Annotated in this window: 54 protein-coding genes and 1 pseudogene (1 of these 55 running past the window's edge); 19 read left to right on the forward strand and 36 right to left on the reverse strand. The window is 67.4% G+C overall.

The window, feature by feature from the left end:
- The 3 genes from KVS69_RS00840 to KVS69_RS00850 form a co-directional block, all read left to right on the forward strand.
- A partial coding sequence (locus tag KVS69_RS00840) for a deaminase domain-containing protein (RefSeq protein ID WP_217535864.1) occupies positions 1-475 on the forward strand: 475 nt, incomplete at its 5' end.
- A 73-nt stretch (positions 476-548) separates the two neighbouring features.
- Positions 549-1,217 carry a hypothetical protein gene (locus tag KVS69_RS00845; RefSeq protein WP_217535865.1) on the forward strand — a complete coding sequence of 223 codons (669 nt, stop codon included), beginning with the start codon at positions 549-551 and terminating at the stop codon, positions 1,215-1,217.
- A gap of 95 nt (positions 1,218-1,312) precedes the next feature.
- Complete coding sequence (locus KVS69_RS00850) at positions 1,313-2,179, forward strand: endonuclease/exonuclease/phosphatase family protein (RefSeq protein WP_217535867.1); 867 nt, start codon at positions 1,313-1,315, stop codon at positions 2,177-2,179.
- 73 nt (positions 2,180-2,252) lie between these two features.
- Here KVS69_RS00850 and KVS69_RS00855 read toward each other — a convergent pair whose 3' ends face one another.
- The 7 genes from KVS69_RS00855 to KVS69_RS00885 all read right to left on the reverse strand — a co-directional run bounded on the left by KVS69_RS00855 (position 2,253) and on the right by KVS69_RS00885 (position 10,443).
- Positions 2,253-2,438: a hypothetical protein gene (locus KVS69_RS00855; RefSeq protein ID WP_306298147.1), complete on the reverse strand. Its 186-nt coding sequence runs from the start codon at positions 2,436-2,438 to the stop codon at positions 2,253-2,255.
- 229 nt (positions 2,439-2,667) lie between these two features.
- Positions 2,668-4,098 (reverse strand): efflux transporter outer membrane subunit, encoded by a 1,431-nt coding sequence (locus tag KVS69_RS00860; RefSeq protein ID WP_068851111.1) that lies wholly within the window; start codon positions 4,096-4,098, stop codon positions 2,668-2,670.
- On the reverse strand, positions 4,092-4,829 hold the full coding sequence (locus tag KVS69_RS00865; protein ID WP_068851108.1) for an SDR family oxidoreductase: 738 nt from the start codon (positions 4,827-4,829) through the stop codon (positions 4,092-4,094). Before KVS69_RS00865 ends, KVS69_RS00860 begins: the two co-directional genes overlap by 7 nt.
- 25 nt (positions 4,830-4,854) lie before the next feature.
- Positions 4,855-8,025: a multidrug efflux RND transporter permease subunit gene (locus KVS69_RS00870; RefSeq protein WP_068851105.1), complete on the reverse strand. Its 3,171-nt coding sequence runs from the start codon at positions 8,023-8,025 to the stop codon at positions 4,855-4,857.
- 128 nt (positions 8,026-8,153) lie between these two features.
- A complete protein-coding gene (locus KVS69_RS00875) occupies positions 8,154-9,356 on the reverse strand; it encodes an efflux RND transporter periplasmic adaptor subunit (RefSeq protein ID WP_068851102.1) in 1,203 nt (400 codons plus the stop codon).
- A 92-nt stretch (positions 9,357-9,448) separates the two neighbouring features.
- On the reverse strand, positions 9,449-10,219 hold the full coding sequence (locus KVS69_RS00880) for an SDR family NAD(P)-dependent oxidoreductase (protein WP_184124008.1): 771 nt from the start codon (positions 10,217-10,219) through the stop codon (positions 9,449-9,451).
- Complete coding sequence (locus KVS69_RS00885; protein WP_068851096.1) at positions 10,216-10,443, reverse strand: hypothetical protein; 228 nt, start codon at positions 10,441-10,443, stop codon at positions 10,216-10,218. Before KVS69_RS00885 ends, KVS69_RS00880 begins: the two co-directional genes overlap by 4 nt.
- 141 nt (positions 10,444-10,584) lie before the next feature.
- On the opposite strand from KVS69_RS00885, the gene KVS69_RS00890 reads away from it, so the two are divergent.
- Positions 10,585-11,604, forward strand: coding sequence for a LysR family transcriptional regulator (locus KVS69_RS00890; RefSeq protein ID WP_068854629.1), 1,020 nt, complete (start codon positions 10,585-10,587; stop codon positions 11,602-11,604).
- A gap of 199 nt (positions 11,605-11,803) precedes the next feature.
- Here the strand turns inward: KVS69_RS00890 and KVS69_RS00895 are convergent, their stop codons facing one another.
- Together KVS69_RS00895 and KVS69_RS00900 are read right to left on the reverse strand one after the other, a co-directional pair.
- On the reverse strand, positions 11,804-12,499 hold the full coding sequence (locus KVS69_RS00895) for an OmpA family protein (RefSeq protein ID WP_184124011.1): 696 nt from the start codon (positions 12,497-12,499) through the stop codon (positions 11,804-11,806).
- A gap of 118 nt (positions 12,500-12,617) precedes the next feature.
- Positions 12,618-14,027 carry a deoxyribodipyrimidine photo-lyase gene (locus tag KVS69_RS00900; RefSeq protein WP_217535869.1) on the reverse strand — a complete coding sequence of 470 codons (1,410 nt, stop codon included), beginning with the start codon at positions 14,025-14,027 and terminating at the stop codon, positions 12,618-12,620.
- Between the two features lie 203 nt (positions 14,028-14,230).
- Between KVS69_RS00900 and KVS69_RS00905 the strand changes: the two genes are divergently transcribed.
- Entirely contained in the window at positions 14,231-15,319 is a 1,089-nt protein-coding gene (locus KVS69_RS00905; RefSeq protein ID WP_217535871.1) for a catalase family protein, read from the forward strand.
- A 22-nt stretch (positions 15,320-15,341) separates the two neighbouring features.
- On the opposite strand, the gene KVS69_RS00910 is transcribed toward KVS69_RS00905, so the two are convergent.
- The 3 genes from KVS69_RS00910 to KVS69_RS00920 form a co-directional block, all read right to left on the reverse strand.
- Positions 15,342-16,337, reverse strand: a complete 996-nt coding sequence (locus KVS69_RS00910) for an NAD-dependent epimerase/dehydratase family protein (protein ID WP_217535874.1) — start codon at positions 16,335-16,337, stop codon at positions 15,342-15,344.
- Positions 16,338-16,420: 83 nt separating this feature from the next.
- Positions 16,421-16,978 (reverse strand): TetR family transcriptional regulator, encoded by a 558-nt coding sequence (locus tag KVS69_RS00915; RefSeq protein ID WP_093534195.1) that lies wholly within the window; start codon positions 16,976-16,978, stop codon positions 16,421-16,423.
- Between the two features lie 55 nt (positions 16,979-17,033).
- Positions 17,034-17,924, reverse strand: a complete 891-nt coding sequence (locus tag KVS69_RS00920) for an AraC family transcriptional regulator (protein WP_217535876.1) — start codon at positions 17,922-17,924, stop codon at positions 17,034-17,036.
- Between the two features lie 113 nt (positions 17,925-18,037).
- Here KVS69_RS00920 and KVS69_RS00925 point away from each other — a divergent pair, with 113 nt between their 5' ends.
- Positions 18,038-18,817: an SDR family oxidoreductase gene (locus KVS69_RS00925; RefSeq protein WP_217535887.1), complete on the forward strand. Its 780-nt coding sequence runs from the start codon at positions 18,038-18,040 to the stop codon at positions 18,815-18,817.
- Between the two features lie 19 nt (positions 18,818-18,836).
- Here the strand turns inward: KVS69_RS00925 and KVS69_RS00930 are convergent, their stop codons facing one another.
- The 4 genes and pseudogenes from KVS69_RS00930 to KVS69_RS00945 form a co-directional block, all read right to left on the reverse strand.
- Positions 18,837-19,472, reverse strand: coding sequence for an inorganic diphosphatase (locus tag KVS69_RS00930; protein WP_217535890.1), 636 nt, complete (start codon positions 19,470-19,472; stop codon positions 18,837-18,839).
- An 8-nt stretch (positions 19,473-19,480) separates the two neighbouring features.
- A pseudogene (locus KVS69_RS00935) lies at positions 19,481-20,773 on the reverse strand (metallophosphoesterase family protein); the annotation flags it as partial.
- Between the two features lie 83 nt (positions 20,774-20,856).
- Positions 20,857-21,978, reverse strand: a complete 1,122-nt coding sequence (locus KVS69_RS00940) for a phytase (RefSeq protein ID WP_217535893.1) — start codon at positions 21,976-21,978, stop codon at positions 20,857-20,859.
- Positions 21,978-24,527, reverse strand: coding sequence for a TonB-dependent receptor (locus KVS69_RS00945; RefSeq protein WP_217535895.1), 2,550 nt, complete (start codon positions 24,525-24,527; stop codon positions 21,978-21,980). The genes KVS69_RS00940 and KVS69_RS00945 overlap by 1 nt, the downstream gene beginning before the upstream one ends.
- A gap of 157 nt (positions 24,528-24,684) precedes the next feature.
- Between KVS69_RS00945 and upp the strand changes: the two genes are divergently transcribed.
- Positions 24,685-25,320 carry a uracil phosphoribosyltransferase gene (upp, locus tag KVS69_RS00950; RefSeq protein WP_068851060.1) on the forward strand — a complete coding sequence of 212 codons (636 nt, stop codon included), beginning with the start codon at positions 24,685-24,687 and terminating at the stop codon, positions 25,318-25,320.
- An 11-nt stretch (positions 25,321-25,331) separates the two neighbouring features.
- On the opposite strand, the gene KVS69_RS00955 is transcribed toward upp, so the two are convergent.
- From KVS69_RS00955 to rsmD, 6 genes are all read right to left on the reverse strand, one after another.
- Positions 25,332-26,219 (reverse strand): MBL fold metallo-hydrolase, encoded by an 888-nt coding sequence (locus KVS69_RS00955; RefSeq protein WP_068851057.1) that lies wholly within the window; start codon positions 26,217-26,219, stop codon positions 25,332-25,334.
- Between the two features lie 79 nt (positions 26,220-26,298).
- On the reverse strand, positions 26,299-28,044 hold the full coding sequence (gene ggt, locus KVS69_RS00960) for a gamma-glutamyltransferase (RefSeq protein WP_217535897.1): 1,746 nt from the start codon (positions 28,042-28,044) through the stop codon (positions 26,299-26,301).
- A complete protein-coding gene (locus KVS69_RS00965; protein WP_217535899.1) occupies positions 28,041-28,322 on the reverse strand; it encodes a YfhL family 4Fe-4S dicluster ferredoxin in 282 nt (93 codons plus the stop codon). The genes ggt and KVS69_RS00965 overlap by 4 nt, the downstream gene beginning before the upstream one ends.
- 127 nt (positions 28,323-28,449) lie before the next feature.
- The gene (locus KVS69_RS00970; RefSeq protein WP_068851048.1) at positions 28,450-28,941 is read right to left on the reverse strand and encodes a hypothetical protein; all 492 of its coding nucleotides are present in this window, start codon (positions 28,939-28,941) and stop codon (positions 28,450-28,452) included.
- A 45-nt stretch (positions 28,942-28,986) separates the two neighbouring features.
- Positions 28,987-29,496, reverse strand: a complete 510-nt coding sequence (gene coaD / locus KVS69_RS00975) for a pantetheine-phosphate adenylyltransferase (protein ID WP_093534179.1) — start codon at positions 29,494-29,496, stop codon at positions 28,987-28,989.
- A 7-nt stretch (positions 29,497-29,503) separates the two neighbouring features.
- Complete coding sequence (gene rsmD / locus KVS69_RS00980; protein ID WP_217535904.1) at positions 29,504-30,109, reverse strand: 16S rRNA (guanine(966)-N(2))-methyltransferase RsmD; 606 nt, start codon at positions 30,107-30,109, stop codon at positions 29,504-29,506.
- A 117-nt stretch (positions 30,110-30,226) separates the two neighbouring features.
- On the opposite strand from rsmD, the gene htpG reads away from it, so the two are divergent.
- From htpG to KVS69_RS01000, 4 genes are all read left to right on the forward strand, one after another.
- Positions 30,227-32,125 (forward strand): molecular chaperone HtpG, encoded by a 1,899-nt coding sequence (gene htpG, locus KVS69_RS00985; protein WP_217535906.1) that lies wholly within the window; start codon positions 30,227-30,229, stop codon positions 32,123-32,125.
- A 314-nt stretch (positions 32,126-32,439) separates the two neighbouring features.
- Entirely contained in the window at positions 32,440-33,744 is a 1,305-nt protein-coding gene (gene ftsY, locus KVS69_RS00990) for a signal recognition particle-docking protein FtsY (RefSeq protein WP_217535908.1), read from the forward strand.
- A complete protein-coding gene (gene mutY / locus KVS69_RS00995; RefSeq protein WP_217535909.1) occupies positions 33,744-34,841 on the forward strand; it encodes an A/G-specific adenine glycosylase in 1,098 nt (365 codons plus the stop codon). The genes ftsY and mutY overlap by 1 nt, the downstream gene beginning before the upstream one ends.
- Positions 34,842-34,844: 3 nt before the next feature.
- Complete coding sequence (locus tag KVS69_RS01000) at positions 34,845-35,114, forward strand: oxidative damage protection protein (RefSeq protein ID WP_068851029.1); 270 nt, start codon at positions 34,845-34,847, stop codon at positions 35,112-35,114.
- 14 nt (positions 35,115-35,128) lie between these two features.
- On the opposite strand, the gene KVS69_RS01005 is transcribed toward KVS69_RS01000, so the two are convergent.
- The 10 genes from KVS69_RS01005 to KVS69_RS01050 form a co-directional block, all read right to left on the reverse strand.
- A complete protein-coding gene (locus tag KVS69_RS01005; RefSeq protein WP_093534169.1) occupies positions 35,129-35,587 on the reverse strand; it encodes a DUF6491 family protein in 459 nt (152 codons plus the stop codon).
- Between the two features lie 86 nt (positions 35,588-35,673).
- Positions 35,674-36,387, reverse strand: coding sequence for a lipoprotein-releasing ABC transporter ATP-binding protein LolD (gene lolD / locus KVS69_RS01010; protein WP_068851023.1), 714 nt, complete (start codon positions 36,385-36,387; stop codon positions 35,674-35,676).
- Positions 36,380-37,621 carry a lipoprotein-releasing ABC transporter permease subunit gene (locus KVS69_RS01015; protein ID WP_184124046.1) on the reverse strand — a complete coding sequence of 414 codons (1,242 nt, stop codon included), beginning with the start codon at positions 37,619-37,621 and terminating at the stop codon, positions 36,380-36,382. The genes lolD and KVS69_RS01015 overlap by 8 nt, the downstream gene beginning before the upstream one ends.
- Positions 37,622-37,655: 34 nt before the next feature.
- Positions 37,656-37,991: a hypothetical protein gene (locus KVS69_RS01020; protein ID WP_093534167.1), complete on the reverse strand. Its 336-nt coding sequence runs from the start codon at positions 37,989-37,991 to the stop codon at positions 37,656-37,658.
- A 52-nt stretch (positions 37,992-38,043) separates the two neighbouring features.
- Positions 38,044-38,292, reverse strand: coding sequence for a succinate dehydrogenase assembly factor 2 (locus KVS69_RS01025; protein ID WP_184124050.1), 249 nt, complete (start codon positions 38,290-38,292; stop codon positions 38,044-38,046).
- 149 nt (positions 38,293-38,441) lie between these two features.
- A complete protein-coding gene (locus tag KVS69_RS01030) occupies positions 38,442-39,227 on the reverse strand; it encodes a succinate dehydrogenase iron-sulfur subunit (protein ID WP_093534163.1) in 786 nt (261 codons plus the stop codon).
- 84 nt (positions 39,228-39,311) lie between these two features.
- Positions 39,312-41,102, reverse strand: a complete 1,791-nt coding sequence (gene sdhA / locus KVS69_RS01035; protein WP_068851008.1) for a succinate dehydrogenase flavoprotein subunit — start codon at positions 41,100-41,102, stop codon at positions 39,312-39,314.
- Between the two features lie 30 nt (positions 41,103-41,132).
- Positions 41,133-41,519 (reverse strand): succinate dehydrogenase, hydrophobic membrane anchor protein, encoded by a 387-nt coding sequence (gene sdhD / locus KVS69_RS01040; protein ID WP_068851005.1) that lies wholly within the window; start codon positions 41,517-41,519, stop codon positions 41,133-41,135.
- Entirely contained in the window at positions 41,516-41,908 is a 393-nt protein-coding gene (gene sdhC / locus KVS69_RS01045; RefSeq protein ID WP_068851002.1) for a succinate dehydrogenase, cytochrome b556 subunit, read from the reverse strand. The genes sdhD and sdhC overlap by 4 nt, the downstream gene beginning before the upstream one ends.
- Before the next feature lie 57 nt (positions 41,909-41,965).
- Entirely contained in the window at positions 41,966-42,139 is a 174-nt protein-coding gene (locus KVS69_RS01050; protein ID WP_083214109.1) for a DUF1674 domain-containing protein, read from the reverse strand.
- Between the two features lie 39 nt (positions 42,140-42,178).
- Between KVS69_RS01050 and KVS69_RS01055 the strand changes: the two genes are divergently transcribed.
- On the forward strand, positions 42,179-43,042 hold the full coding sequence (locus tag KVS69_RS01055; protein ID WP_217535913.1) for a folate-binding protein: 864 nt from the start codon (positions 42,179-42,181) through the stop codon (positions 43,040-43,042).
- An 80-nt stretch (positions 43,043-43,122) separates the two neighbouring features.
- On the opposite strand, the gene ugpC is transcribed toward KVS69_RS01055, so the two are convergent.
- The gene (gene ugpC, locus KVS69_RS01060; protein WP_217535916.1) at positions 43,123-44,217 is read right to left on the reverse strand and encodes a sn-glycerol-3-phosphate ABC transporter ATP-binding protein UgpC; all 1,095 of its coding nucleotides are present in this window, start codon (positions 44,215-44,217) and stop codon (positions 43,123-43,125) included.
- A 332-nt stretch (positions 44,218-44,549) separates the two neighbouring features.
- Between ugpC and zwf the strand changes: the two genes are divergently transcribed.
- The 5 genes from zwf (at position 44,550) to KVS69_RS01085 (ending at position 50,633) form a co-directional block, all read left to right on the forward strand.
- Positions 44,550-45,989, forward strand: coding sequence for a glucose-6-phosphate dehydrogenase (zwf, locus tag KVS69_RS01065; RefSeq protein WP_217535919.1), 1,440 nt, complete (start codon positions 44,550-44,552; stop codon positions 45,987-45,989).
- Positions 45,986-46,993 (forward strand): glucokinase, encoded by a 1,008-nt coding sequence (gene glk, locus KVS69_RS01070; RefSeq protein WP_217535928.1) that lies wholly within the window; start codon positions 45,986-45,988, stop codon positions 46,991-46,993. The genes zwf and glk overlap by 4 nt, the downstream gene beginning before the upstream one ends.
- Entirely contained in the window at positions 46,990-47,715 is a 726-nt protein-coding gene (gene pgl, locus KVS69_RS01075; RefSeq protein WP_068850990.1) for a 6-phosphogluconolactonase, read from the forward strand. Before glk ends, pgl begins: the two co-directional genes overlap by 4 nt.
- 46 nt (positions 47,716-47,761) lie before the next feature.
- Positions 47,762-49,678, forward strand: a complete 1,917-nt coding sequence (gene edd, locus KVS69_RS01080; protein WP_217535931.1) for a phosphogluconate dehydratase — start codon at positions 47,762-47,764, stop codon at positions 49,676-49,678.
- Positions 49,679-49,973: 295 nt separating this feature from the next.
- Positions 49,974-50,633 (forward strand): bifunctional 4-hydroxy-2-oxoglutarate aldolase/2-dehydro-3-deoxy-phosphogluconate aldolase, encoded by a 660-nt coding sequence (locus tag KVS69_RS01085; RefSeq protein ID WP_217535933.1) that lies wholly within the window; start codon positions 49,974-49,976, stop codon positions 50,631-50,633.
- A 50-nt stretch (positions 50,634-50,683) separates the two neighbouring features.
- On the opposite strand, the gene KVS69_RS01090 is transcribed toward KVS69_RS01085, so the two are convergent.
- From KVS69_RS01090 to ispG, 3 genes are all read right to left on the reverse strand, one after another.
- Positions 50,684-51,331 carry a response regulator gene (locus KVS69_RS01090; protein WP_093534153.1) on the reverse strand — a complete coding sequence of 216 codons (648 nt, stop codon included), beginning with the start codon at positions 51,329-51,331 and terminating at the stop codon, positions 50,684-50,686.
- Between the two features lie 223 nt (positions 51,332-51,554).
- Positions 51,555-52,262 carry a phosphatase PAP2 family protein gene (locus KVS69_RS01095; RefSeq protein WP_093534152.1) on the reverse strand — a complete coding sequence of 236 codons (708 nt, stop codon included), beginning with the start codon at positions 52,260-52,262 and terminating at the stop codon, positions 51,555-51,557.
- Positions 52,243-53,508, reverse strand: coding sequence for a flavodoxin-dependent (E)-4-hydroxy-3-methylbut-2-enyl-diphosphate synthase (gene ispG, locus KVS69_RS01100; RefSeq protein ID WP_093534150.1), 1,266 nt, complete (start codon positions 53,506-53,508; stop codon positions 52,243-52,245). Before ispG ends, KVS69_RS01095 begins: the two co-directional genes overlap by 20 nt.
- Before the next feature lie 84 nt (positions 53,509-53,592).
- Here ispG and KVS69_RS01105 point away from each other — a divergent pair, with 84 nt between their 5' ends.
- Together KVS69_RS01105 and KVS69_RS01110 are read left to right on the forward strand one after the other, a co-directional pair.
- Complete coding sequence (locus KVS69_RS01105; RefSeq protein WP_217535935.1) at positions 53,593-54,819, forward strand: ATP-binding protein; 1,227 nt, start codon at positions 53,593-53,595, stop codon at positions 54,817-54,819.
- On the forward strand, positions 54,816-55,157 hold the 5' portion of the coding sequence (locus KVS69_RS01110; protein WP_210132283.1) for a response regulator transcription factor. The gene runs 237 nt beyond the window's last position; 342 of the gene's 579 nt are visible here — the first part of the coding sequence; it begins with the start codon at positions 54,816-54,818; its stop codon lies off the right edge, out of view. Before KVS69_RS01105 ends, KVS69_RS01110 begins: the two co-directional genes overlap by 4 nt.

Raw genomic sequence — 55,157 nt, forward strand, 5'->3', positions numbered from 1 at the left:
GTACGCGCCCTCCGGTGGAAAGCGGGGGCGCAACGTCCAGTTGCGGCAAGACGCATCGCTCGGTGACGGCACCCGCTTCGTCGATGCCCGCAAGGCGATGCAGGGCGTAGCACCCTTGAAGACGATCACCAGCCTGCCGGTGGTGCGCAACCTCGACAATCTCGAAGGGCGCCCGTTCGGCCGCGAGGTGGATTCGGAGCGGCTGATCGCCAGCGCCATGCAGGGCCACCCGCGCGCGATCTCGTTCAGGCTGTGGACGCTGCAGGACACCTGCCGCTCATGCGGCGGGGTGGTGATGCAACAGCTCCGCAACCGGTTCCCGGACGCCGAACCCTTCTCGGTGCGTTACATGGTGGACTACGGAGCCCCCGCGCGCGTGCCCGAGCCACTGCCGCCCGCTGCGGAGCGGCTGGAGCCCGACGCGGGGCTGGTCACCTATTTCGACCAGTGGCGGCAGGACGCTGGCATGAGATAGCGCCTTGGGCCATGCTGGTACCGGCGGCGCCGCGTCCTGCGGCGTCGCGCCCTGCCCCGCGCCCGAGGCCTGCATGGATTTCCTCAAGCTGCTGCGTTCGCTCGAAGAGTTCCTGTACGAGCTCTGCACCTGGTTCCTGTTCTTCCCGCGCACGCTGTACCGGGTGGTGATGCATCCGCGGCGGATGGCGCAGTACGTGAACACCGAACTGACCCAGAAGCTGGAGCGCCAGTTCGACGATGCGATCAGCCCGCCGATGTTCCTGATGCTGGCGGTGCTGGTCGCGCACGGGGTGGAGCTGCTGATGCACCAGACCGTGGCCGGCACCAGCGAGCTGTCGCGCACGGTGATGGGCAACGAGGAAAGCCTGCTGCTGTACCGCTCCATCACCTTCGCGATCTGGCCGCTGATCGCCACCGTGCACCTGCTGCGCCGCAAGCGTGTGCCGATGACCCGCGAATCGCTGCGCCGCCCCTTCTTCATGCAGTGCTACCTGACCGCGCCGTTCGCGGTGGCGCTGTCCACCAGCATGGTGTTCGTGCGCCTGCCTGGCGAGCTCTCCACCACGCTCGGGATCGCCACCGGCCTGATCTCGGCCGGCTGGTACCTGGTGGTCCAGGCCGGCTGGCTGAAGGTCGCCCTGCAGCGCTCCTGGCTGAACTCGGTACTGTCGGCGCTGTGGGTGTTCGCGCTGGGGACGGCGATCAACATGACGGTCGGGATCGTGCTGCTGGGCAGCTGAGCCGCTGCCCGCCGCTGCCGCCAACGTCCGCATAGTCGGGCCCGGTCATTCCATGGCACCCTCTGCAAACGATTTCACGGAATGGAGGGATTCCCATGCTGTCTGCTTTTCGTCGTCCAGCCCTGCTGGCCCTGATCGCGCTGGCGTTGCCGCTCGGCTCCGCCCTGGCCAAGGCGCCCGAGCCGCTGCGGGTGATGTCATTCAATGTCCGCACCCCGGTGGACACCGAGCCGAACAAGCGCTGGGAGGACCGTCGCGATGCGATGGTGGCGCTGCTGCGCGAGCAGCACCCGGTGGTGTTCGGTACCCAGGAGCTCAAGACCAACCAGGCTGACTACCTGGTGCAGCACCTGCCCGGCTACCGGTGGTTCGGCGAGCCGCGTGGGCCCGGCGACAATGAGGAGCACATGGGCGTGTTCTACGACAGCGCCGCATTGAAGGTGGTCGAATCGGGCAACTTCTGGCTGTCCGATACACCGGAGGTGGCCGGCAGCATCACCTGGGGCAACCTGATGCCGCGCATGGTGACCTGGGCGCTGTTCGAACGTGCCGCCGACAGCAAGCGCTTCTACCTGTACAACACCCACCTGCCCTACCGCGATGAAGACGAGCCGCGCCGCGTACTGGGCGCCAAGCTGATTACCCAGCGCCTGGCCGCGCTGCCGAAGGACATTCCGGTGGTGGTCACCGGCGATTTCAACAGCGAACCGGGCAGCACCACGTATGCGGCGTTCACCACTGGGCTGGCCGATGCCCGCAAGCTGGCACGCAAGGTCGAAGGCCCGCGCCTGACCTTCCAGAACTTCAGCGATACGCCCACCGCCGAGATCGACTGGATCCTGGTCCGCGGCTTTGGTGTGAACCGATTCGTCACGCTGGACCAGAAACCGGGCGGCGTGGTGCCGTCGGACCACTACCCGGTCCTGGCAGAACTGGTGTTCCCGGCCGCGTCCACGCCTTGACCGGTAACGCGTGACGCTCAACGGAGCACAGGCGGTTCCCGGAAACCCAACGGCAGTCGATCGGGATGCGAAGCTACCCCCGGCGCAGGCCCTCGAGTGCTTTGCACAGGGCCTGGTGCTGTTCGCGGGCCTGGCAGATCCGGGCGCTGATGGCCAGGAATACGCCGACGCCCACTACGCCGATGCCGAGCAGGCTGTCGGGCAAGCGCGCGAAGCCAAGGCTCACGGTGAGGGCGGCGACAACCAGCAACACAATCACGCCTGGGGACAGTCCAGAGGACGCCGATGCCTGTTCTTCCTTTCCCGCACGTGGCGGCTTCCAGCAATTCCGTTGCATTACACATATCCCCGGGCAGGGACTGTTTTTAGCACCGGGTCGGTTCTACCCGGCAGAGGCAAAGCCGTCAGCGCGGGGTTCTCCGGTACGCCTTTGCGGCGAACCATTACAAAGTGTGCAGGGGGCGACTCTTGCCGCCCCCTGCCGTCCATCACCGCATCGTGCCGGCCACCGCCGGCGGGGTTGCATCCTGCTGCTGGCCCCAACCGCCCAGCGCCTTGTACACGCCGACCACGCTGACGTTCACCGTCGACTCGGCCGCCGCCAACGCGTCATCCGCCGCCAGCTGGGTGCGCTGTGCATCCAGCAGGGTCAGGAAATCTTCCGACCCTTCACGGTAGCGGATCTGCGCCAGCTGTTCGGCACGCCGCGCGGCCTGCGCCTGCTCGGCGACGATGGCCAGGCGGGCCTGCTGCTTGGCATAACGGGTCAACGCGTTCTCGGTATCTTCCAGCGCCAGCAGCACCGCCTTCTCATACTCGGCCGCCGCGCCGTCAGCCTGGGCCTTGCTGGCCCGCAGGCGCGCCTTCACGGTACCGAAATCGAACGCGGCCCAGCTGATCGACGGGGTCACCGACCATGCCTTGTTGTTGCCGTTGACCAGCCCGCTGGCATCGCCGGACAGGAAGCCGACAAACCCGCTCAGGCTGATCCGCGGGAACAGATCGGCGGTGGCCACGCCAACCCGCGCCGTGGCGGCGGCCAGGCGACGCTCGGCCACGCGCACGTCGGCACGCTGGCGCAGCAGGTCGGTGGTATCGCCGAGCGGCAACGCCTTGGCATACGGCGCGGCATCACGCGGTTCCAGCAACGTGTCCAACGCGTCCGGGCGCTGCCCCAGCAGCACCGCCAGGCGATGCCGCGACTGCACTTCGGCCACTTCCAGCAGCGGAATGTCGGCCTCGATCGCCTTCAACCGCGCCCGGCTGCTCTGCACGTCCAGTTCGCTGCCCGCCCCCAGGTCCCACCGGGTTTCGGTGAGCTTCTGGGTATCGCGCAGGTTCACCAGCGTGCGCTTGGCGACTTCGATGCGCTTCTGGGTGCCGCGCAGTTCGAAGTAGTTGCGCGCCACTTCGGCAGCCACCGTGACCTGCGCGTCGGCCAGGTTGTCCTGCTCGGCGCCCAGGTCCGCACGCGCCGCTTCAGCGGCACGGCGCTGGCGACCGAACAGATCCAGCTCCCAGCCGGCGTCAAAGCCAAGCTGGTAGGTCTCGCTGAAGACACGCTCGCCACCGGCGGTCAGGTCCGGCTGCTTGCGGCGGTCGTAGCTGCCGCCGCTGGTCACGTGTGGCAGCTGGTCCAGGCGCTGCTCGACGAACACCGCACGGGCTTCGCGCACACGCGCCATCGCGATGCGCAGGTCCAGGTTGTCGCCCAGGGCGTCGTGCACCAGTTGTTCCAGCACCGGGTCATCGAACTGCGCCCACCAGCTGGCCACCGGCGAGGTGGTGCTGAACACCGGCGCGGCGGCGCCCTGCAGGACCACCGGCTGCGCCGGTGGTGCCTGGTAGTTGGGGCCGACGCTGACGCAGCCGGCCAGCAACGCGCTGGCAACGGCGGCGGTCAACACACGGATCACCATGGCAGCACCTCGCCCAGGTAGGTGAAGCTGCCGTTGGGGCCATCGGCACCGATCAGCGCCATGCCCACGCTGGAGCGCGCGCCATCGGCGATTTCGATTTCGCCTTCGCCCCGGTTCATGTCGGTTTTCACGTAGCCCGGGTGCACGGTGTTGACCTTGGTGGTGCCCTCGCGCAGCTCATAGGCCAGCTGCACGGTCCAGGCGTTCACCGCGCTCTTGGACGCGTTGTAGGCCGGCACCGCGAAACCGTAGATCGGCGAACCCGGCTGGCTGTGCAGGGTCAGCGAGCCCAGGATGCTGGACACGTTGACGATACGCCCGGCCGGCGATGCCTTGATCAGCGGCAGGAACGCCTGGGTGACCGCAATCACCGCGAACACGTTGGTGTCGAAGGTCTGGCGCCAGGTGTCCAGGGTCTGCGCCGACGGCGCCAGCGCGGGGTCGTCGAGCAGGATGCCGGCGTTGTTGACCAGGATGTCCAGCCGGCCATGGCGGTCGGTGACCTCCTGTACGGCGGCGGCGATGCTGGCGGCATCACCGACGTCCAGCTGGATCGCCTCCACCGGCAGGCCTTCGGCCTGCAGCTTCAGCGCTTCGGCCACGGCGGTGTCGCGCTTGCGCCCGGCCAGCAGCGTGTGCACGCCGGCCTGGGCCAGCTGGCGGACGGTTTCCAGGCCGATGCCACGGGTGGCACCGGTGACCAGGGCGATCTTGGAAGTAGCGGTATTCATGGGTGATTCCTCGTAGGGGTCGGGATCAGTGATGCAGGGTGGATTCGCCATGGGTGACCAGCTTGCCGCCGCCATTGCGGCTGACGAACTTGCGCAGCGCCACGTAGAACACCGGGGTCAGGAACAGGCCGAACAGGGTCACACCGAGCATGCCGGCGAACACGGTGATACCGGTCACCGAGCGCACCTCCGCACCGGCGCCGTGCGACACCACCAGCGGGATGGTGCCGGCGATGAACGCGATGGAGGTCATCACGATCGGACGCAGACGCAGGCGGCACGCTTCCAGCGCGGCTTCCACAATCCCCTTGCCGCCCATTTCCAGCTCGCGGGCGAATTCGACGATCAGGATCGCGTTCTTGCACGCCAGGCCCATCAGCACCACCAGGCCCACCTGCACGAACACGTTGTTGTCACCGCCGGTCAACCATACGCCGAACAGGGCCGACAGCAGCGTCATCGGCACGATCAGGATCACCGCCAGCGGCAGCGACCAGCTCTCGTACAGGGCGGCCAGCACCAGGAACGCCAGCAGGATCGCCACCGGGAACACGATGAAGGCGGCCTTGCCCTGGGTGGCCTGCTGGTAGCTCAGGTCGGTCCATTCGGTGGTCATGCCCACCGGCAGCACCTTGGCGGCGATCTCGGTCAGGTTGTTCATCGCTTCGGCCGACGACAGCAGGCGCGGGTCGGCTTCGCCGGCCAGGTCTGCGGCCGGGTAGCCGTTGAAGCGCAGCACCGGGTCGGGGCCGTAGGTTTCCTTGACGGTCACCATCGAACCGATCGGCACCATCTCGCCACGGTCGTTGCGGGTACGCAGCTTGCCGATGTCTTCCACGCTGTTGCGGAACTGGCCGTCGGCCTGGGCGATCACCTGCCAGGTACGACCGAACTCGTTGAAGTCGTTGACGTAGGACGAACCCAGGTAGGTCTGCAGGGTGTCGAACAGCTCGGTGAGCTGCACGCCCTGCGCCTTGGCCTTGACCCGGTCCACTTCGGCATCCAGCTGCGGCACGTTGGCCTGGTAGCTGGTGATCGGGAAGGCCATGCCCGGGGTCTGCGCCACCGCACCCTGCATCTGGCTCACCGCCGTCTGCAACGCACCGTAGCCCAGGTTGCCGCGGTCTTCGATGAACATCTGGTAGCCGTTGCCGTTGCCCAGGCCCAGGATCGGCGGCGGCATCATCGCGAAGGCGAAGCCTTCCTGCAGCCCGGCGATCTTCTGGTTGATCTCGGCGTTGATCTCGGCAGCGGTGCGACCATGGCGCTCGTTGAACGGCTTGAGCGGAATGAACGCCACGCCGGTGTTGGGCGTGTTGGTGAACTGCAGCGCGTTCAGGCCCGGGAACGAAATGGTGTGCGCCACGCCCTCGGTTTCCTGGGCGATCCTGGCCACCTTGCGCAGCATTTCATCGGTACGGGCAATGGACGACCCTTCCGGCAGCTTCACACCGGCGATCAGGTACAGCTTGTCCTGGGTCGGGATGAAGCCCGGCGGCACCACCTTGAAGATGAAACCGGTGGCGACCAGCAGCACCGCATACACCAGGAACACCGCACCACGACGACCCAGGATCTTCGACACGCCGCGCTCGTACTTCTCCGAGCTGGACTTGAAGAAGCGGTTGAACGGACGGAACACCCAGCCGAACAGGCGGTCGATGATGCGGGTGGGGCCATCCTTGGGCGCGTCATGCGGCTTGAGCAGGCGCGCGGCCAGGGCCGGCGACAGGGTCAGCGAGTTGATCGCCGAGATCACCGTGGAGATGGCGATGGTGACGGCGAACTGCTTGTAGAACTGGCCGGTCACACCGGACAGGAACGCCATCGGCACGAACACCGCACACAGCACCAGCGCGATCGCGACGATCGGCCCGGACACTTCCTTCATGGCCTGGTGCGCCGCGGCAAGCGGGGTCAGGCCTTCTTCGATGTTGCGTTCGACGTTTTCCACCACCACGATCGCGTCATCGACCACGATGCCGATCGCCAGTACCAGCCCGAACAGGCTCAGCGTGTTGATCGAGAAGCCCAGCACGTACAGCGCAGCAAACGTACCCACGATGGACACCGGCACGGCGATCAACGGAATGATCGAGGCGCGCCAGGTCTGCAGGAACAGGATCACCACCAGCACCACCAGCGCGATGGCTTCCAGCAGCGTGGAGACCACCGCCTTGATCGAGTCGCGCACGAAGATGGTGGTGTCGTACACCGCTTCGTACTTGACGTCGTCCGGGAAGGTCTTCTGCATCTCGTCCATCGTGCCGATCACTGCATCGCGGATCTCCAGCGCGTTGGCACCCGGGGCCTGGAAGATACCGATGCCCACCGCGTTCTTGCCATCCAGCTGCGAGCGCAGGGTGTAATCGCCGGCACCCAGTTCCACCCGGGCCACGTCGGACAGCCGCACCACTTCACCATCGGTACCGGCCTTGAGCACGATGTCACCGAACTCCTGCTCGCTGCGCAGGCGGCCCTGGGCATTGATCAGGGTCAGGAACTGGCTGTTGGGCATCGGCTCGGCACCGAGCTGGCCGGCCGAGACCTGCACGTTCTGCTCGCGCATGGCGCGCACCACGTCGCTGGCGGTCAGGCCGCGCGCGGCCACCTTGTCCGGGTCCAGCCAGGCACGCATGGCGTAGTCGCCGCCACCGAAGATCTGCGCGTCGCCCACGCCCTGGATGCGCGCCAGCGCGTCCTTGACGTGCAGGCGGGCGTAGTTGCGCAGGTACAGGGTGTCGTACTTGCCCTTCGGCGAGGTCAGGTGCACCACCATCAGGAAGGTGGGCGACTGCTTCTGGGTGGTCACACCCTGCCGCCGCACATCTTCCGGCAGGCGTGCCTGGGCCTGGGCCACGCGGTTCTGCACCTTCACCGCCGCATCGTCCGGGTCGGTGCCCGGGCGGAAGGTGACGGTCATCTGCAGCACGCCGTCCGAACCGGCCACCGACTTGAGGTACATCATGCCCTCAACGCCGTTGATCGCCTCTTCCAGCGGGGTGGCCACGGTTTCGGCGATCACCTTCGGGTTCGCACCCGGGTACACGGTGCGCACCACCACCGAGGGCGGCACCACTTCGGGGTACTCGCCAATCGGCAGCATCGGTATGGAGATCAGGCCGGCGGCGAAGATCACGATCGACAGCACCGCCGCGAAAATCGGCCTGTCGATGAAGAAACGGGAAAAGTCCATTAGGGGATTCCTGGGTTTTCACCAACGCCGGCGTGCAGCACCCCTGCCGCTGTCGAAGACGACAGCGGGAGCGGTGCCCCACGGGGCGTTGAAAGACACGGTAGAGCCGACCGTTGGTCGGCTGCTCTTCAATTCAATGCAACAGGCGCAGCCGCCGCAGCCGGCTGCATCGCAACCGCCTTGGCCTGCACCGGCATCCCCGGCATGAACACCTTCTGCACGCCATCGATGATCACCCGGTCGCCGGCCGCCAGCCCCTGCTGCACGATGCGCAGGCCTTCGGCGGTGCGGCCCAGCTGGATGTCGCGGCGCTGCGCCTTGCCTTCCTTGTCGACCACGTACACGTACTTGCGGTCCTGGTCTGTGAGCACGGCCTTGTCGTCGATCAGCATGGCCTGGAACTCGCCGCTGCCGAGCAGCTGCACGCGGGCGAACAGCCCCGGGGTGAAGGCGCGGTCGGCGTTGTCCAGCAACGCACGCACGCGGATGGTGCCGGTGCTGCGGGTGACCTGGTTGTCCAGGAAGTCGACCTTGCCCGCATGCGGGAAGCCCTCTTCACCGGACAGGCCCACCTTCACCGGCAGCTCGCTGTCGCGCTCGCTCGGGCGCTCGCCCTTGCGTGCCATCTGCGCGTACCGCAGGAAGGTGCCCTCGTCGGCGTCGAAGTACACGAACACGGTGTCCAGCGAGACCAGCGTGGTCAGCACGCTCGCGCTGTCGCCCGCAGTGACCAGGTTGCCGGCGGTGACCATCGCGCGGCCCGCGCGGCCGTTGATGGGGGCACGCACCTTGGTGAATTCCAGGTTCAGTGCCGCCGCATCCAACGCGGCCTGCGCGGCCTGCACGTTGGCACCGGCCTGGTCGGCGGCGGCGCGGCGCTGCTCCCAGGATTCGGTGGAGATGGCCTGCTGTTCGGACAGCTTCTTGGCGCGCTCGGACTCGCTGCGGGCCAGGGTGGACTGGGTGCGGGCGCGGGTGAGTTCGGCGCGGGCGCGGTCGTACTCGGCCTGGTAGCTGCGCGCGTCGATGGTGAAGAGCACATCGCCCTTCTTCACTTCGTCACCTTCGACGTAGTTGACCTTGTCGATGTAGCCGGACACGCGCGGGCGCAGTTCGACGCTCTGCACCGCCTCGACGCGGCCGCTGAAGTCGTCCCACTGGCTGACCGGCTTGACCAGCACCGGCGCGGCGCTGACCTGCGGCGGCGGCGGGCCGGCGGTTTCGGCCTGGCTGCCGCTGCACGCGGTCAGCACCGCGGCGGCCAGGATCGACACGCCGGCCATGGCCAGCCGTCGGGAGAAGCGATGCGGAGTGGAATTGGAGGAAGTCATGGAATGCATCCGTACGTAGGGGTGGTCAAAGAAAAACAAAATCACGTAGTACTGCCGGGGGCGGTAGCCTGGGACCTGAACCTAGGTAAAGGTCAAGCGACACCGGCGATGTCGCGCCAGGCGGGAGGTCGGTCCAGTTGCAGCAGTCCACGCGGAAGTTCCGCATCGCGGGTGTCGCAGCGCACGATGGCGCGGTTGTCGACGCAGTTGTCGAGCAGGGAAACCACGCGGCGGCCGACCAGCAGCGCGCTCGGCCATTCGATGCACGCGTTGGCGGCGTTGCTCGGCGTGCACACCGGGTTGCACACTTCCAGCATCTGCGCGCGCACGCCCAGGGCCTGCGCTTCCTGGTGCAGCACCTGCGCGTACATGCGCGTGGCGGCGCCGGTGATGGAGCTTTCGCCATAGCCGGCCCACGGCTTGAAGCCGGCCGGGCTGCCGACCAGCACATAGCGGCGCGGGTGGCCTTCACTCTGCAGCAGCGGCAGCAGGCGGCGGCCGGCGTGCACGTGCGGCATCACGTCGGCCTGCAGCGCCTGCAGCAGCGCATCGCCGCTGCGGTCGATGACCCGGCCGCGGTTATAGGGGCCGCCCATTGCATCGATGACTGCAGCAAGCGTGCGCGGCCGCTGCGCGATGCGTTCGGCCAGCGCCAGCGCCGAGCCATCGTCGGCGAGCGAGCCCAACAGCGTTTCCAGCCCCGGCTCGTCGGCAAACTGCTCGCGCAGCGCTGCAAGCCGGCCCGGGTCGCGGCCAACCACCAGGACCGGGCTGCCGGCCTCCAGCAGCGCAGCCACGATTCCCTGCCCGACGCTGCCGGTGCCGCCAAGCACCAGCACTTCGGGGGCCAGTGTCCCGTTCATGGGACTTTAACTCCCGTCGCCGGGATAATCCCAATTCGGCCCAGTCGGCCGCCGCTGCGGGCACCCAGGCGCAGGCTGCCGCCGCGCTGCAGGTTGGCGGGCGGGGTGAACTCACGGAAAGCCTTGCCGGAGAAGGCCGAGGGGCGCTTTTCAACGGTCAGGGCCAGGTCCAGCGAGGGCGTGCGGCCGCCGATGACGCGGCCTAGAATGTTCTGCAACCACATGGTTGGCGTCCTCCAATTCGGGAATGGCGCCAGATTAGTCCTCGAACTCCCCCTTGATTAGTCCGAATTAAGGGGAATAATCGTCCCGTACCCGGCACAATCTTTCGGGCACCCTACCCATCCCCCGATATGGACTCCGTCATGGCCCACGATCTCAACGACACGCTGATCTTCGTCAAGGTGGTCGAGCAAGGCAGTTTCATCGCCGCTGCCAACGCGCTCGGCCTGCCCAAGACCACCGTCAGCCGCAAAGTGCAGGAACTGGAAACGCGCCTGGGCGCACGCCTGCTGCACCGGACCACGCGCCGGCTGGGCCTGACCGAGGCCGGCTCGGTGTACCACGAACATTGCCAGCGCATCGCGCGCGAGCTGGAAGAAGCCGAAGGCGCGGTCAACCAGCTGCAGTCCGGCCCACGCGGCTGGCTGCGCTTTACCGTGCCCTATTCGATCGGCATCACCTGGATCGCACCGCTGCTGGGGCAGTTCCACGCCCAGTACCCGGAGATCCAGCTGGACATGCACTTGGGCAACGAAAAGCTCGACCTCATCGCCGGCGAAGCGGACCTCGCGCTGCGCGTGGGCGCCCTGCCCGATTCGAACCTGGTGGCGCGCAAGCTGGGCAGCCTGCGCACGCAGGTGTTCGCCAGCCCCGCCTACATCGAACGCTACGGCGAGCCGCTGCACCCGGACGAACTGCAGTTCCACCGCATCCTGGCGATGCGCAAGGCCCGCAACCTCAACAACAACCGGTTCTTCTGGCAGCTGGGCGAGAACGGCGGCGACCTGCGCGATTTCCCGGTCAATCCGCTGCTGGTGGCCAACGATCCGTCGGCGCTGAACGGCGCACTGGTCTGCGGCGAAGGCCTCCTGCTCACCGGCGATGTGATGGCCAAGCCGTTCATCGAATCGGGCATGGTGCGCCGTGTGCTGGCGGGCTGGACCGGCCCGGAAGTGGACTTCAACGCGGTGTTCGCCGGCGGCCGGCTGGTGTCGCCGAAGGTGCGCGCGTTCGTCGATTTCCTGGTCGAAAAGCTCAACTTCGACGCGAACTACATGCTGGCCCAGTGCCCGGCGGCGAAGCTGGCCAAGCAGCAGCAGAAGGAAGCCGAAGCGGAGCTGCAGGAGACCGGGAAGCGGATCCTGGAGACGGTGACCGCCTGATCGTCGCGGTGGTGCGGCAGGCGGAGCCGGCAGGTAGAGCCGACTGTTAGTCGGCTACGCGCGAAGCGCGTCTTCCTGCATGCCGACGGTGCAGCCGACTAACAGTCGGCTCTACAGAAAATGCCGCCCGTTGGGGCGGCATTTTTGCGTTGCATCGGCGTGGCCGATGCAACGCAGCAATAAAAGGCGCTTGCGCCTTTTATTGCTGCAACGGAATCACGCGGATTTCCACGCGGCGGTTCTTCGCGCGACCGGCGTCGGTGCTGTTATCGGCGATCGGGTACGCCTTGCCGGCACCCAACGTCTCGATACGCACGCTCTGCACGCCCTGGGCGGTCAGGTACTGCGCCACCGAATCGGCGCGTTCCTTGGACAGCTTGTTGTTGACCGCGTCACTGCCAATGCTGTCCGTGTGGCCAACCACTTCGATCATGGTCTGGTTGTATTCGTTCAGCGTGCTCGCCACGCCGTTGAGCGCACCGTAGAACTGCGGCTTCAGCTGCGACTTGCCGAAGTCGAAGGTCACGCCATCGGGCAGGTTGAGCACGATGTTGTCGCCCTGGCGCTGCACGTCGATGCCGGTGTTGGCGGTGCGCTCGCGCAGCTCACGTTCCTGCTTGTTCTGATACGCACCCACGCCGGCGCCGGCAAGCGCGCCAATACCCGCACCCACCATCGCGTGCTGGCGACGTTCGGTCGCGCTGTCACCGGTCAGCAGGCCGGCGGCCACGCCGATGGCGGTACCGATCAGCGCGTTGCGGCCGGTGCGGCTCTGCTGCTCGACCGGGTTGCCGTACTGGTCGCTCTGCACGTACGAACCACCGGTGGCGCAGGCCGACAGGGCGGCAGCGGTCATCAGGGCCAGGGCCACGTTGCGGGGTGCGGATCGGATCATGTGTTTTCTCCTGAAGTGCCGGCGGTCGGCGTGCGAACGGCCAGAAGCATAAACACGCCGACGCGATGCCGGCATGATGAACACGCACGGATTCGGCATTTCGTTCAGCTTTGGGGCATCAGCCGGTGTGCCGATACGCGGCCAATGCCGCCTCGCGGCCGGCCGCCAGATCCACCAGTGGCACCGCTGGATAGCCCGGCGCCAGCTCTGCCAGCAACGACGGCGACTGCCACGGTGCGAAGCGTGCCTTCACTGGCAACGGCGCCAGTTCGGGCACCCAGCGGGTGATGTAACGCGCATGCGGATCGAACTTCTGCGACTGCGTGACCGGGTTGAATATCCGGAAATACGGCGCCGCATCCGCACCGGTACCGGCCACCCACTGCCAGCCCATGGTGTTGTTGGCCAGGTCCGCATCCACCAGCGTGTCCCAGAACCAGCGCGCGCCGTGCAGCCAGTGCTGGCGCATGTGCTTGCACAGGAAGCTGGCCACGATCATCCGCACGCGATTGTGCATGTAGCCGGTGGCCCACAGCTCGCGCAGCCCCGCATCGACGATCGGCACCCCGGTACGCCCCTGCTGCCAGGCCTGCAGCTGTGTCGCGTTCGGCTTGGCCCAGCTGAAGTTCGCGAACCGCGGGTTGAGGTTCTGTTCGGGGGTCTGCGGGAAGTGGTGCAGCAGGTGGTAGGAGAACTCACGCCAGCCCAGCTCGCGGATGTAGCCATCGATATCGGCATTTCGGCTGGCGTTGCGCTCGGCTTCCAGCCGCCGCACGATCTGCCACGGTGAGATTTCGCCGAAGTGCAGGTGCGGCGACAGCAGTGACGTACCCACGCGGTCGGGCAGATCGCGCTGCTGGCGGTAGCCGTTCAACGCACCGTCGATGAACACCGACAGCGCTTCCTGCGCGCCGGTTTCGCCGGGTTGCCAGTGCTCCCAGAACTGCTTGTCCCAGTCCAGCGCCGGAGCCAACTGCAGCGCATCCAGTGCCACGCTTTCCGCAGCGTGCGCCGGCAGGATCTGCGGCAGCCGGGGGGCCGCCGGAATGTTCATGCGGGTCAGCGCACTGCGCCAGAACGGAGTGAATACCTTGTAGGGCCCACCCTGCAGCGTGGCGATATCCCACGGCTCGAACATCAGGCTGCCGTTGCAGCTGGTCGCCTCGATGCCCTGCTCGCGCAGTTCGCGCTTGATCCGGGCATCGCGCGGTTGCGTGGCCGGTTCGTACTTCCGGTTCCAATACACCGCCTCGGCGCCGGTTTCTTCGATCAGCGCCTGCAGCTGCGCCTGGCTGTCCCCCTGGCGCAGCACCAGCGCCGACCCGCGCGCACGCAGGTCCGCATCCAGCGCGGCCAGCGAGCGGTGCAGCCATGCGTTCGACGCACCGCCCGGCGCCCACGCACCCTCCTCGTCCGGTGCATGGATGTAAACCGGCACCGGGGTATGCCCGGCCTCCAGCGCGGCTTGCAGTGCCGGGTTGTCCTGAAGACGCAGATCACGGCGGAACCAGACCAGAGCTACCGACACAAGCACTGCCTACGCTGAAAGAGAGCCACATGATAGCCATCTGGAGTGAAGGCATTGCACGCGCCCTTCGCGCCACGGCGATGTCCCCTGCACCGCTCGTGCACGGCATACCCGACAAGGTGGGCACATGCCCCAGCCGGTCCCTGCCAAGGCAGCACCTCGTGGTCGCCGGCCCCTTCTCTCCACTTTCCGGAACCACGCCCATGACGCCGATCCAGCCTGCTGTCGCTTATTCCGCTGACGTGGAACAGCGCGCGCCTGACGAAGACGCCACCATCGCCGAACTGGTGGAGGTATTCACCCGCATGGCCGGCGTGGTTGCCGAGCATGAAGGCCATGCGCACCGTGCGGTGCATGCCAAGGGGCACGCGCTGCTGCGCGGGCGCTTCCGCGTACTGGATGGGCTCTCGCCCGAACTGACCCAGGGCCTGTTCGCCGCACCCGGTGAGTACGACGCCCTGGTGCGGTTGTCCTCGCCGCCGGCCGAGCAGCTGCCCGATACCGTCTCCACGCCGCGCGCGATGGCCGTCAAGATCATGGATGTGCCCGGCGCGCGCGTGGACGGCGGCGACGAGCAGCACAGCCAGGATTTCCTGATGGTCAACGGCCCGGCCTTCAACACGCCGGGCATCAGCGGCTTCCTGCGTTCGGCCAAGCTGCTGGCCGCCACCACCGAGCGCATGCCGCGGACCAAGCAGGTGCTCTCGGCCACGCTGCGCGGCACCGAGGCAGCGCTGGAGGCAGTGGGTGGCCAGAGCGCATCACTGAAGGCGCTCGGTGGCGAACCGCAGCACCATCCGCTCGGCGAAACGTTCTTCACCCAGGTCCCGTTCCGCTACGGGCCGTACATGGCCAAGTTCTCGTGGGTGCCGGTGTCACCGGCACTGGTCGCGCTGACCGGGCAGAAGCTGCCTTCCGAAGCCGATACGCAGCGTGAGGCGGTGGCCGCGTTCTTTGCGCAGCCCGGCGCCGTGGCCGAGTGGGAGCTGCGCGTGCAGCTCTGCCGCGATCTTGGAAAGATGCCGATCGAAGACGCCTCGGTGGTCTGGCCAGAGGAACTCAGCCCGTTCCAGCCGGTAGGTCGGCTGGTGGTCGGTGAGCAGTCATCCTGGAACACCGACGCCGAGGCCAGCGAAGACCGCCTCGCCTTCGCTCCCTGGCACGCGCTGGCGGCCCATCAGCCCCTGGGCAACATCAACCGCGCACGCCGGATCGTGATGGCCGCCTCGCGCGACTTCCGCGCCCGCTTCAACCGTTGTCCCATCCACGAGCCTTCGGCACCCAACGTTTAGTGCCACGCCCTGCGTGGCGGCTTCACACGCGCACGCCAGAGCGCACGAGCCGAAGCTCATCCAACCCCTGCTCGCGCGTGATCGCGTCGCGCAAGTGCAGCTCACGCCGCGCCTTGCGCGTATCCAGCGTCACTTCAACCGCCGAGGCAGCGAACTGCTGCCGGGTCAGCGGACCGCGTACCCGTCCACCACTCACTGCCGCCAGTGCATCGCCCAGCGATGCCAGTGCCCACAGCAGCGCACGCGGGACCGACTTTTCCGGCGCGGCGATCCCCTGCGTTTCCAGCAGCGCGGTGATGAAGGCACGGAACTGGACAGGCTGCTCGTCGGCGATGAAATAGACCTCGCCCGGTCGTGCATGGCGCAGCGCTGCCGAGACAGCCGCGCACAGGGTCGCGATATGGGTGGTGGAGGTCAGGTAGTTGCCGCCCGAAATCCAGGCCAGCTGTCCGCTCCGCGCCGCGTCGCACAGCTGTGGCAGTGCGGTGGTGTCGTCGCGGCCCCACACGAACCGTGGGCGCAGCACGCTGACCGCAAGGTGTTCGCTGTTGGCCGCCAACGCAACCCGCTCCGCCTCGGCCTTGCTGCGCGAGTAGCCACCGATGGAGCGGCGTGGCAGTGGCGTGCGCTCGTCCACGCCTGGCAACGCGCGCCCGCTGGCCAGCACCGACTCGGTACTGAGCAGGAGCACGCGGGCGACGCCCGCCTGTCCGGCGGCGTCGATCACCCGGCGCGTGCCATCGACGTTGACACGATGCTGGCGCCCCCCACCGGCCACATGGTCGGTATCGGCGGCCGCATGGACAACGGCGTGGCAGCCCTGCATGCCCGTGGCCAGGTCACCCGAGAGCAGGTCGGCGCGGAATGCCCGTGCGCCGCGCTGTTCGACTGCGCGCGCCGCTGCTTCGCTGCGCGCCAAGGCCACCACGGCGTGGCCCTGGGCGACCAGTGAGGTGATGAGGTTGCGACCGACATAGCCACTGCCGCCGGTAAGGAAAATCCGCTGGAGAGAAGACATGGGGGGTCCTGCAGCCGCTGCCGGGCCGCATTGATGAGTGGGAGAGAAGACAGGTGGGCGTAACGTCGCCCCAAACCGATGGATCAGTCAGGCGGTACCTGCTCCACCAGCCACGCGATGTCCCGCAGCAGCTGTTCCCGCTGTTGCACGGGCCAGCGGTGGTAGTCGAGCGCTTCGAGAAGTTTCAGTCCTTCCAGCGCCAGGTACGCCAGCATCGCGCCACGAGGCTGCTGCGAGGTGGTTTCGACCGCCTCGATCACCTCGCGCTGGTGTTGCTGGAACGGCCCGCGCAGGCTCGAGTCGCCGGCCATGGCCGCCACCAGGCTCAGGGCGACCGGTCGGAAGGCGTCCGGCAGCGGCTGTGCAGCGGCCGCCAGCCGACCCTTGATGACCGGACTGTCATGCGCGGGCACCGCGTCAACCGCGGCCTGGTTCTGGGCACGGTCCCGCTGCAGCGCGCGCACCAGTACGGCCTGCACCAGTGCGGTCTTGCTGCCATGGTCGTACAGCACGCTGGCCTTGCTGATCCCGGCCTCGGCTGCAACGGCCTCCAAGGTAAGCCCGGGAACGCCATGGCGGGCCACCACCCGTTCGGCGGCGTCCAGCAGTTGATTCGGGTCGATGGAGCGCGGTCGGGCCATGCGTTTACCAATTAATATCCGTCCGGATGGATATTAATGGGTCGCCAACCAGGGGTCAATCCACGGAAAGCGCGGACCCCTGCAGGCTTTCCCGTGCGGTGTGGCCGAAGCAGCGCTGGTACTCGCGGCTGAACTGCGACAGGCTCTCGTACCCGACGGCAAGCGCCGCCGAGGTCACGTTGACGGCCTTGGTTTCAAGCAGCCGCCGTGCTTCGAGCAGACGCAGCTGCTTCTGGAACTGCAGTGGCGAGACCCCGGTGACCGCGCGGAAGCGCCGGTAGAACAGTGACACGGACATGTTGCTGGCCGCCGCCAGCGACTCCACCTGCAGCGGCTGACGGAAATGCCGGCGCAGGTGCACCACCGCTTCGGCAATCCGGTGCAGCGTGCCTTCCGGGCGCGCCATTGCCGCAACCTCCGGGCCGGTTGGCCCGGTCAACAGCCAGTAGCTGAGTTCGCGCAACAAGGTGGGCACCAGCACCGCCGCCGCATCGTCGATACGCACCGCTTCAACGATGCGTGCCACGCAGTCCAGCAGCGGCGCTGGCAGGGTATGTACGCTGAGGCCGGAGGCGTCGGCGAGGGCTGACGGCCCCGGGTCCAGCCCGGCCAGCACCTGCTGCAGCACACCCGTGTCCAGCTCGATCGAGACGCCCATGAACGGCTGTGCCCTGCTGGCCGCCAGCACGCGCCCGGTTGCCGGCATCGCGATCCCGGTCACCAGTCCCTGTCCGGCGCGGTAATCGAGGCTGCGTCTTCCGGCCAGAACCTGCTTTGCCCCCTGCACGACCACACCCAACGCAGGCCGGTACAGCGCATGGGAGGGCATCCGGGCACGGCGGGTGGTCGAAACGATCACGCCTGGCAGCGGCGACAGTACACGGTCGCCCTCTCCGGCCGAACGGCTCAGCAGGCTCTCCACTGCGTCATGCAGACGCGTCAGCATGCCACCCCCGCGCGGAGGGGTGCAGGATCAGGCAAATGCCTGCGCGTAACCGGCAAGAGCGCGGCGCGGCACCCCGCGATCATGCCTGCTCGTTCCCCTCGTCTGGTTATCGCATGCACACTGGCTCTCCACTTCTCCCCGCCCGCGTGGCCTTGGTCACCGGCGGCAACAAGGGCATTGGCCGCAGCATCGCGCTGCAGTTGGCCACGCGCGGTTGGGACGTGATCTTAACGTACCGCAGCGACCCCGCCGCCGCCCGCAGCGTGGCCGCGGACATCGCACGTCAGGGCCGCGACGTGATGACCCTGGCGCTGGACGTCACCGACAGCGGGAGCTTCCCGGCATGCCTGGCCGCGATGACCGGTTGGCTGCAGTCCCGAGGCCAGGGCCAGAAGCTCGACGCGCTCATCAACAATGCCGGCGCGCACGCACCGGCACCGTTCGGTGCAATCACCGCCGATGACATCGACCTTCTGCATGCGCTGCATTTCAAGGGGCCGCTGCTGCTGACCCAGGCGCTGTCACCGTTGCTGGCCGACGGGGCGCGCATTGTGAACCTGTCCAGCAGCCTCACCCGCCACACCGCCGCCGGCAGCCTCGTCTACGCCGCCATGAAGGGCGCGCTGGAGGTGATGACCCGCTATCTGGCGCTGGAACTGGGTCCGCGCGGCATCACCGTCAACGCGGTGGCACCCGGCCCCACGCAGACGGATTTCTTCGGCGGCGCGGTGCGCGACAACCCCGACGTGCAGCGTTATGTCAGCGACCACACCGCACTCGGGCGCCCGGGCAACGCCGAGGATATCGGCGCGATGGTGGCCGCGCTGGTCGGGCCCGACAACCACTGGGTGACCGCGCAGCGGATCGAGGTGGGCGGCGGGATCCTGCTGTAGGCCCGGGCGGTGCTGAGGCTCAATCGCCCTTGGCGCGGCGTTGCTGCGCGTCGAAGCGCTGCATTGATTCGCGGATGAGCGCCTTGGCTTCGGCCGCGTTCCCCCAGCCGCTGAGTTCCACCGGATTGCGCCCCTCCGGCAGGTCCTTGTAGACGCGGAAGAACGCTTCGATGCGCTGGCGTTCGATCAGCGGCAGGTCCTGCAGGTCGCGGATGTTGGCGTAGGTCGGGTCGATCTTGTCGGTCGGCACGCCGATCACCTTCTCGTCGTGCTCGCCTTTGTCGACCATCTTCAGGTAGCCGATCGGGCGGAAGCGCACGATCACGCCCGGATGCAGCGGCTCGCGGGTCAACACCAGTGCATCCAGCGGGTCGTTGTCGCCGGCCAGGGTGCGCGGCATGGAGCCGTAGTTGGCCGGGTACGCAACCGGCATCGACTGGAAGCGGTCGACGTGGACCAGGCCGTCTTCCTTGATCTCGTACTTGGTGAAGCTGCCGGCCGGGATTTCCACGGCCAGGTTGGCTTCCTCCGGCGCTTCCTTCGGCTGGGCGGCCAGGAAGGGGTGCAGCACCGCGTTGCTGGCGAGGCTGGCGCCGGTGAGCAGCAGCAGTGCGGCGGCCAGGGCGATCAGGGCAAGCTTGGGTTGCGGGTTCATGGCAGTCCTTATTCCCAGCAGCGGTCGGCGCGACCCTTCAGGGTCTGGGTGCGCGTGCAGTCGCGGGGGGCGATGCGGCCCTCGGTGAGTTCGGTCTTGCGCTTGCTGCCGTCGGCCTCGCGGTTGAGTTCGAAGCCGTCGTACAGGCGGCCGGTGACCGTGCGTGCTTCATAGCGCAGGTGCCGTGGATCGATCGTGAGCACCTGGTACAGCTGGGTGTCCTCACCGACCGGCGCCATGGTGGCGCGCGCTTCATCGGAGAGGCGGTACTGCTTGGGACCGGCCACGGTCACGATGTACTGCGGCGTGGCGGCCTGCCCTTCCCCACGGCGGCCGTAAGTGTGGTCGTGTCCCTGCAGCACCAGGTCGACCTGGTGGCGGCGCACCACCGGCAGCAGCACATCGCGCAGCTCGGCGTTCTCGCGTCCTTCGCGCGGCGAATAGAACGGCTGGTGCAGCAGCACGATGCTCCACGGGTGTGGGTTGTCGGCCAGGACCTTGTCCAGCCAGGCTGCCTGCGCCTGCGCGGTGCCCAGGTCGAGCGCGGAGGTGCCATCCAGGACCGCGATGCGCACGCCCTGGTAGTCGAACCAGTAGGTGCTGGTATCGGCGGCATCGACGCCATTGCGCGGCAATGCGAACGTTACCGGCCAGTGCCGGCCCATTACGCGGCGTTCCTGCGGGGTGTCCTCGAACTCCTCGAAGTACTCGTGGTTGCCGATCGCCGGGGCCACCGCGGTTTCCTGCGGCAGCCAGCCGGCAGCGGCAAACCACTCGCCCCACTCGCTGTCATCCACGCCGTCACCGCCACTCACCAGGTCACCGGCGAACAACGTCAGGCGCGCCTCCGGTGCCGCCTTGAGGCCGGCCCGCAGTACGCGCGACACATGGCTGAGGTTCTTGTTCTGGGTGTCGCCGAAGTACAGCAGGGTCAGTGGCTGGTCGGCGCGCCCGGCGGTACGCAGCTGGTTCCAGGCGCTCCAGGTGCCGTTGCCCTGCACCCGCCACAGGTACAGCGTATCCGGCGCCAGGCCAGCGACGTCGGCACGGTGATGGTGCGAAGGGCCCAGTTCGGTGTCCAGCGCCGTGGTCACGGCGGTAACGCGCCGGGGCGTGCCGACATCGGGCGAGTCGCCGGCAACCACCCATTCCAGCAGCGGCGTGCTGACGCTGGTATCGGTACGCCACGCCACGGCGAAGCCGCGCGATGCGTCCTGCGCCGGCGATGCCACGATGCGGTCCGGGAAGCCGGTCGCCGCGTAATGCCGGTTGCCGGCCGGCACCTGGGTGTTCGGTTCGGCCTTGCCCTCCGGCCTGGCCCAGCTGGACGCGCTGCCCAGCAGCAGCACGACCGCGAGCGCGCGGGCGCATGCATGGATACCGCTCACTTTGCACACTCCAGCGGCAGCGACAGCTGTTTGGCCACGCTGGCCCAGTCGAACGCGACCACGCCCTGGTCGTCATGCACGGCATACAGCGCGCCGTGCGGGAAGCGCGGCGAGGCGGCCTGGTCCAGCCAGATGCCGTCGGTATTGGCCACCGTGTTGCCCTGGAACGCGCCGACATGCTTCAGCGTGTGGCGGTCGAACAGGTGGAACACGCTGCGATCCTTGCCCTGTTCGGTGGTGATCCACCAGCCGTCCTTGCCGCAGGTGCGCAGCATCACGCCTTCGGCCTGGGCCTTGAACGCATCGCGGCCGAAGGTGGTGCCACTGAATTTCCCTTGCAGCGAGTACACCTTGATTTCGCTGGCATAGGTTTCGTCTTCTTCGGCGATCAGCAGGCGATCGTTGGCCGGATCTCCCCAGATCGATTCGACCACGCGCAGGGCGCCCTTCTCGCTGGTGTCGCCGATGCTGCCGACCAGGCTGGCCTGCGCCTTGCCGTTCGCCACCTGCAGTGCGTAACGACGCACGCGCTTGTCCAGTTCGGCCAGCGGCGGCAGCACGTCATTGCCCTGCGCATCTTCGCCGGCATCGTAGGAATCGGTCACGTACACGTCGTAGCCGCTGGCCTGCTTGTTGACCCACAGTCCATACGGCTTGCGCAGGTCATCGGCCGCGAACGTCCCCAGCGGGGTGAACGACGGCAGCTGCAGCAGCTGCACGCGGTGGTTGTCGCGCTCCACGATCAGCACCAGGTCGTCGACCACGGCGATGCCGTTGGGGCGGTCGAACTGCCCCGGTCCAGCGCCGGTGCTGCCGACATCCCGCAGGTGGGCACCGGTCTGCCCGTCGTACACCACCAGCTTGTCGGTGGCCTTGGCGGTGGCGATCAGCCACACCTGCCCTTCCGGCGAGGTCCAGCTGGCCGGCGAATCGATGTTGTCGGCAGGCGTCATCGGGGTGAGGAACGCTTCGGCCACGGTGGCCACCGAGCGCCCGGTGGTCGCCGCCGCCGGGTCTGCTGCGGGTGCGTTCGATGCCGCCGGTACCGGCGTGACGGCCGGTCTGCAGCCGGCCAGCAGCGCCAGCGCGAGCAGGCCCAGTGCGGGACCTGCGCGCATCACAGGGCCACCTTCAGGCCGAGCGCGTAGGTGCGGCCGTATTCTTCGTTCTGCAGGGTGCGCGAACGCACGCCCTGGTAGAGCTCCAGCGGCTTGTCGAGCAGGTTCTGCGCTTCCAGGTACACGCTTACGTTCTCGGTGATCTTGTAGTCCAGGCTGAAATCGAGCTGGGTATTGGGTGCCACGAAGATGTCGTAAGCGCGGCTGTCGCCCAGCATATCCAGGTACTCGCTGCGGTAGACGGCGGCAAGGCGGGTGCTGAAGCCGGCCTTCTCGTAACCCAGGTGTGCGCTGTACACGTGCTTGGAGGCACGCGGCAGGGTGAAGTCCTCGTCGGCACGGCCATCCAGGCCCGGGTCGAAATCGGTGTCCAACCAGGTGCCGCTGGCACCGACCAGCAGGCCATCCCAGCCGGCGGGCAGGAAGCTGAGCTGCTGCTGCCAGTTGAACTCGGCGCCGTAGACCTTGGCCTTGTCGCCGTTGATCACGCGGGTGACGTCGAAGCCGGGGTATTCGGGATCGCTGTCGCTGACGGTGTTGACGATGTAGCCGTCGATGGATTTATGGAACAGGCCCAGCGAGAGGATGCCGGTGCTGCCGATGTAGCGCTCGAACGACAGGTCCACGTTGCTGGATTCGTACGGATCCAGTTCCGGGTTGCCCAGCCGCACTTCCTCGTCGCCGCGGTTGTAGCCGATGCGCGGGGCGATGTCGCCGAACGACGGGCGCGACACGGTCTTGTTGGCGGCTGCGCGCAGCACCCAGTCGCTGCCGGCGTCGTAACGCAGGTGCAGGCCGGGCAGCACGTTGGTGTAGCTGCGGTCGGCGGTGAGCGGGGTCACGGTGTAGCTGCGGCCGTTGGCGGCCACGTCCACCTGGTTGCCGGTGGCCTGGAACTGGGTGTTTTCCACCCGCACGCCGCCGATGATGCGCAGGTTGCCGACGTCCCAGGTGCCCATGGCATAGCTGGCGAAGATGTCTTCGCTGGCGGTGTAATCCTCTTCCAGCGAGGTCATCGCGTTGGCGCCGACATCCTGCGGGCGGGCACTGTACTGGCTGCCGAACCGGGCCCAGTAGCGACGCATCGCATCCGAGCTCATGCCCTGGCCGAGGCTGCCGCCACGATGGTCGGGCGTGGTGGTGGTCCAGTCGGACAACGCCACGTCCGGACCCACGCGCAGCTCGCGCTCGTCGGTGTCCACGTCGCGGTCGCGCCAGCGGCCCAGCAGGCCGAACTTGTAACTGCTGTTGTCGCCGTCGAAGCGGATGTTGACCTGGGCGCTGTGCTCCTTGTCGTCCACGCGCTTGGGCGAGACCACGAAACGGTCGAAGTCGTAGTTGCCGTTGTCCATCCAGCTCGCATCGCTGAGCGTGTAGCGCGGGATGCCGCTGTTCTGGTCCACGGTGGCGGCCAAGTCATCGCCGTTGTACTCGAAGCGCGCTTCCATCTCGTCGTTGACGCGTTCTTCAGTACGGGTGTAACCGACCTTGTAATCCAGCACGGCGTTGGTCAGGCGGTTCTCGCCGCCCAGGCTGGCGGCGAAGGTGTTTTCCTTCTTGGTGCGGTAGCGCATGCGCTTCTGGATCGCATCGGCCGGCAGGTCGTCGACCCGGAACTGGTTGTTGCCCAGCGCGGTGACCTCGCCGTCCCCGAAGTTGAAAATGGTGCGCTGGCGGGTTTCGGCGTCGTCGAACTGGCTGTACAGGGTGCGCAGGTAGTACTGGCTGTCTTCGCTGGGGCGCCAGTCGAAATTGAGGTTGGCGCCGATGCGCTTGCGCTCGATCTCGTACTTGCGGTGCTGCAGGCTGTTGGCGAACAGCTCGTCTTCGCTGCCGCCGTCGAATTCGCCGTACTCGACTTCGCTGTTGTCGGACTCGAACCTGCGGTTCTGGTAGTTCACGCCCAGCGCCACGCCGAAGGTATCGGCGAATACTTCGCTGTAGTTGAACGCGGCCTTGGGGCTGGTGTGCCCGGACAGCTCCTGGTGGCTGGCTTCGATCTTGCCGCGCAGGCTGCGCCCGTCGCGGTCGAACGCCGAGGCGGACTCGACCAGGATCGCGCCGCCGATGGCGTCGCCCGGCATGTCCGGCGTGGGCGACTTGACCACGCGCAGGCGTTCGGTCGAGTCGGAGGGGATCACGTCCAGCGGTGCGGCGCGGCTGGAATCTTCGGGCGTGCCCACGGCGATGCCGTCGATGCTGACGCTGTTGAGGTTGGCATCCAGGCCGCGCACCACCACGAAACGGCCCTCGCCCTGGTCACGGGTGACGCTGACGCCGGGCAGGCGCTGCAGCGATTCGGCCACGTTCTTGTCCGGGTAGACGCCCATGGCATCGGACGATACCGCGTCCTGGATGGCGTCGCTGCTGCGCTTGAGGTCGACCGCGCGGGTCTGCGATTCCAGCTGCGGGCGGACTTCCACGCGGTCCAGTTGGGTGGCTGCGGCGGCGCCGGCGAGCTCCCCGCTCGCGGCGGCCACGGCAGGCGCGGTGGACAGGACCAGCAACGACAGGCTGATGGCCAGCCCCAACGGCGATTTGTTCTGCACGGCTTCCCCAACGGTGTAAAGGTTGGGTCAGCACGGTATGTCCGGGAGGTTGCATGAACGTGACACCGGTGGCGATTGTGACGCTCGGGGGCGGGCTATGGCCGGCCATGGCACCGGTGCGGCAAAATGGCGTTCTCCCCGTTTTGTTGGCATTCCCATGAAAATCGTCGAAGTTCGCCACCCGCTGGTGCAGCACAAGATCGGCCTGATGCGCGATGCGTCCCTGAGCACCAAGGACTTCCGCGAGCTGGCCAACGAGCTGGGCGGCCTGCTGGCCTACGAGGCCACCGCCGACCTGGACACCGAAGCGCACACCCTTTCCGGCTGGGCCGGCCCGGTGACCGTGCAGCGCATTGCGGGCGCGAAAATCACCGTGGTGCCGATCCTGCGCGCCGGGCTGGGCATGCTCAGCGGCGTGCTGTCGCTGATTCCGGCGGCGCGGGTCAGCGTGGTCGGCCTGCAGCGTGATGAGGAAACCCTGCAGCCGGTGCCCTACTTCGAGCGCCTCACCGGCCGCCTGGAAGAGCGCGATGCGCTGATCCTGGACCCGATGCTGGCCACTGGCGGCACCCTGATCGCCACCATCGACATGCTCAAGCGCGCCGGGGCGCGGCGGATCAAGGGTATTTTCCTGGTGGCCGCGCCGGAAGGCATCGCGGCCGTGCAGGCGGCGCACCCCGATGTGGAGATCTTCACTGCCGCGATCGATGCGCGGCTCAACGAGAAGGGCTACATCCTGCCGGGCCTGGGCGATGCCGGTGACCGCATCTTCGGGACCCGCGTGGCCGGTTGATCCGCTCGCTTTCAGGCCAGCGCGCGGGCCTTCAATTCACCCTGTTCGTGGGCGGTACCGAACCGCCCCTTCTCATCGCGGGTGACCTGGGCCAGCGCGCATTCGGGGTCGTGGGTAAAGAACAGGTGCACGTTGCGTGCCAGCTTGTCTTCCAGGAAGCTGCGTTTCTCGTCGATCAGCAGTTCGGCGTTGCGGTCGTAGCCCATGGTGATCGGCACGTGCACCCATGAACGCCCGGGAATCAGGTCGGCACAGAACACCACGCCACCGCGCGGCTCGCCCTGGACCTGTTCGGGGCCGACGATCTCGGCGAGCATCAGGCCGGGGGTGTGCCCATCGCTGAAGCTGAAACGCACGCTTGTGCCCAGCGTGCGCGAATACGGTCCCTGCACGATCTCCAGCCGCCCGCTGTCGCGCAGCAGCTGCGGCAGTTCGGGAATGAAGCTGGCGCGGTCGCGCGGGTGTGGGTCCAGCGCGCGTTCCCAGTGTTCGGCACCGACCAGGAAGGTCGCGTTGGGGAACAGCAGCTCCGGCGCGCGGCCTTCGCTCCACGGCGCCAGCAGGCCACCGGCGTGGTCGAAATGCAGGTGGCTGAGGACCACCACGTCGATGTCCTCATGCTCGAAGCCGGCTTCGCGCAACGATTCGATCAGCACGTGGCTGGGTTCCTGCACGCCGTAACGATCGCGCAGCTTCGGCTCGAAGAACGCGCCGATACCGGTTTCGAACAGCACGGTCCTGCCGGCCAGCGGGCTGGCCAGCAGTGCACGGCAGGCCAGTTCGATCCGGTTGAGATCGTCCGGTGCCGCCCATTTTTCCCAGACCGCACGCGGCGCATTGCCGAACATCGCGCCGCCATCGAGCTTCTGTGAGTTACCGCGGATGGACCATAGTTTCATCGGTAAATTATCCGGCGGGCTGCGTTAATAATTCGCTATCCGCCGGCATGAAAAACCCCGCCGTGGCGGGGTTTCTGGTTTACCGTGCCGCCGCAGGAGCGACCGCTCCCGAACCGACCGGGTTGCGCGGGTCGCTGCCCACGCTGAGCTGGTTGCTGCGGCGGTTCCACTCCACCGTCTGCAGGTTGCCCCACACATGGCTGGAACCGCGCCCGCCTTCGGCGCTGTCGCCGGGCAGGTCGATCTTGTGGCCCATCGCCTGCAGCTGCTGGATGGTGCCCGCATCGAACGCACCGCTTTCAGCCTCGATCACGTCCGGCAGCCACTGGTGGTGGAAGCGCGGCAGTGCCGCAACCTGCTTGGCGTCGAGGCCATCGTCGTAGCCCAGCACGCCCAGCAGCACCATGGTGATGATGCGGCTGCCGCCCGGGGTGCCGAGCACCACGACCTTGTCGGCCGATTCCATGAAGGTCGGGGTCATCGAGCTGAGCATGCGCTTGCCTGGCTTGGGCGCGTTGGCCGCATACCCCATCACGCCGAACGCGTTGGGCGTGCCCGGCTTGAGCGCGAAGTCGTCCATCTCGTTGTTGAGCAGCACGCCGGTGCCCGACGGAATCAGGCCCGAGCCGTACAGCAGGTTCACGGTCTGGGTGGCGCCCACGCGGTTGCCCTGCTGGTCGATGATCGAGAAGTGGGTGGTCTCGTCGTCTTCCAGCGGGGTCGGATTGCCCGACAGCAGGTCGCTGGGGGTGGCCTTTTCCGGGTGGATGGTGGCGCGCAGGCCCTGGGCGTAGTCGCGGCTGGTCAGCACTTTCTGCGGAATCTGCACGAAGTCCGGATCGCCCAGGAAGAAGGTGCGGTCACGGAACGCGCGGCGCATCGATTCCACCACCAGGTGGGTACGGTGGGCCGGATCCATCGCCTTCAGGTCCCACCCTTCCAGGATCTGCAGCATCGAGGCCAGTGCGATGCCACCGGACGACGGCGGCGAGGCGGTGGTGATCTTCCAGTCGCGGTAATTGAACACGATCGGTTCGCGCTGCTTGACCCGGTAGCCGGCCAGCTCGTCGGCCGTCCACTTGCCACCGGCCTGCTTCACCCCGGCCAGCAGGAGCTTGCCGGTCTGGCCCTTGTAGAAGCCATCGAACCCGCCCGCGGCCAGGCGCTCCAGCGTCTGCGCCAGCTCCGGCTGCTTGAACACATCACCTTCGGCGATCGGCTTGCCATTGCGCAGGTACACCTCGCGCGTGCCGGGGTAGCGCTCCATCACTTCACGGCGCGAGGCATAGCCCTTGGCCATGCGCGCATACACCGGGAAACCCTCCCGGGCGATGCGGATCGCCGGGGCCAGCGATGCCTGCAGCGGCAGCTTGCCGTGCTTGGCCGACAGCTCCACCAGCGCCGCCGGCAGGCCGGGAATGCCGGCCGACCACGGGCCGTTCACCGACCGGTCGCGGTTCAGCTCGCCCTTGCTGTCCAGGAATGCTTCGGGGGTCGCGGCGGCCGGTGCGGTCTCGCGCGCGTCCAGCATCACGTCCTTGCCGGTTTTCGCATCGTGCAGCAGGAAGAAGCCACCGCCACCCAGGCCGGAGCTGATCGGTTCGACCACTGCCAGGGTGGACGACACCGCTACTGCGGCGTCAAACGCGTTGCCGCCCTTGGCCAGGATCTCCATGCCCGCTTCGGTGGCCAGGTGATGGCCACTGGCGATGGCGGCGCCTTCAGGATGCGCGGCCAGCGTGGCCTGCGGCGCAGGCTCGGCGGCCCACAGGGCCGGGGTCCACAGCAGGAGCAGCAGCAACCAGCGACGGGAGGGGGTGTTCATTCGGGCGCAGACTCCACATAGAGTTCGGGATGATCGCGCTGGAGCCCATGCAGCTTGGCCAGCAGCGCTTCCTGGGTTTCGGGAATGTCCGGATCGAGATCGATGCATTCCACCGGGCAGACGACCACGCATTGCGGTTCGTCGAAATGCCCCACGCATTCGGTGCAGCGTGCAGGGTCGATCACGTAGATGGTTTCACCCATCGAGATGGCCTGGTTGGGACAGGCGGGCTCGCATACGTCACAGTTGACGCAGAGCTCATTGATTTTCAGCGACATGGCGTTACTCCACGCCAGTGCCGGCAGAGGAAAACCGGCCTGCGCAGCTGCGCGGGCCGGTCAACGGCGGCGTCCACGAAGGACGCCGCCCGGGCCGCGCACACGTGCGCGGCCGCCATGGCACGGCTTACTTGGCTTCGACGAAGATGTACTCGGCGCCGGTCGGCTGGACGATCGACTGGACGCGGGCGTTGTCGGCCGCCTGGCCGATGAACACCACGCGCACACCCTTCATCGAGTCGGCGGACACGTCCTTGAACACGGCCTGGATCATGTCGGCCATCTTGCCCGAGGCGGACGAACCGAAGGCCAGCATGTTGCCCGGCTGCACGCCACGGGCGACAGCAGCGGTGGCGCTCTCGACCTGGCGGTCGTACTTGGCCTGGAACTCCGGATCCGATTCCGGCGAGAGGTAGTACAGGAACGGGCTGTTGGTGATGTTGCCCATGTTCTGCACGGCGACGGACTGCAGGTACTTCTTCCAGCCCGCATCGTCATCCTTGGCCGGGGCGACGAGCGCCTGCTGGGCATCGGCGACCGGTGCGGCTTCTTCCTTCTTGCAGGCGGTGAACGCCAGCGCGAACGACGCGATCAACATGGCACGCATGGTGTTGTTCATGGAGTCTCCCTCTTGGTGATGCTTGGTATGTGTGGGTCTTGGGGTTTACGTGGGGCCAGACTTCGCTTCGCGGACCTTGCGCAGCGCCTCGAGCACCGAGGCCGGCACGAAGCCGGACACGTCGCCGCCAAGACGGGCGATCTCGCGGACCAGCGAGGACGAAATGAAGCTGTGCTGCTCGGCCGGGGTCAGGAACAACGTCTCGACCTCCGGAATCAGGTGGCGGTTCATGCTGGCCATCTGGAATTCGTATTCAAAATCGGAGACCGCGCGCAGGCCGCGCAGCAGCACCCCGCCCTGCTCGGAGCGCACGAAATGTGCCAGCAGGGTGTCGAAACCGCGCACTTCCACGTTGCGGTGGTGGGCCAGCGCATCGCGCGCCAGCGACACCCGCAGCTCCAGCGGCAGCGAAGGACCCTTGGACGGGCTCTGCGCCACGCCGACCACCAGCTTCTCGAACAACGGCGCGGCCCGGTTCACCAGGTCGATGTGACCGTTGGTGATCGGATCGAAGGTGCCCGGGTATACGGCGATGCGGCGGTTGGCTGCGGTCATGCGGAAGCTACGCGTTCTGATCTGGTGAAAGTGTAGCAGTGGCGCGCCTGTACAGGGCAAAGCGGACCTCGCGGGTGCCGCCCTCCCGGTGCAGCAGCCAGCCCGGCGGCAGGCGCAGGGTCTGCCCGGCCGGCGACTCCAGGTACAGCCAGGCATCGGTCGCCAGGTGCGGCCCCAGCCCCGCCAGCACCGCCTCCCACAGCCCGTCGGCGAATGGCGGGTCGATGAAGGCGATGTCGGCCAGCCCCGACGGCCGCTGGCCCAGCCAGTGCAGCGCATCGCCCTGCACCACCTCGACCTGCCCCTGGGCGCCCAGTCTGGCCACCGATTCGCGCAGCTGGCGGGCCAGCGCGGCATCGCGCTCCACCAGCGTGGCCTGGACCGCCCCGCGCGACACCGCTTCCAGTCCCAGCGCGCCGCTGCCGGCGAACAGGTCCAGCACCCGGGCCCCGCCCAGGCGCGGCATCAGCCAGTTGAACAGGGTCTCGCGGACCCGGTCGCTGCTGGGCCGCAGGCCCGGCGCGAGCGGCACCGGTAGCTTGGTATTGCGCCATTTGCCGCCAATGATGCGGACCTGGCCTACGGGGTGGGATGCGGGGGCACGTGAATTCATCCGCCAAGAATACCGTGACCCCATTGAAACGCTGCCATCTTGAAATCGGGACAATCCGTCCTTACCCCTTGTGCAGCCGCCGCGCCGGGCGCGGCACCGTCCAAGGAGCACTCCCCGATGACCGAGCAGACCCACAAAGAAACCCTGGGCTTCCAGACCGAAGTGAAGCAGCTGCTGCAGCTGATGATCCACTCGCTGTACTCCAACAAGGAAATCTTCCTTCGCGAGCTCATCTCCAACGCCGCCGATGCCTCGGACAAGCTGCGCTTCGAAGCGCTGACCCAGCCGGGCCTGCTCGAAAGCGATGGTGAACTGCGCATCCAGGTCAGCGTCGACCCGCAGGCGCATACCCTGACCATCGACGACAACGGCATCGGCATGAGCCGCGACGAGGCCATCGCCCACCTGGGCACCATCGCCAAGTCCGGCACCGGCGACTTCCTGCGCCAGCTGTCCGGCGACCAGAAGAAGGATTCGCAGCTGATCGGCCAGTTCGGCGTCGGCTTCTACAGCGCGTTCATCGTGGCCGACCAGGTCGACGTGTACTCGCGCCGCGCCGGCCTGCCGGCCAGCGAAGGCGTGCACTGGTCCTCGCGTGGCGAGGGCGAGTTCGACGTGGAAACCATCGATAAGCCCGAACGCGGCACCCGCATCGTGCTGCACCTCAAGGATGACCAGCAGGACTTCGCCGATGCCTGGCGCCTGCGCGGCATCATCAAGAAGTACTCCGACCACATCGGCCTGCCGATCCAGATGGCCAGGGAACACCACGGCGACGACGCCCCGGCCGAAGTCGAGTGGGAGACCGTCAACCGCGCCAGTGCGCTGTGGACCCGCCCGCGCACCGAGATCAGCGACGCCGAGTATCAGGAGTTCTACAAGCACGCCGCGCACGACCACCAGGACCCGCTGGCATGGAGCCACAACAAGGTCGAAGGCAAGCTCGAGTACACCTCGCTGCTGTACGTGCCCGGCCACGCGCCGTTCGACCTGTACCACCGCGACGCGCCCAAGGGCCTGAAGCTGTACGTGCAGCGCGTGTTCGTGATGGACCAGGCCGAGCAGTTCCTGCCGCTGTACCTGCGCTTCATCAAGGGCGTGGTCGATTCCAACGACCTGTCGCTGAACGTGTCGCGCGAAATCCTGCAGTCCGGCCCGGTCATCGATTCGATGAAGTCGGCGCTGACCAAGCGCTCGCTGGACATGCTGGAAAAGCTGGCCGCCGACAAGCCCGAGGTGTATGCCGGGTTCTGGAAGCAGTTCGGCCAGGTGCTGAAGGAAGGCCCCGCCGAAGACTTCAACAACCGCGAGAAGATCGCCGGCCTGCTGCGCTTCGCCTCCACCCATGACGCCAGCGGCGAGCAGAACGTGTCGCTGGCCGATTACATCGGCCGCATGATCGAAGGCCAGGACAAGATCTACTTCCTGACCGGCGACAGCCACACCCAGGTGAAGGACAGCCCGCACCTGGAAGTGTTCCGCAAGAAGGGCATCGAAGTGCTGCTGCTCACCGACCGCATCGACGAGTGGCTGATGGGCTACCTGACCGAGTTCGACGGCAAGTCGTTCGTGGATGTGGCGCGTGGCGACCTCGACCTGGGCGCGCTGGAAACGGCCGAAGACAAGCAGGCGCAGGAAGCGGCCGCCAAGGACAAGCAGGGCCTGGTCGAGCGGATCAAGGGCGCGCTGGGCGATGACGTGGCCGATGTACGCGTGTCGCGCCGCCTGACCGATTCGCCGGCCATCCTCGCCATCGGCGAACAGGACCTGGGCCTGCAGATGCGCCAGATCCTGGAGGCCAGCGGCCAGAAGGTGCCTGACAGCAAGCCGGTGTTCGAGTTCAACCCGGCCCACCCGCTGATCGGCAAGCTGGACCAGGAAGCCGATGCCGCCCGCTTCGGCGACCTGAGCCGGGTGCTGTTCGACCAGGCCGCGCTGGCTGCGGGCGATACGCTGAAGGATCCGGCGGCTTATGTGCGCCGGTTGAACAAGCTGTTGCTGGAATTGTCGGTTTAACGCGGTACGTGGTGGCCGGCACCGCTTGGGCCGGCCAACGGCCGGCGCTACGAATTGCTGCGTGGCCTTTGGGATCGCGTTTAACCAACCCTGGGCTTCGGACGCGTCTGCCTGGGCCGGCCAACGGCCGGCGCTACGAATTGCTACGTGGCCTTTGGGATCGCGTTTAACCAACCCTGGGCTTCGGTGCGTCTCGGTAGCGCCGGCCGTTGGCCGGCCCAGGCGGTCCGTCACCGTGCGATCCGTCCGCCGCTCCACGCGGGCCTTACGGGCCCGGGTGGTAGCATATCCCCCTGATTTCAGCGCCGAATCCCATGCTCAGTTTCTTCCGTCGCAAAAAGCCCCAGGACGCTCCGCAGGACGCGCCCAAGACCCAGCACTACAGCGCTGAGGAACTGGCCGCCGCGTTCCCGTCCGCCGCCACTGAGGCCGAGCCGGTCGTAGCGGCCGCAGAGCCCGCCGTCGAGCCCACGCCCATCGCAGCACCGGCAGCACCGGTGGCGACGCCCGGCGTCGACGCAGCCGCTCCGGTGAGCGCGCCAGCGGCCCAGGCCGATGCACCCCGCATCGAAGCGGTGCAGGCGGCCCCCACCCCGCTCTATCCGCCCGCCCCTGTCGTAGTGGCCACCGATATCGTGCAGGAAGCGGTGCAGCCGCTGGCCGCCCCGACCGCCTTCGATGAAGCCGCACCCGCCGCGCCCGGCAAGACCGGCTGGCGCGACCGCCTGCGCAACAGCGTCATCGCACGCAGCTTCGGCGGCCTGTTCTCGCGCAACCCCAAGCTCGACGACGACCTGCTCGATGAGCTGGAAACCGCCCTGATCACCGCTGATGTCGGCGTGGGTGCCACCACCGCACTGGTGGAAGGCCTGCGCAAGCGCATGAAGGCGCGCGAATTCACCGACGCCAACGCGTTGTTGAAGGCGCTGCGCGCCGACCTGATCGCGATCCTGCAGCCGGTCTCCCGCCCGTTGGTGATCGACCGCAGCGCAAAGCCGTTCGTGATCCTCACCGTCGGCGTCAACGGCGTCGGCAAGACCACCACCATCGGCAAGCTGGCCAAGCGCTTCAAGGACGATGGCCACAGCCTGATGCTGGCCGCCGGCGATACCTTCCGCGCCGCCGCCGTGGCGCAGCTGCAGGCCTGGGGCGAGCGCAACGGCGTGGCCGTGGTCGCCCAGGGCCAGAACGCCGATGCCGCCTCGGTGGCATTCGATGCGCTGCAGGCCGGCAAGGCACGCGGCACCGAGGTGCTGATCGCCGATACCGCCGGCCGCCTGCATACCCAGGGCGGGCTGATGAACGAGCTGGGCAAGATCCGCCGCGTGCTGGGCAAGATCGATGAAAGCGCGCCGCACGAGGTGCTGATGGTCATTGATGGCACCACCGGCCAGAACGCGCTCTCGCAGCTGCGCCAGTTCCATGCCGCGGTCAATGTGACCGGCCTGGTGGTGACCAAGCTCGATGGCACCGCCAAGGGCGGCGTGGTGTTCGCGCTGGCGCGCGAATTCGGCATTCCGATCCGCTTCGCCGGCATAGGCGAGCGCCCCGAAGACCTGCGCGTGTTTGATCCGGAAGCGTTCGTGGATGCGTTGCTGCCGGAAGCGCTGGGCGGTTGATGTCGCCCGCCAGCGCCGACGCGTTCGTCGACCGGCTGCTGCCGTGGTTCGACGGCCATGGCCGGCATGACCTGCCCTGGCAGCATCCGCGCACGCCGTACCGGGTGTGGTTGTCGGAAATCATGCTCCAGCAGACCCAAGTCGCCACGGTCATCCCGTACTTCCTGAAGTTTCTTGCCGTGTTCCCCACCCTGCCCGACCTCGCCGCCGCCAGCAACGACGCGGTGATGGCGCAGTGGGCCGGCTTGGGCTACTACGCCCGCGCGCGCAACCTGCATGCCGCCGCGCAGCGCTGTGTCGAACTGCACGGCGGCGAGCTGCCGCGCGACGTCGATGCACTGCATGCACTGCCGGGCATCGGCCGCAGCACCGCCGGCGCGATCCTCAGCCAGGCCTGGAACGACCGCTTCGCGATCCTCGATGGCAACGTCAAGCGCGTGCTCACCCGCTACCACGGCATCGAAGGATTCCCCGGCCTGCCGGCGGTGGAAAAGGTGTTGTGGGCGCTGGCAGAGCTGCACGTGGAGCATGTTCCTGGCGGCCGTTTGGCAGATTACACGCAGGCGCAGATGGACCTGGGCGCCACGGTCTGCACCCGCAGCCGGCCGGCCTGCGTGATCTGCCCGCTGCAGGACGACTGCGTGGCGCGCCGCGAAGGCCGCAGCGACCAGCTGCCCACCCCGAAGCCCAGCAAGGTCCTGCCCGAACGCGAGGCGGTGGCGCTGCTGCTGCGCGATGCACAGGGGCGGGTGCTGCTGCAGAAGCGCCCGGACACCGGCATCTGGGCGCAGCTGTGGACGCTGCCGCAAGCCGACAGCGGTACCGCGCTGCAGGATTGGTTCGATGCGCATGTGCTGGGCTCGCTGGAAGATGCCGAAGAGCTGCCGGTGCTGCAGCACACCTTCAGCCACTATCGCCTGCACCTGCAGATCCTGTCGCGGCAGGTGGATGGCCTGCGCAATGACATTGCCGGCCTGCGCTGGGTCCCGGCGCAGGAGCTGCCCAGCCTGGGTCTGCCCGCGCCGATCCGCAAACTGCTGGAAAACGGAAGTAGCCGTAAACTACGCGCTGCAACGACTTTGAAGAGGATCGACTAGCCCATGGCCCGCACCGTTTTCTGCCAGTACGAACAACGCGACACCGAAGGGCTGGATTTCGTGCCCTATCCCGGCGAGCTGGGCCAGCGCATCTTCAATGGCATCGGCAAGACCGCCTGGGCCGCGTGGCTGGCGCACCAGACGATGCTGATCAACGAGAACCGGTTGTCGCCGCGCGATCCGAAGCATCGCGCGTTCCTGGAAGAAGAGCTGGTGAAGTACCTCTTCAGCGGTGGCGCCGAGAAGCCGGCCGGGTTCGTCCCCGAGGCCTGACAGCAGCGACCGACCTATTCCGCCGGCGGCGTTTGCCCCGCTTCGCGCTCCTGCACCTGCGCCTGGCGCATTTCCTGCTCCGAGGAGCGCAGCGCCTTGACGTCCAGCGGACGGATCGCGCCGATGAAGCACGGGACGCTCGGGCCGTGGTTGGGATCACGGACCAGCACCCGGTCGAAGCGCGATGACACCTGGCCGGTCTGGCTGGTCAGCCCGATCGCGGTAGCGTAACTGAGCCCGTAACACGGGCCGCGCAGTTCAATGAGATAGGCCTCGCTGGGGCGGGTCCACACCGCCAGCGCGCTGTCGCCCAGTTCGGTCCAACCATTGAGCGAGCCGAAGTAGCGCATCGACGGTTGCGGCGGGCCGGCGTGGGCGCGGTACAGCTCCAGGCGTTCGGCGCTGCTCAGCCGGCCGGTGGCACAACCGGCCAGCACCAGGCCCATTGCAACGATGGCGACAAGCGTTTTCATGGCACCTCCGCGGTGGGGAACAAGGCGATCATGCACCCGCTGCCGCCGGCCCGCAGGTTCGGGCGGGTGGCTGTTCAGCTGCCAGCTCAGACCTCGGCGTGGGCCAGGGCGTGCAGCCGGCCTTCGCGCAGTTCCAGCACGCGGTCCAGCTTGCGCGCCAGGCTGCGGTCGTGGGTCACCAGCACCAGGCTGGTGTGGTGGGCGCGGTTGAGGTCCAGCATCAGCTCGAATACGGTCGCGGCGGTCTTGTCGTCCAGGTTGCCGGTCGGTTCGTCGCCCAGCACGCAGGCCGGGCGGTTGACCAGCGCACGGGCCACGGCGGCCCGCTGGCGCTCGCCACCGGACAGCTCGCCCGGCTTGTGCTCCAGGCGGTGGCCCAGGCCCACCGATTCCAGCAGTGCCTTTGCGCGTGACCGGGCATCGGCCACCTCCTCGCCGCCCAGCAGCACCGGCATCATCACGTTTTCCAGCGCGGTGAATTCGGGCAGCAGGTGGTGGAACTGGTACACGAAGCCCAGCGCGCGGTTGCGCAGGCGGCCGCGCTGGCTGTCGGACAGCGACGACATCTGGTTGCCGGCCACGAACACTTCGCCGGCGGTCGGCGTGTCCAGCCCGCCCAGCAGGTGCAGCAGCGTGCTCTTGCCGGCGCCGGAGGCACCGATGATGGCGACCGTCTCGCCGGCGGCCACGCTCAGGTCCAGGCCGTTGAACACCGGGGTCTGCATGCGGCCTTCGGCGTAGGTCTTGGCCAGCCCCTGCGCGCGGATCACTTCGTCGCCGCGGTTGATCGGCTCATTCATAGCGCAGGGCCTCCGCCGGCTGGGTGCGGGCAGCGCGCCACGCGGGGTACAGGGTGGCCAGGAAGCTCATGACCAGCGCAATGACCGTGATGATGACGATGTCCGGGGTCTGCATGTCGGTCGGCAGGCCGGTGATGTAATAAACGTCTTCGGGCAGCAGCTTGACGTTGAACAGGGTCTCGATCGCACCAAGGATGCGCTCCAGGTTCAAGGTCAGGGTGATGCCGCCGACCACGCCGAGCACGGTGCCGAAGATGCCGATCAGCGAGCCCTGCACCATGAAGACCTGCATCACCCCGCCTGGGGTCAGGCCCAGGGTGCGCAGGATCGCGATGTCGGCCTGCTTGTCGGTAACCAGCATCACCTGCGAGGAGACCAGGTTGAACGCGCCCATGGCGATGATCAGCGAGAGCAGGATGCCCATCACCACTTTTTCCATGCGCAGCGAGTGGTACAGGTTGGCGTTCTGCTGGGTCCAGTCGCTGACCCGGTAGCCGCCGCGGAGGTTGTGGGCCAGGTCCACGCCCACGTCCAGCGCCTTGTCCATGTCATGCAGCTTCAGGCGCACGCCGGTGACCCCGTCCATGCGCAGCACGCGCTCGAGGTCGGCCATGTTGGCGTAGGCCACGCCGCGGTCGATTTCGTTGTAGCCAGCCTCGAAGATGCCGCTGACGGTGAAGCGCTTCAACCGGGGCATCGCGCCCATCGGGGTGCCCTGCACTTCAGCCAGGGTCACCAGCACGGTGTCACCGACATCCACGCCCAGCCAGATCGCCAGTTCCTGGCCGACCAGCAGGTTGTAGCTGCCTTCCTTCAGGCTGTCGAAGCTGCCCTTCTTGAGCTTGGTGTTGATCACCGACACCGCCGGCTCCAGCGCCGGGTCGATGCCCTGCACGATCGCACCCTGCACGCGGGCGCCGCTGAGCATGGCCTGGATCTCGATGTACGGCGCGGCACCGGCCACGCGCGGATCCTTGTGGGCCACCTCTACCGCATGCTGCCAGTCCGCCATGGGCGCGCCGTCGGCGGTGATCGTGGTATGTGCGGTCATCTGCAGCAGGCGGTCGCGGATTTCCTTCTGGAAACCACTCATCACCGCCAGCGTGGTGATCAGCACGGTCACGCCCAGCGCGATGCCGAGGATCGAGGCCATGGAGATGAAGGAGATGAAGCCGTTGCGGCGCTTGGCCCGCAGGTAACGCAGGCCGATGGCTACTGGTATGGGTTTGAACATGCAGGTACGCCGGACAATTCAGCCTATGGTGCCATCACGGAGGTGAACGCGGAATGGGACGGGCCCGGATCGCCAGTCGCAGTTCACGTCGGCGCGGCGGCGGCAGGGTGTCGGGCCAGAACAGGCAGGCCTGCCGGCGGCCGTGCTGGCGCCAGCTGAGCTGCAGGAGCGGGCCGCGGTCATGCAGGGAGATCCCCTCCACCGGTTCGCCATCGACCTGGGCCGGGCTGTCGCCGGGCGGAATCACGAAGGCACGGGGCCGTCGGCGGGCATGGCGCCAGCCCTGCCAGGCGGTCCCCGCCCCGGCCGCCAGGCCCAGCGGCCACTGCGCGGCGGACGGCAGCGCGCTGGCCGTGGCTACCCAAGGCATCAGCAGCGCAAACAGAACGTGCGCGGCAACCTGCCAGCGCGAGGGGCGCCACTCAAGCCGGCAGGGCGCGGATCCGGGCGATGAGGTCGGTGAGCTCGGCATCCGGGCATACCTCGTAACCCATGAACCAGCGCCACAACTTATCGTCTTCGCAGTCGAGAAGCCGCAGGAAAACCTCGCGCTCCTCGGTGGGTGCAGTGGCCCACTGACGGTCGAGATAGCGCTCGAAAAGCTGGTCGAGCTCGCGCATGCCGCGGCGGCAGCGCCAGCGGAGTTTCTTGAGGAGGGTGGCTTCGTCCATTTCGGTGATTCCAGACTGGAGCACGTCATCCGGGTGCGCGGCAGTACACGGGCGCGTGGCGACGCGCTGAAAACAAAGGCGCCCCCTATATCAAGGGGGCGCGGCTTCGCCGTCATGCCTTGGCAGCCACGCAGGGCGTGGCTCTACGATCAGGCGCGGCGCGCCATCATGAGCTTCTTGATCTCGGCGATCGCCAGCGCCGGGTTCAGGCCCTTCGGGCAGGTGCGGGCGCAGTTCATGATGGTGTGGCAGCGGTACAGCTTGAACGGGTCTTCCAGGTCGTCCAGGCGCGCACCGGTGTCTTCGTCGCGCGAGTCGACGATCCAACGGTAGGCCTGCAGCAGGATCGCCGGGCCCAGGTAACGCTCGCCGTTCCACCAGTAGCTCGGGCAGCTGGTCGAGCAGCACGCGCACAGGATGCACTCGTACAGGCCGTCCAGCTTCTTGCGGTCTTCCGGCGACTGCAGGCGCTCACGGTCCGGCGGCGGCGGGGTCTGGGTGCGGATCCACGGCTTGATCGAGGCGTACTGCGCGTAGAAGTGGGTCAGGTCCGGTACCAGGTCCTTGATCACGCTCATGTGCGGCAGCGGGTAGATCGGCACTTCGGCCTTGCCGCAGTCGGCGATGGCGCGGGTGCAGGCCAGCGTGTTGGTGCCGTCGATGTTCATCGCGCACGAACCGCAGATGCCCTCGCGGCACGAACGGCGGAAGGTCAGGGTCGGGTCGATCTCGTTCTTGATCTTGATCAGCGCGTCCAGGACCATCGGGCCGCAGGCGTCCAGATCGATCTCGTACGTATCGGTCCGCGGGTTGCTGTCGTCGTCGGGACTCCAGCGGTAGATCTTGAAGGTACGGGTGTTCTTCGCACCGCTCTTGGCGGGGAAGTGCTTGCCCTTTCCGATCTTGGAATTCTTTGGGAGGGAAAACTCGGCCATGGCTGTTCTCGTTGGCTCAGGCGGCTCGCGCTGCAATGCAGGCGCGGCTGGCTCGGAAGGTGAGGAAGTCGATCCGCATGGCGCTTAGTAGACGCGCGGCTTGGGCGGGACCACGTCCACGTCCTTGCTCAGCGTGTACATGTGCACCGGGCGGTAATCGAAGCTGCACTTGCCGTTGTCGTCGACATTGACCAGCGTGTGCTTCTGCCAGTTGACGTCGTCGCGGTCCGGGAAGTCCTCGTGCGCGTGTGCGCCACGGCTTTCCTTGCGCTGTTCGGCCGAGTTGATCGTCGCCACCGCGTTGAGCAGCAGGTTGTTCAGCTCGTAGGTTTCGATCAGGTCCGAGTTCCACACCAGCGAACGGTCCGACACCTTGACGTCCTGGAAGGAGTCGAAGATCTCCGACATCTTGGCGCAGCCCTCTTCCAGCGTCTTGCTGGTACGGAACACCGCCGCGTCGTTCTGCATGGTGCGCTGCATGCGGTCGCGAATGACCGAGGTCGGGGTGTCGCCGTTGGCGTAACGCAGCTTGTCCAGCAGGCCCAGCGCCTTGTCGCAAGCATCCGACGCCAGCGTCTTGTGCGGCTGGCCCGGCTTGATGGTGTCGGCGCAGCGGTTGGCCACCGCACGACCGAACACGACCAGGTCGAGCAGCGAGTTGGAGCCCAGGCGGTTGGCGCCATGCACCGACACGCAGGCCGCTTCGCCGATGGCGTACAGGCCCGGCACCACGGCATCGGGGTTGTCGCCGACCTTGCGCACCACTTCACCGTGGTAGTTGGTCGGGATGCCACCCATGTTGTAGTGCACGGTCGGGATGACCGGGATCGGCTGCTTGTGCACGTCCACGCCGGCGAAGATCCGCGCGCTTTCGGCAATGCCGGGCAGCTTGTCGTCGATCACGCCCGGGCCGAGGTGGGTCAGGTCGAGCAGGATGTGGTCCTTGTGCTCGCCGACGCCGCGGCCTTCGCGGATTTCGATGGTCATCGAACGCGACACCACGTCGCGCGAGGCCAGGTCCTTGTAATGCGGTGCGTAGCGCTCCATGAAGCGCTCGCCGTTGCTGTTGCGCAGGATGCCGCCTTCGCCGCGCACGCCTTCGGTGATCAGGCAGCCCGCACCGTAGATGCCGGTGGGGTGGAACTGCACGAACTCCATGTCCTGCATCGGCAGGCCGGCACGCATGACCAGACCGCCGCCGTCGCCGGTGCAGGTGTGGGCCGAGGTGGCACTGAAGTAGGCGCGGCCGTAGCCGCCGGTGGCCAGCACCACGCCGTGGGCGCGGAACAGGTGCAGCGAGCCGTCGGCCATGTCCAGCGCGAGCACGCCGCGGCAGACGCCTTCCTCATCGAAGATCAGGTCGAGCGCGAAGTACTCGATCATGAAGCGCGCGTTGTGCGCCAGCGACTGCTGGTACAGCGTGTGCAGCATGGCGTGGCCGGTACGGTCGGCGGCGGCGCAGGTGCGCTGCGCGGACGGGCCTTCGCCGTACTTGGTGGTCATGCCGCCGAACGGGCGCTGGTAGATCTTGCCGTCTTCGGTACGGCTGAACGGCACACCGTAGTGTTCCAGTTCGATGATGGCCGGAATCGCTTCGCGGCACATGTATTCGATCGCGTCCTGGTCGCCCAGCCAATCCGACCCCTTGATGGTGTCGAAGAAGTGGTAACGCCAGTCGTCTTCACCCATGTTGCCCAGCGCGGCGGAAATACCGCCCTGCGCGGCCACGGTGTGCGAACGGGTCGGGAAGACCTTGGTCAGGCAGACCGTCTGCAGGCCCTTGGCGGCCAGGCCGAACGTGGCACGCAGGCCGGCGCCGCCGGCGCCCACCACGACCATGTCGTATTTGTGTTCCGTAATCTTGTAAGCGGACATCTACTCTGGATTCCTGTCTTGGTGCCTGACTCAGGCAACGCCGAGCGCAATGCGGGCGACCGCAAAAACACTGACGATCGCGCCCAGCACGGCAATGAACTTCACCGTGGTCTGCAGCGCCAGGGCCAGCAACGAATTATGGATGTAGTCTTCCAGCACGACCTGCAGGCCCAGCTGGGCGTGCCAGAACATGGCCACCAGGAAACCCACCAGCAGCACCGCGTTCCACGGCTTGGACACCGCGTCGGCGGCGGTCACGTAATCGGCGTTGACCAGGCTCAGCACGAAGATGAGGAACCAGATGGTCAGCGGGACCAGCGCGGTGGCGGTCAGGCGCTGCAGCACGAAGTGCTCGGTGCCGGTCTTGGCCGCGCCCAGGCCACGCACGTTCTTCAACGGGGTACGGAACTTGTTCATGCGGTCGCTCCCATGAAGACATAGGCCCAGACCAGCGCGGTGATCACCAGGCTGGCGATGACCGACATCCAGCTGCTGCGCACGAAGGCCGGAATGCTGAAGCCGATCGCGAAGTCCTGCACGATATGGCGGATGCCATTGCACAGGTGGTAGGCGAAGGACCAAGTCCAGGCGAACAGGAACAGCTTTCCGTACCAGCTGCCGGCGTGGCCGGTGAAGCAGTTCCAGGATTCAGGACCCATCATCAGGGCGAGCAGGCCGCCAGCGATGATCAGGGCTCCAACAGACAGAAAGATGCCGGTGGCTCGATGCAGGATCGAGGTGGCCATCTGAATCTGCCAGCGATACACCTGAAGGTGCGGGGAAAGGGGACGTTCTCTGGCGGCCATTCGCTGGGCTCGTTGTCTCGGCTGGGCGGCACAATTGCCGCGTTGGCTCAATGCTGATCAGAAATCGATGCAGCGTCCGTTTTTCTCCCAATCGCCATACCGCACCGGATCCAGTCCGCCGCGGCCACCGATCTCCACAGGCGCCACCGGCGTAACGGCGAGCGGCTGCTCCTCCGGTACCAGCGGGGCTTCAGGATCGATATCGGGAGTGGGGGTTGTTTGGCCTATCATGGGTGGTCTCGCAACGCACAAATTTTAGACCCCGTTCACGTGCCTGACAACCTGCCCTTCGATTTCAGTGGTTTTCCGCGACTTTCCGGTCACGCGCTGCTCAGCCTGCGCGGTGTGGATGCGGCGGCGTTCGCCCATGCCCAGTTCGCCAGCGATGTCACCGCCCTGCCCGTCCTGCACTGGCAGTGGAGCGCCTGGCTGAGCGCCAAGGGCCGCACCCTTGCTGTGTTTCAGCTGTTGAAGCTGGACCAGGAGCACATGCTGCTGGTGCTGGCCGACGGTGACGCCGATGCGATTGCGTCGCAGTTACAGCGCTTCGTGTTCCGCCGGAAGGTCAAGATCGAGATGCGCACCGATCTGGCGGTGGCCGGCAGCTTCACCGCGCCGGAAGCGGCGTCTGGCGCGGCAATTGCGCTGGAGGGTGACGCGCTGGAGTTGGATGTGGGCAGCGATGCCTTGCCGCGTACCCTGAAGATCGCACCCGCGCCTGTGGATGCATCGCCGGCCGATGCCGCGTTCGAACTGGCCTGGCGCCAGTCCGACCTGCGCTACGGGGTGCCGCGCCTGGATGCCGACCAGCGCGAAACCTGGACCCCGCAGCAGCTGGGGCTGGACCGCCTGAACGGCTACAGCGTCAAGAAGGGCTGCTACCCGGGCCAGGAAATCGTGGCCCGCACCCATTTCCTGGGCAAGGCCAAGCGCGCCCTGCAGCTGCTGCGCGTGGCCGATGGCACCGCCAGTGGCGCGAAGGTCGAGCAGAACGGCGCCACCGTTGGCACGGTGGCGAGCGTGGCCGGAGACCTGGCGCTGGCGGTGCTGCCGCTGGAGATGGCCGAGGGGGCATTGAGCGTTGGCGGCGTGGAAGCCCACGGCGTTCCATTGCTGGACGGCCTCGCCCGTTGACGGGCGACACGACCAACGGTCGTGTCCTACCAACTTTCCGTCTCCCGGTAGGTCACGACCGTTGGTCGTGACCGGACCCATCACGCGTCGCGGTTCAACCGCTCGCCGGACTCCGCATCGAAGAAATGCAGCCCCTGCGGCTGGATCGCCACGCGGATGGTGCCACCCACCGCCGGCAATGCCTGCGGCGCGACGCGCATCACCAGCGCCTGGTCGCCATGGGTCATGTTGACGAAGATCTCGTTGCCCACCGGCTCGATGCCGTCGATGGTCGCGTCAAACGCGTTGGCATCGCCCGGCACGGCCGGCTGCAGATGCTCCGGCCGGACCCCGACCGCCAACGTCCGCCCGATCCAGGACGGGTCGATGGTCGCAGCGCCCAGCGGCGCGCGCAGCGTGCCCTCCTGCACTACTACCCCGCCATCCACGCGCTGAAGGGTGCCGCGCAGCACGTTCATCGCCGGGCTGCCGAGGAAGCCGGCCACGAACAGGTTGGCCGGGCGGTCGTACAGCGCCATCGGCGTGTCGATCTGCTGGATCACCCCGTCCTTGAGCACCACGATCCGCTGGCCCAGGGTCATCGCTTCCACCTGGTCGTGGGTCACGTAGATCATCGTGGTGCCCAGCTTGCGGTGCAGCTGCGCGATCTCGGTGCGCACGCTGTGGCGCAGCTTGGCATCCAGGTTCGACAGCGGCTCATCGAGCAGGAACACCGCCGGTTCGCGCACCAGCGCACGCCCCAGCGCGACGCGCTGGCGTTGGCCGCCGGACATCGCCTTGGGCAGCTTGTCGAGCATCTCGGTCAGGCCCAGCGTCTGCGCCGCTTCGTTCACACGCTTGGCGATGGTCGCCTTGTCGTGGCCGCGCAGCTTCAGGCCGAAGGCCAGGTTCTCGGCCACGGTCATGTGCGGGTACAGCGCATAGCTCTGGAACACCATGGCGATATCACGGTCCTTCGGTGCCACGTCGTTGACCACGCGGTCGCCGATGCTCAGCGTGCCACCGCTGATTTCCTCAAGGCCGGCGACCATGCGCAGCAGGGTCGACTTGCCACACCCCGACGGCCCCACCAGGACCATCAATTCCCCATCGGCCACTTCAAAGGTCGCGCCCTGGACGGCCACCTGGCCGTTGTCGTACACCTTGCGCACGCCCTGCAACTGCACTTTTGCCATATCACCCATTCCAGTCCGCCCGCTGCCGGGCTGTTGATGCGGAACTGCCTTCGGCCCTCCCGATGGCAGGTCGATGGCGTGGTGCCGCATGACGGCGACCACTGCAATCGAATACAGTCTGCTCATTCTGCCATGTAAACGTTTTCACGTGGCAGTATCCAATGGTCGGTCATGACCGCGTCGCCGTCAGGACGTGACATGCCCCATGATGGGCGGGCCCGCACCTGTTCATGTTGCGATTTCAGCAACCGGACACCGCGGCCAGCTTGACCCCCGAGAACATAGACGAGAAGCGATTGACAACGATGTCACCCGGATCTGAAACTCGAGCGATGCACGATACCCTCTTCCTGTTTGGCGCCACCGGCGACCTCGCCCAGCGCTACCTGTTCCCTTCGTTGCTGCGCCTGCTGGGTGACGGCCTGCTGCCGGAAGACTTCAAGGTCCGCGCACTGGCACTGTCCCCGCACGACACCGACGCGTTCCGCCAGATCCTGCGCCCGCGCCTGCAGCAGGCGATGCCGGCGGCCAGCCTGGATGACATCCAGTCGCTGCTGGACCGCATCGACTACCGTTCGGTGGACCTGCGCGATCCGCAGTCGGTGGCCGACTCGGTCAGCGACCTGGTCGACCGCAAGTGCGTGAGCTACCTGGCCATTCCGCCGGGCCTGTACATCTCCACCTGCGAGGGCCTGGCCCTGGGGGGCGCGCTGGCCGCGCCGGCACGCCTGATGCTGGAAAAGCCGATCGGCAGCGACAGCGCCAGCGCCGAACAGATCCTGACCACCATCGGCCAGTGGATCGACGAAGACCGCGTGTTCCGCCTGGACCATTACCTGGGCAAGGCGGCGGTGCAGAACCTGATCGCCCTGCGCTTCGGCAACACGCTGCTTGAGGCGGTGTGGAACCGCAACTACATCGAATCGGTGCACATCCTGGTCGCCGAGAGCGAAGGCGTGGATGGCCGCGATGCCTACTACGCGCGTTCGGGCGCGCTGCGCGACATGGTCCAGAGCCACATCCTGCAGCTGCTGTGCCTGGTGGCGATGGAACCACCGGCGTCGCTGGAAGCCGACCGCATCCGCGATGAGAAGGTCAAGGTGCTGCGTGCGCTGCGTCCGCTGGATGCCAAGCATGCCGCGCGCGACAGCGTGCGCGGCCGCTACACCGCCGGCACCATCAACGGCCAGCCCGCGCAGGCCTACCAGCCGCCGGAAGGCAGCGATGTGGAAACCTTCGCCGGGGTCACCGCGCATATCGACAACTGGCGCTGGTCCGGGGTGCCGTTCCACCTGGTCACCGGCAAGCGCCTGGCCGAGCGCACCACCCGCGTGGTGGTCAACCTCAAGCCGGTCACGCATTGGCTGTTCGAACGACCCGACCGCGCCAACGCCACGCCCAACCGCATCACCTTCCAGCTGCAGCCGCAGGAAAACATCGAGCTCGGCCTGATGAGCAGCCTGGCCGGCCCGGAGTGGGGCGCGCTGGAACTGCACCCGCTGGAACTGGAACTGTCCGTGCCGACCGGCCTGCACCGCCGCATCGCCTACGAGCGCCTGTTCCTAGATGCCTTCAACGGCAACCATGCGCTGTTCGTGCGCGACGATGAAGTGCGTGCCGCCTGGGCCTGGATCGACAGCGTCAGCGATGCCTGGAAGGAAGCGCAGCTGCCGCTGCAGCCCTACCCGGCCGGCGAATGGGGCCCGGAACAGGCGTTCGGCTTCCTGCCGGCCGATGTGGATGCCGAGGCCAACCGCAAGGAACGCGCATGACGGTGTCGACCCAACCGGCGCTGGTGGCCGATATCGGGGGCACCAACGCCCGCTTCGCGCTGGCCGACACCAGCCTGGCCGCGCCGCTGCTGAAGGACAGCATCCGCGAATTCGTGGTCGCCGATTTCCCGTCGCTGGGCGATGCCGCACGGCATTACCTGGAGCAGATCGGCGCCGAAGCACGCCGCGGCGTGTTCGCCGTGGCCGGCCGCGTCGATGGCGACGAGGCGCGCATCACCAACCACCCGTGGGTGATCTCGCGCATGCGCACCGCGCACATGCTCGGCTTCGATGGCCTGCACCTGATCAACGACTTCGCCGCGCAGGCGATGGCGATCTCGCTGCTGCAGCCGCAGGACGTGGTCCAGGTCGGCGGCGCGGCGTGGGTGCCGGGCCAGCCCGGCCAGCCGCGCAACTACGCGGTGATCGGCCCGGGCACCGGGCTGGGCGTGGGCGGGCTGATCCTGCGCCACGGCCGCTGCTACCCGCTGGAAACCGAAGGTGGCCACGTCAGCTTCCCGCCCGGCACGCCGGAGGAGATCCGCATCCTGGAGATCCTGTCCGAGCAGTTCGGCCGGGTCTCGAATGAACGTCTGATCTGCGGGCCGGGCCTGGTCAACATCCATCGCGCGGTGTGCGAGATGGCCGATGTCGACCCGGGCCAACTGCAGCCGGTGGACGTCACCGCGCGCGCCCTGCATGGCGACCCGCAGGCGATGCGCACGGTGGACCTGTTCTGCGCGGTGTTCGGCGCCATTGCCGGCGACCTGGTGCTGATCCAGGGCGCGTGGGACGGCGTGTTCCTGACCGGCGGGCTGGTGCCGAAGATGCTCGATTCCCTTCAGCATTCCGGCTTCCGCCAGCGCTTCGAACACAAGGGCCGGTTCTCGTCGATCATGGCCCGGGTGCCGTCGCTGGCGGTGATGCACCCGAACGCGGGCCTGCTGGGCGCGGCCGCCTACGCAGCCGACCTCGAACGCGACCTGCCAGGAGGCGCCGCATGAACGCACTTGAAGATTCCAACCGCTTCACCCTGATCCGGCACACCGACGCCGATGCGTGGATCGAGACGATCGCAGCCGAAATGGCGCAGATCCTCAACCATGACATCGACGCTGCGGGCCGGGCCCGGATGCTGCTCTCCGGCGGCACCACGCCGGCACCGGTGTACCAGGCGCTGGCCGAACTGGACGTGCAGTGGGACCGGGTCGAAGTCAGCCTGGTCGACGAGCGCTGGCTGTCGCCGCAGGACCGCGACAGCAATGCCTGGCTGGTTCGCCAGAGCCTGCTCAACCGCGCCGAGGGCGCACACTTCGATCCGCTGGTGCGGGTGGGCAAGCCGTTGCCGGAATGTGTCTACACCGCCAACCTGCAGGCGCAGCACACCGAGGCACCGTCGCTGGCGGTGTTCGGCATGGGCAATGACGGGCATACGGCATCGCTGTTCCCCGGCTCGAAGGACCTGGCCCGCGCGCTGGAAAGTACCCTGCCCTACGCCGCGCTGGATGCCACCGGCTGCCCGGGATCGAACCAGTGGCCGCTGCGCATCACGCTGACACCGCACGGCATGCGCCAGTGCCGCCAGCGGCTGCTGCTGCTGCGCGGCAAGCAGAAGCTGGAAGTGCTCAAGCAGGCGCTGGAAAGCAACAACGCAGCGCTGTATCCCATTCTCAACGCGATCGATCTCGATGGCCGCCCGACGCTGCGCATCCACTGGTGCGACTGATTCGATGCCGCTGTCATTCCGTTCGCCCTCTCATAGCCGGTAGCCAATGAGCCTGCACCCCAAACTCCATGCCATCACCGAGCGCATCGTCCAGCGCAGTGCCGCGTCGCGCGCTGCGTACCTGGCGGGCATCGACGCCGCGCTGCGCGACGGTCCGTTCCGTTCGCGCCTGAGCTGCGGCAACCTGGCCCACGGCTTTGCGGCCTGTGGCCCGACCGACAAGAGCCGCCTGCGCGGCGGGGTCACGCCGAACCTGGGCATCATCACTGCCTACAACGACATGCTGTCGGCGCACCAGCCGTTCGAGCATTACCCTGAAATCCTGCGCGAGACCGCGCGTTCGGTGGGCGCGACGGCGCAGGTCGCCGGCGGCGTGCCGGCGATGTGCGACGGGGTCACGCAGGGCCGTGGCGGCATGGAGCTGTCGCTGTTCTCGCGCGATGTGATCGCGCAGTCCACGGCGATCGGGTTGAGCCATGACATGTTCGACAGCACGGTCTACCTTGGCGTGTGCGACAAGATCGTGCCGGGCCTGCTGATCGGCGCGCTGGCGTTCGGTCACCTGCCGGCGATCTTCCTGCCGGCCGGGCCGATGACGCCGGGCATTCCGAACAAGCAGAAGGCCGAAGTGCGCGAGCGCTACGCGGCGGGCCTGGCCACGCGCGAGGAGCTGCTGGAGGCCGAAGCGGCGTCGTACCACGGGGTGGGCACGTGCACGTTCTACGGCACGGCCAATTCGAACCAGACGCTGCTGGAAGCGATGGGCGTGCAGCTGCCGGGTGCGTCGTTCGTGAATCCGGAAACGCCGCTGCGCGATGCGCTGACGCGGCATGCGGCGGTGCGTGCGCTGGAAATCTGTGCGCTGGGCGATGATTTCCGGCCGCTGGGCCGGTTGATCGATGAGCGGGCGATCGTCAATGCGGTGGTCACGCTGATGGCCACGGGCGGTTCGACCAACCACACGATCCACTGGATCGCGGTGGCGCGGGCGGCGGGCATCGTGCTGACGTGGGACGACATGGACCAGCTGTCGCAGCTGGTGCCGCTGCTGGCGCGGGTATACCCGAACGGCGAGGCGGACGTGAACCGCTTCGCGGCGGCAGGCGGTACGGCGTTCGTGTTCCGTGAGCTGATGGACGCGGGGCTGATGCACGCGGACCTGGTGACGGTGGCCGAAGGTGGCATGCGCCAGTACACGCAGGATCCGGCGCTGCGCGACGGTGCGCTGACGTGGATCGAGGGCATTGCCGAGAGCGCGGACCGTGAGGTGGTCCGTGGGGTGGCCGAGCCGTTCGAGGCACAGGGCGGGCTGCGGCTGCTGCGCGGCAACCTGGGCCGTTCGCTGATCAAGCTGTCGGCGGTGAAGCCGCAGTACCGGACGATCGAGGCGCCGGCGGTGGTGGTGGATGCGCCGCAGGTGCTGAACAAGCTGCATGCGGCGGGAATGTTGCCGCAGGATTTCGTGGCGGTGGTGCGTTACCAGGGCCCGCGTGCGAACGGGATGCCGGAACTGCATTCGCTGGCGCCATTGCTGGGGCTGCTGCAGAACCAGGGCCGGCGTGTCGCGCTGGTGACGGATGGTCGCTTGTCGGGCGCGTCGGGCAAGTTCCCGGCGGCAATCCACATGACGCCGGAAGCCTCGCGCGGTGGTCCGCTGGGGCGGGTGCGCGAGGGCGACATCATCCGGCTGGATGGTGAGGCGGGCACGCTGGAGGTGCTGGTGGACGCGGCCGAATGGGCAGCGCGCGAGCAGGCACCGAACACGGCACCGGCGGCGAACGATCTGGGCCGCAACCTGTTCGCGATGAACCGCCGCCTGGTGGGTCCGGCCGACCAGGGCGCGATCTCGATCTCGTGCGGCCCGGCCACAGACGACGGCGACATCTGGAACTACGACGCCGAATACGAACTGGGCCACGACGCGGCCGCCGCGCTGGCGCCGCACGAGGAAAAAGACGCCTGAAGCGAAAATCAAAAGCGGCGGTGGGTATCGCCTGATGTGAGGCCGCGCTGGGGGTCCGCTACGGGACACGCCGTGAATACGTCCTTGTAGGCTCGTAGAAAACATCCATGTTTTCTACGGTCCCTACGCGGACCCCCACCGCGTCCTCACCACACATTACGGCGCCTCACTCAAATGCATGCCACTGGTAGCGCCGACCGTTGGTCGGCCCACGCGGTCTACGACAACACACCGGCAATCGGCAGGCGTTGAATCCTGCCATCCAATGCTTCGAACAACTGAAAGGCTTCTTTTTATGACCATCGCCGAACATCAAAAACGCGCTGAATCCCTCCTCCATGCCGCCGGCATCCTGCCGGTCGTTACCGTGCATACCCTCGACCAGGCACGCGCGGTCAGCGCGGCGTTGCTGGAAGGTGGCCTGCCGGCGATCGAGCTGACGCTGCGTACGCCGATCGCGATGGAAGCGCTGGGCATGCTCAAGCGCGAGCTGCCGGATGTGGTGGTGGGTGCGGGCACGGTGCTCACGGTTCAGCAGATGCAGCAGGCCATTGATGCGGGCGCGGATTTCCTGGTGACGCCGGGCACGCCGGCGTTCATGGCCAATGCGCTGGCGGAAGCGCCGTTGCCGGTGGTGCCGGGTGCGGCCTCGCCGACCGAACTGCTGGAGCTGTATCGTCGCGGGTTCCGGGTGTGCAAGCTGTTCCCGGCCTCGGCGGTCGGCGGGCTGGCGATGATCAAGGGCCTGGCCGGTCCGATCCCGGACCTGAAGCTGTGCCCGACCGGCGGCATCACGGAAACCACGGCGGCCGAATACCTGGAGCAGAAGAACGTGGTCTGCATCGGCGGTTCGTGGATGGTGCCGGGCCCCTGGATCGAGAACGGCGAGTGGGACAAGGTGCGCGACAGCGCGGCGCAGGCGGCGAAGATCGTCGCCCGGGTCCGCTCGCGCTGAACGAAAAAGCCCGGGAATTCCCGGGCTTTTTTTTGGAGCGCGAGGCGGGCTTACATCGGCCTTGACGGGTCTACCAAGCCGTATTGGCTGGCCATGCGCGCCAGCGCGATGTTGTCGTGGATGCCCATCTTCTCGAACAGGCGCGCCTTGTGGGTGTTGACGGTCTTGGCGCTCAGGCTCAGGCGCTTGGCGATGTCTTCCTGGCGCAGGCCCTGGGTCAGCAGCAACGCCACTTCCAGTTCGCGCGGGGACAGGCTGTCGAACGGCGACTGGCTGCCTTCGACGTTGGACAGGGCCAGGTTCTGGGCGATGCTGCTGCCGAGGTAACGCCGGCCGAGCGCGGCGTCGCGCACGGCGCGCAGCAGTTCCTGGGCGTCGCAGGCCTTGCCGATGTAGCCGGAGGCACCGGCTTCGAGCAGGCGTTTGGGCATCGGGCCGTCTTCCAGCACGGACACGATCACCACGCGGGTGCCGTGGTCGCCACGCACCACGCGTTCGGTGACTTCCATTCCGCTTACCCCGGGCAGGTGCAGGTCGCACAGCACCACGTCGGGGCGCAGCTGGCGGATCGCGGGCAGCGCGTCTTCGCCGGATTCGGCTTCCCCCACCACTTCGATGTCCGTCTCATTGGACAGGATCATCTTCATGCCGGTTCGCACCAGCGCGTGGTCGTCCACCAGATACACTCGAATCGTCATCCCACCCACCTTCGTCCAAACGCTGCAAACCGGGGCCAGCCTAGCGACGGGGTCGGACGATAACAAGGAAGTATTTCCCCCATCAGCGCATTCTGATGCCCGCGTCACATCCGTGCCGGGCTACCCCTGCCCCACGCCTATCACCCCAGGCCATATCGGTTTATTGGACCTATGACGGTCCGCGGAAACCCCTGCCGCATCCGGCCCGCTCCCAGCAGGCCGGTCAGTGCCGGCGGCGCCAGGGATGGCGGCGGCGGAACATCACCAGGAAACACCCTACCACCCAAACCAGCGCGGCACACCATCCGGCCAGGATGTCGGACGGGTAATGCACGCCCAGGTAGATGCGTGACAGGCTGACCGAGCCGGCGAACAGCACGCCGAACACCAGCGCCGGCCAGCGCCAGCGGGTGTTCCAGGCCAGCAGCACCAGCACGGCGGCGAGGGTCATCGAGCCCATGGCGTGGCCGCTGGGGAAGCTGTAGGTACTTTCCGGGGCGATCGACTCCCACAGGGTCGGCCGGTCGCGCTGGAAGAACTGCTTGCTGCCGATGTTGAGCAGGGCCGAGCCGGCGAAGCTGAGCGCGGCAAAGCTGGCTTCACGCCAGCGCCGGCGCAGCAGCAGCACGGCAACGATCAGGATGTCGGCCGGGATCACGCCCCACTGGTAACCGATCCGGGAAATGAACACGAACGCGGCATCCAGGCTGGGCCGGGCCACGTCATGCATTTTCCACAACAGCGGGGCGTCGAAGTAGAACGCCTCCAGCTCGTGCACTTCGTCGGCCAGGGCCACGAACCCGGCCAGCGGCAGCAACACGCCGGCAAACAGCAGCACGAAGCGCCAGGCATTGCGCGCCATCCAGTGGCGGACGCCGGCGGCCGGCTCCGGCGCGGCCAGCACGGCGGGCTTATCCGACGCTTCGGACATACTTGCGTTCGACGTACTCGTCGATCAGCGCCACGAATTCCTGGGCGATGTTGTCACCGCGCAGGGTGACGGTCTTTTCGCCGTCGACGAACACCGGTGCGGCCGGGGTTTCACCGGTGCCGGGCAGCGAGATGCCGATGTTGGCGTGGCGCGATTCGCCCGGCCCGTTGACGATGCAGCCCATCACGGCCAGGGTCATGTTTTCCGCGCCGGGATGGCTCACCTTCCATTCGGGCATCTTGCCGCGCACGTGGTTCTGCACGACCTTGGCCAGCTCCTGGAAGAACTCGGAGGTGGTGCGGCCGCAGCCCGGGCACGCGGTGACCAGCGGGGTGAAGGCGCGCTGGCCGGTGGTCTGCAGCAGTTCCTGGGCGACGATCACTTCCTGCGTGCGCGACTGGCCCGGTTCGGGCGTCAGCGAAATGCGGATGGTGTCGCCGATCCCTTCCTGCAGCAGCACGGCCAGCGCCGCCGAGGAAGCGACGATGCCCTTGCTGCCGATGCCGGCTTCGGTCAGACCCAGGTGCAGGGCGAAGTCCGAACGCTGGGCCAGGTCGCGGTACACGGCGATCAGTTCCTGCACGCCGCTGACCTTGGCCGACAGCACGATGCGGTCGCGCGGCAGGCCCAGTTCCACGGCGGTGTGCGCCGAATCCAGCGCTGAACGGATCAGCGCTTCGCGCAGCACCCGGCCAGCGTCCCAGGGCTGGGCGCGCTGGCTGTTTTCGTCCATCAGGCGCGCGGCCAGCGACTGGTCCAGCGAACCCCAGTTGGCGCCGATGCGGACCGGCTTGTCGTAGCGGATCGCGAACTCGATGAGCTGCGCGAACTGGGTGTCCTTCTTTTTGCCGAAGCCGACGTTGCCCGGGTTGATCCGGTACTTGGCCAGCGCTTCGGCGCAGGCCGGTTCCTGGGTCAGCAGCTGGTGGCCGTTGTAATGGAAGTCGCCGATCAGGGGGACCTCGATCCCCATCATCCGCAGCTTTTCCACGATGCGCGGAATGGCGGCGGCCGACTCGGGATTGTTCACGGTCAGGCGCACCATTTCCGACCCGGCCCGCCACAGCTCGGCCACCTGCTTGACACTGGAGGCCACGTCGGCGGTGTCGGTGTTGGTCATCGACTGGACTACCACGGGCTGGCCCCCACCCACGACCACGCCGCCGATGCGGACAGGCTGGGTCTGGCGGCGGGCCCACACGGTGGTGTCGGAAGGTTGGGTCGGTTGGCTGACGGCGTCGTGCATTCCCCATTTTAACGCACCCGCGCGCCCCCGATGCGGCCGATTGTCGCAGGCAGCGAACCGCGCAAGCGCATACGATGGCAGCCGATGACCGGTACCGACGCCCCCTTCCTACGCACCCTGTGCAGCCTGCGCTGGCTGGCCGTGGCCGGCCAGGCCGCGACCATCCTGGTGGCCAGCTGGGTCCTGGGGCTGGAACTGCCGCAGCTGCCGCTGTGGTCCGGGGTGCTGGTGCTGATCCTGTTCAACCTTTACGCGCAGCTGCGCGTGCTGGATGCCGATACCGCGCCGCTGACCGCGTTCTGCCACATCCTGGTGGACGTGGCGGTGCTGACCTGGATGGTGGGCTGGAGCGGCGGGGTGGGCAATCCGTTCGGCTCGCTGTTCCTGATCCTGATCGCACTGGCCGCGCTGGCCCTGCCGGTGCGCTGGACGCTGGCCGTGGCCGCCGCCTGCCTGATCGGCTATGCGGTCAGCGGCATTTTCGGCAAGCCGCTGCCGCATGGTTACTTCACGGCGATGGACCTGCACCAGTGGGGCGTGGTGGCCAACTTCCTGCTGTCGGCGGCGGTGGTGCTGGCCTTCGCCACCCGGCTGGCGATGGCACTGCGCCGACGCGAACACGAACTGGCCCTACTGCGCGAACGCTTCGCGCGCAACGAGGGCATCGTGGCGCTGGCCACCCATGCCGCCTCGGTAGCGCATGAACTCAACACCCCGCTGGCGACCATGACCCTGCTGGCCGACGACATCGCCGACCAGACCGACAACCCGGAAGTACGTGACGATGTCGACACGTTGCGGGAGCTGCTGGTGCAGTGCCGCGAACGGGTGCTGGCGCTGGCGCGCCCGGCCGCCGGCCAGGCGCGCGGCAACGCGCCGGTGACCCTGCCGCAGGTGCTGGAGCAGTGGCAGCTGGTGCGCCCGACCATCACCCTGAGGCGCAACGAGGATGCCCCGCTGCAGCAGCCGCTTGACCCGGGCATCGGCCACCTGCTGATGGTGCTGCTCAACAACGCCGCCGATGCCGGCGAACAGGCCGAACGGCCGCAGGTGGACCTGACCCTGCGTATCGAAGGCAGCGACCTGATCGGCGAAGTGCGCGATTACGGGCGCGGCTTCGACGCACGCGAGGCGGTGCTGCCCGGCACCCTGTTCAACAGCGGCAAGACCCAGGGCATGGGCGTGGGCCTGGCCCTGTCCCATGCCACCATCGAGCGCCTGGACGGCGAGTTGTGGATGCGGCCGGCGCAGGGCGCCGGCACCCGCGTCGGCTTCCGCCTGCCCCTGGCTGCACCGGAGATTTCGCCATGAATACCCCCACCCTGCCCGCCTCCAGCCACGGCCTGCTGGTCGATGATGACGAACTGTACCTGCGCACGCTGCAGCGCAGCCTGGCCCGCAAGGGGCTGGAAACGGTGACCGCCAGCGACATCGCCTCGGCGTTGGTGCTGGCGCGGCAGCAGCCGCCGGCCTACGCCCTGATCGACCTGAAGCTGGGTTCGGAATCCGGCCTGTCGTTGATCCAGCCGCTGCGGGCACTGCGCGAGGACATGCGCATCCTGCTGGTGACCGGCTACGCCAGCATTGCCACCGCGGTGGAGGCGATCAAGCTGGGCGCCGATGACTACCTGCCCAAGCCGGCCACGGTG

The sequence above is a fragment of the Stenotrophomonas sp. GbtcB23 genome, from assembly GCF_019091045.1.
GTDB lineage: Bacteria > Pseudomonadota > Gammaproteobacteria > Xanthomonadales > Xanthomonadaceae > Stenotrophomonas > Stenotrophomonas rhizophila_A.

Bases quoted from the DNA above. Each gene is read 5' to 3' on its own strand.
- coaD (WP_093534179.1), bottom strand. From the start codon at position 29,496: ATGACCGCAGCCAACCGCCGCATCGCCGTATACCCGGGCACCTTCGAT.
- KVS69_RS00870 (WP_068851105.1), bottom strand. From the start codon at position 8,025: ATGGACTTTTCCCGTTTCTTCATCGACAGGCCGATTTTCGCGGCGGTG.
- KVS69_RS01020 (WP_093534167.1), bottom strand. From the start codon at position 37,991: ATGCCTTGGGTAGCCACGGCCAGCGCGCTGCCGTCCGCCGCGCAGTGG.
- KVS69_RS00875 (WP_068851102.1), bottom strand. From the start codon at position 9,356: ATGACTTCCTCCAATTCCACTCCGCATCGCTTCTCCCGACGGCTGGCC.
- KVS69_RS00890 (WP_068854629.1), top strand. From the start codon at position 10,585: ATGGCCCACGATCTCAACGACACGCTGATCTTCGTCAAGGTGGTCGAG.
- KVS69_RS00865 (WP_068851108.1), bottom strand. From the start codon at position 4,829: ATGAATACCGCTACTTCCAAGATCGCCCTGGTCACCGGTGCCACCCGT.
- ftsY (WP_217535908.1), top strand. From the start codon at position 32,440: ATGCTCAGTTTCTTCCGTCGCAAAAAGCCCCAGGACGCTCCGCAGGAC.
- KVS69_RS00955 (WP_068851057.1), bottom strand. From the start codon at position 26,219: ATGAAACTATGGTCCATCCGCGGTAACTCACAGAAGCTCGATGGCGGC.
- ispG (WP_093534150.1), bottom strand. From the start codon at position 53,508: ATGCACGACGCCGTCAGCCAACCGACCCAACCTTCCGACACCACCGTG.
- sdhA (WP_068851008.1), bottom strand. From the start codon at position 41,102: ATGTCCGCTTACAAGATTACGGAACACAAATACGACATGGTCGTGGTG.
- zwf (WP_217535919.1), top strand. From the start codon at position 44,550: ATGCACGATACCCTCTTCCTGTTTGGCGCCACCGGCGACCTCGCCCAG.
- KVS69_RS01105 (WP_217535935.1), top strand. From the start codon at position 53,593: ATGACCGGTACCGACGCCCCCTTCCTACGCACCCTGTGCAGCCTGCGC.
- KVS69_RS00930 (WP_217535890.1), bottom strand. From the start codon at position 19,472: ATGAACCCGCAACCCAAGCTTGCCCTGATCGCCCTGGCCGCCGCACTG.
- KVS69_RS00915 (WP_093534195.1), bottom strand. From the start codon at position 16,978: ATGGCCCGACCGCGCTCCATCGACCCGAATCAACTGCTGGACGCCGCC.
- KVS69_RS00925 (WP_217535887.1), top strand. From the start codon at position 18,038: ATGCACACTGGCTCTCCACTTCTCCCCGCCCGCGTGGCCTTGGTCACC.
- KVS69_RS01025 (WP_184124050.1), bottom strand. From the start codon at position 38,292: ATGGACGAAGCCACCCTCCTCAAGAAACTCCGCTGGCGCTGCCGCCGC.
- ugpC (WP_217535916.1), bottom strand. From the start codon at position 44,217: ATGGCAAAAGTGCAGTTGCAGGGCGTGCGCAAGGTGTACGACAACGGC.
- KVS69_RS00850 (WP_217535867.1), top strand. From the start codon at position 1,313: ATGCTGTCTGCTTTTCGTCGTCCAGCCCTGCTGGCCCTGATCGCGCTG.
- pgl (WP_068850990.1), top strand. From the start codon at position 46,990: ATGAACGCACTTGAAGATTCCAACCGCTTCACCCTGATCCGGCACACC.
- rsmD (WP_217535904.1), bottom strand. From the start codon at position 30,109: ATGAATTCACGTGCCCCCGCATCCCACCCCGTAGGCCAGGTCCGCATC.
- ggt (WP_217535897.1), bottom strand. From the start codon at position 28,044: ATGAACACCCCCTCCCGTCGCTGGTTGCTGCTGCTCCTGCTGTGGACC.
- edd (WP_217535931.1), top strand. From the start codon at position 47,762: ATGAGCCTGCACCCCAAACTCCATGCCATCACCGAGCGCATCGTCCAG.
- KVS69_RS00885 (WP_068851096.1), bottom strand. From the start codon at position 10,443: ATGTGGTTGCAGAACATTCTAGGCCGCGTCATCGGCGGCCGCACGCCC.
- KVS69_RS00880 (WP_184124008.1), bottom strand. From the start codon at position 10,219: ATGAACGGGACACTGGCCCCCGAAGTGCTGGTGCTTGGCGGCACCGGC.
- KVS69_RS01000 (WP_068851029.1), top strand. From the start codon at position 34,845: ATGGCCCGCACCGTTTTCTGCCAGTACGAACAACGCGACACCGAAGGG.
- KVS69_RS01030 (WP_093534163.1), bottom strand. From the start codon at position 39,227: ATGGCCGAGTTTTCCCTCCCAAAGAATTCCAAGATCGGAAAGGGCAAG.
- KVS69_RS01085 (WP_217535933.1), top strand. From the start codon at position 49,974: ATGACCATCGCCGAACATCAAAAACGCGCTGAATCCCTCCTCCATGCC.
- mutY (WP_217535909.1), top strand. From the start codon at position 33,744: ATGTCGCCCGCCAGCGCCGACGCGTTCGTCGACCGGCTGCTGCCGTGG.
- sdhD (WP_068851005.1), bottom strand. From the start codon at position 41,519: ATGAACAAGTTCCGTACCCCGTTGAAGAACGTGCGTGGCCTGGGCGCG.
- KVS69_RS01050 (WP_083214109.1), bottom strand. From the start codon at position 42,139: ATGATAGGCCAAACAACCCCCACTCCCGATATCGATCCTGAAGCCCCG.
- KVS69_RS00860 (WP_068851111.1), bottom strand. From the start codon at position 4,098: ATGGTGATCCGTGTGTTGACCGCCGCCGTTGCCAGCGCGTTGCTGGCC.
- KVS69_RS00845 (WP_217535865.1), top strand. From the start codon at position 549: ATGGATTTCCTCAAGCTGCTGCGTTCGCTCGAAGAGTTCCTGTACGAG.
- htpG (WP_217535906.1), top strand. From the start codon at position 30,227: ATGACCGAGCAGACCCACAAAGAAACCCTGGGCTTCCAGACCGAAGTG.
- KVS69_RS01015 (WP_184124046.1), bottom strand. From the start codon at position 37,621: ATGTTCAAACCCATACCAGTAGCCATCGGCCTGCGTTACCTGCGGGCC.
- KVS69_RS01095 (WP_093534152.1), bottom strand. From the start codon at position 52,262: ATGTCCGAAGCGTCGGATAAGCCCGCCGTGCTGGCCGCGCCGGAGCCG.
- lolD (WP_068851023.1), bottom strand. From the start codon at position 36,387: ATGAATGAGCCGATCAACCGCGGCGACGAAGTGATCCGCGCGCAGGGG.
- KVS69_RS00965 (WP_217535899.1), bottom strand. From the start codon at position 28,322: ATGTCGCTGAAAATCAATGAGCTCTGCGTCAACTGTGACGTATGCGAG.
- KVS69_RS00905 (WP_217535871.1), top strand. From the start codon at position 14,231: ATGACGCCGATCCAGCCTGCTGTCGCTTATTCCGCTGACGTGGAACAG.
- KVS69_RS01005 (WP_093534169.1), bottom strand. From the start codon at position 35,587: ATGAAAACGCTTGTCGCCATCGTTGCAATGGGCCTGGTGCTGGCCGGT.
- KVS69_RS00940 (WP_217535893.1), bottom strand. From the start codon at position 21,978: ATGCGCGCAGGTCCCGCACTGGGCCTGCTCGCGCTGGCGCTGCTGGCC.
- KVS69_RS00910 (WP_217535874.1), bottom strand. From the start codon at position 16,337: ATGTCTTCTCTCCAGCGGATTTTCCTTACCGGCGGCAGTGGCTATGTC.
- sdhC (WP_068851002.1), bottom strand. From the start codon at position 41,908: ATGGCCGCCAGAGAACGTCCCCTTTCCCCGCACCTTCAGGTGTATCGC.
- glk (WP_217535928.1), top strand. From the start codon at position 45,986: ATGACGGTGTCGACCCAACCGGCGCTGGTGGCCGATATCGGGGGCACC.
- KVS69_RS00895 (WP_184124011.1), bottom strand. From the start codon at position 12,499: ATGATCCGATCCGCACCCCGCAACGTGGCCCTGGCCCTGATGACCGCT.
- upp (WP_068851060.1), top strand. From the start codon at position 24,685: ATGAAAATCGTCGAAGTTCGCCACCCGCTGGTGCAGCACAAGATCGGC.
- KVS69_RS00920 (WP_217535876.1), bottom strand. From the start codon at position 17,924: ATGCTGACGCGTCTGCATGACGCAGTGGAGAGCCTGCTGAGCCGTTCG.
- KVS69_RS00970 (WP_068851048.1), bottom strand. From the start codon at position 28,941: ATGAACAACACCATGCGTGCCATGTTGATCGCGTCGTTCGCGCTGGCG.
- KVS69_RS01090 (WP_093534153.1), bottom strand. From the start codon at position 51,331: ATGACGATTCGAGTGTATCTGGTGGACGACCACGCGCTGGTGCGAACC.